This is a genomic window from Georgenia deserti (genome assembly GCF_042680605.1).
Lineage (GTDB): Bacteria > Actinomycetota > Actinomycetes > Actinomycetales > Actinomycetaceae > Allobogoriella > Allobogoriella deserti.
In genome coordinates this window covers 1-54944 of the sequence record NZ_JBHUEE010000005.1, presented here as the reverse complement: position 1 = coordinate 54944, position 54944 = coordinate 1, and the positions used below count along the sequence as shown (strand labels likewise).

The 54944-nt window shown below is 71.7% G+C and carries 54 protein-coding genes and 2 tRNA genes (1 of these 56 running past the window's edge); 17 read left to right on the top strand and 39 right to left on the bottom strand.

Features of this window, described 5'->3' with window-relative positions; genetic code table 11:
* On the bottom strand, window positions 1–370 hold the 5' portion of the coding sequence (gene rsmD, locus ACFSE6_RS10335; RefSeq protein ID WP_388006121.1) for a 16S rRNA (guanine(966)-N(2))-methyltransferase RsmD. Its footprint begins 179 nt before the window's first position; the window shows 370 of its 549 coding nt (coding positions 1–370); it begins with the start codon at window positions 368–370; its stop codon lies beyond the left edge, outside the window.
* Between the two features lie 20 nt (window positions 371–390).
* Window positions 391–798, bottom strand: a complete 408-nt coding sequence (locus tag ACFSE6_RS10330) for a transferase (RefSeq protein WP_388006118.1) — start codon at window positions 796–798, stop codon at window positions 391–393.
* A gap of 226 nt (window positions 799–1024) precedes the next feature.
* Here ACFSE6_RS10330 and ACFSE6_RS10325 point away from each other — a divergent pair, with 226 nt between their 5' ends.
* Together ACFSE6_RS10325 and manD are read left to right on the top strand one after the other, a co-directional pair.
* Window positions 1025–2023, top strand: a complete 999-nt coding sequence (locus ACFSE6_RS10325) for an LLM class flavin-dependent oxidoreductase (protein ID WP_388006880.1) — start codon at window positions 1025–1027, stop codon at window positions 2021–2023.
* A gap of 110 nt (window positions 2024–2133) precedes the next feature.
* Window positions 2134–3372 carry a D-mannonate dehydratase ManD gene (gene manD, locus ACFSE6_RS10320; protein ID WP_388006115.1) on the top strand — a complete coding sequence of 413 codons (1239 nt, stop codon included), beginning with the start codon at window positions 2134–2136 and terminating at the stop codon, window positions 3370–3372.
* Here manD and ACFSE6_RS10315 read toward each other — a convergent pair.
* Genes ACFSE6_RS10315 through ACFSE6_RS10305 form a run of 3 tightly spaced genes read right to left on the bottom strand, consistent with a single transcriptional unit; the run spans window position 3335 to window position 7940 of the window.
* Window positions 3335–4816: a DUF6297 family protein gene (locus tag ACFSE6_RS10315; RefSeq protein ID WP_388006112.1), complete on the bottom strand. Its 1482-nt coding sequence runs from the start codon at window positions 4814–4816 to the stop codon at window positions 3335–3337. The genes manD and ACFSE6_RS10315 overlap by 38 nt on opposite strands.
* Window positions 4817–4860: 44 nt before the next feature.
* The gene (locus ACFSE6_RS10310) at window positions 4861–5568 is read right to left on the bottom strand and encodes an ABC transporter ATP-binding protein (RefSeq protein ID WP_388006109.1); all 708 of its coding nucleotides are present in this window, start codon (window positions 5566–5568) and stop codon (window positions 4861–4863) included.
* A gap of 29 nt (window positions 5569–5597) precedes the next feature.
* Complete coding sequence (locus tag ACFSE6_RS10305) at window positions 5598–7940, bottom strand: ATP-dependent DNA helicase RecG (protein WP_388006106.1); 2343 nt, start codon at window positions 7938–7940, stop codon at window positions 5598–5600.
* Window positions 7941–8237: 297 nt separating this feature from the next.
* On the opposite strand from ACFSE6_RS10305, the gene rpmB reads away from it, so the two are divergent.
* Entirely contained in the window at window positions 8238–8432 is a 195-nt protein-coding gene (rpmB, locus tag ACFSE6_RS10300) for a 50S ribosomal protein L28 (RefSeq protein WP_388006103.1), read from the top strand.
* 107 nt (window positions 8433–8539) lie between these two features.
* Here rpmB and ACFSE6_RS10295 read toward each other — a convergent pair whose 3' ends face one another.
* Entirely contained in the window at window positions 8540–9517 is a 978-nt protein-coding gene (locus ACFSE6_RS10295) for a thiamine-phosphate kinase (protein WP_388006101.1), read from the bottom strand.
* A 60-nt stretch (window positions 9518–9577) separates the two neighbouring features.
* On the opposite strand from ACFSE6_RS10295, the gene ACFSE6_RS10290 reads away from it, so the two are divergent.
* Entirely contained in the window at window positions 9578–9937 is a 360-nt protein-coding gene (locus ACFSE6_RS10290) for a GntR family transcriptional regulator (protein ID WP_388006098.1), read from the top strand.
* Between the two features lie 30 nt (window positions 9938–9967).
* Window positions 9968–10579 (top strand): GyrI-like domain-containing protein, encoded by a 612-nt coding sequence (locus ACFSE6_RS10285; protein WP_388006095.1) that lies wholly within the window; start codon window positions 9968–9970, stop codon window positions 10577–10579.
* A 36-nt stretch (window positions 10580–10615) separates the two neighbouring features.
* Here the strand turns inward: ACFSE6_RS10285 and ACFSE6_RS10280 are convergent, their stop codons facing one another.
* Window positions 10616–11401 (bottom strand): NAD(P)H-dependent oxidoreductase, encoded by a 786-nt coding sequence (locus ACFSE6_RS10280; protein ID WP_388006092.1) that lies wholly within the window; start codon window positions 11399–11401, stop codon window positions 10616–10618.
* Between the two features lie 77 nt (window positions 11402–11478).
* On the opposite strand from ACFSE6_RS10280, the gene ACFSE6_RS10275 reads away from it, so the two are divergent.
* Window positions 11479–11841: a winged helix-turn-helix transcriptional regulator gene (locus tag ACFSE6_RS10275; protein ID WP_388006089.1), complete on the top strand. Its 363-nt coding sequence runs from the start codon at window positions 11479–11481 to the stop codon at window positions 11839–11841.
* Window positions 11842–11845: 4 nt separating this feature from the next.
* A complete protein-coding gene (locus ACFSE6_RS10270; RefSeq protein ID WP_388006086.1) occupies window positions 11846–12340 on the top strand; it encodes a DUF3515 domain-containing protein in 495 nt (164 codons plus the stop codon).
* A 6-nt stretch (window positions 12341–12346) separates the two neighbouring features.
* On the opposite strand, the gene ACFSE6_RS10265 is transcribed toward ACFSE6_RS10270, so the two are convergent.
* On the bottom strand, window positions 12347–13486 hold the full coding sequence (locus tag ACFSE6_RS10265) for a D-alanine--D-alanine ligase family protein (protein WP_388006083.1): 1140 nt from the start codon (window positions 13484–13486) through the stop codon (window positions 12347–12349).
* A 191-nt stretch (window positions 13487–13677) separates the two neighbouring features.
* Here ACFSE6_RS10265 and ACFSE6_RS10260 point away from each other — a divergent pair, with 191 nt between their 5' ends.
* Window positions 13678–14844, top strand: coding sequence for a trans-sulfuration enzyme family protein (locus ACFSE6_RS10260; RefSeq protein ID WP_388006080.1), 1167 nt, complete (start codon window positions 13678–13680; stop codon window positions 14842–14844).
* An 80-nt stretch (window positions 14845–14924) separates the two neighbouring features.
* Here the strand turns inward: ACFSE6_RS10260 and ACFSE6_RS10255 are convergent, their stop codons facing one another.
* From ACFSE6_RS10255 to ACFSE6_RS10230, 6 genes are all read right to left on the bottom strand, one after another.
* Window positions 14925–15134 carry a dodecin gene (locus ACFSE6_RS10255; RefSeq protein ID WP_388006077.1) on the bottom strand — a complete coding sequence of 70 codons (210 nt, stop codon included), beginning with the start codon at window positions 15132–15134 and terminating at the stop codon, window positions 14925–14927.
* 95 nt (window positions 15135–15229) lie between these two features.
* A complete protein-coding gene (locus ACFSE6_RS10250; protein ID WP_388006074.1) occupies window positions 15230–16072 on the bottom strand; it encodes a lysophospholipid acyltransferase family protein in 843 nt (280 codons plus the stop codon).
* 22 nt (window positions 16073–16094) lie between these two features.
* Entirely contained in the window at window positions 16095–16700 is a 606-nt protein-coding gene (locus ACFSE6_RS10245) for a response regulator (protein WP_388006071.1), read from the bottom strand.
* Window positions 16697–17932, bottom strand: a complete 1236-nt coding sequence (locus ACFSE6_RS10240; RefSeq protein ID WP_388006068.1) for a sensor histidine kinase — start codon at window positions 17930–17932, stop codon at window positions 16697–16699. Before ACFSE6_RS10240 ends, ACFSE6_RS10245 begins: the two co-directional genes overlap by 4 nt.
* A gap of 46 nt (window positions 17933–17978) precedes the next feature.
* Entirely contained in the window at window positions 17979–18812 is an 834-nt protein-coding gene (locus ACFSE6_RS10235) for an ABC transporter permease (protein WP_388006065.1), read from the bottom strand.
* A gap of 85 nt (window positions 18813–18897) precedes the next feature.
* Entirely contained in the window at window positions 18898–19857 is a 960-nt protein-coding gene (locus tag ACFSE6_RS10230) for an ABC transporter ATP-binding protein (RefSeq protein ID WP_388006062.1), read from the bottom strand.
* A 250-nt stretch (window positions 19858–20107) separates the two neighbouring features.
* Between ACFSE6_RS10230 and ACFSE6_RS10225 the strand changes: the two genes are divergently transcribed.
* Window positions 20108–21196 carry a hypothetical protein gene (locus tag ACFSE6_RS10225; protein ID WP_388006059.1) on the top strand — a complete coding sequence of 363 codons (1089 nt, stop codon included), beginning with the start codon at window positions 20108–20110 and terminating at the stop codon, window positions 21194–21196.
* Here ACFSE6_RS10225 and ACFSE6_RS10220 read toward each other — a convergent pair.
* From ACFSE6_RS10220 to leuC, 6 genes are all read right to left on the bottom strand, one after another.
* A complete protein-coding gene (locus ACFSE6_RS10220) occupies window positions 21163–21849 on the bottom strand; it encodes a response regulator transcription factor (protein WP_388006056.1) in 687 nt (228 codons plus the stop codon). The genes ACFSE6_RS10225 and ACFSE6_RS10220 overlap by 34 nt on opposite strands.
* Window positions 21846–23153, bottom strand: a complete 1308-nt coding sequence (locus tag ACFSE6_RS10215) for a sensor histidine kinase (RefSeq protein ID WP_388006053.1) — start codon at window positions 23151–23153, stop codon at window positions 21846–21848. Before ACFSE6_RS10215 ends, ACFSE6_RS10220 begins: the two co-directional genes overlap by 4 nt.
* Window positions 23150–23656, bottom strand: a complete 507-nt coding sequence (locus ACFSE6_RS10210; protein WP_388006050.1) for a mycothiol transferase — start codon at window positions 23654–23656, stop codon at window positions 23150–23152. Before ACFSE6_RS10210 ends, ACFSE6_RS10215 begins: the two co-directional genes overlap by 4 nt.
* Before the next feature lie 87 nt (window positions 23657–23743).
* Window positions 23744–25069 (bottom strand): UDP-N-acetylglucosamine 1-carboxyvinyltransferase, encoded by a 1326-nt coding sequence (gene murA / locus ACFSE6_RS10205; RefSeq protein ID WP_388006047.1) that lies wholly within the window; start codon window positions 25067–25069, stop codon window positions 23744–23746.
* A gap of 91 nt (window positions 25070–25160) precedes the next feature.
* Complete coding sequence (gene leuD / locus ACFSE6_RS10200) at window positions 25161–25844, bottom strand: 3-isopropylmalate dehydratase small subunit (RefSeq protein ID WP_388006044.1); 684 nt, start codon at window positions 25842–25844, stop codon at window positions 25161–25163.
* A gap of 13 nt (window positions 25845–25857) precedes the next feature.
* Entirely contained in the window at window positions 25858–27285 is a 1428-nt protein-coding gene (leuC, locus tag ACFSE6_RS10195; protein WP_388006041.1) for a 3-isopropylmalate dehydratase large subunit, read from the bottom strand.
* A gap of 117 nt (window positions 27286–27402) precedes the next feature.
* Here leuC and ACFSE6_RS10190 point away from each other — a divergent pair, with 117 nt between their 5' ends.
* Window positions 27403–28125, top strand: coding sequence for an IclR family transcriptional regulator (locus ACFSE6_RS10190; protein WP_388006038.1), 723 nt, complete (start codon window positions 27403–27405; stop codon window positions 28123–28125).
* A gap of 64 nt (window positions 28126–28189) precedes the next feature.
* On the opposite strand, the gene ACFSE6_RS10185 is transcribed toward ACFSE6_RS10190, so the two are convergent.
* The 4 genes from ACFSE6_RS10185 to ACFSE6_RS10170 form a co-directional block, all read right to left on the bottom strand.
* Window positions 28190–28265, bottom strand: a tRNA-Glu gene (locus tag ACFSE6_RS10185).
* Between the two features lie 56 nt (window positions 28266–28321).
* Window positions 28322–28393: transfer RNA gene (locus ACFSE6_RS10180), tRNA-Gln, on the bottom strand.
* A gap of 159 nt (window positions 28394–28552) precedes the next feature.
* Window positions 28553–30070 carry a glutamate--tRNA ligase gene (gene gltX / locus ACFSE6_RS10175; protein ID WP_388006035.1) on the bottom strand — a complete coding sequence of 506 codons (1518 nt, stop codon included), beginning with the start codon at window positions 30068–30070 and terminating at the stop codon, window positions 28553–28555.
* A 56-nt stretch (window positions 30071–30126) separates the two neighbouring features.
* Complete coding sequence (locus ACFSE6_RS10170) at window positions 30127–30900, bottom strand: fumarylacetoacetate hydrolase family protein (RefSeq protein WP_388006032.1); 774 nt, start codon at window positions 30898–30900, stop codon at window positions 30127–30129.
* Between the two features lie 66 nt (window positions 30901–30966).
* On the opposite strand from ACFSE6_RS10170, the gene ACFSE6_RS10165 reads away from it, so the two are divergent.
* Both ACFSE6_RS10165 and ACFSE6_RS10160 read left to right on the top strand, forming a co-directional pair.
* Window positions 30967–31896 (top strand): 3-methyladenine DNA glycosylase, encoded by a 930-nt coding sequence (locus ACFSE6_RS10165; protein WP_388006029.1) that lies wholly within the window; start codon window positions 30967–30969, stop codon window positions 31894–31896.
* Window positions 31893–33071 (top strand): heparan-alpha-glucosaminide N-acetyltransferase domain-containing protein, encoded by a 1179-nt coding sequence (locus ACFSE6_RS10160; RefSeq protein WP_388006026.1) that lies wholly within the window; start codon window positions 31893–31895, stop codon window positions 33069–33071. Before ACFSE6_RS10165 ends, ACFSE6_RS10160 begins: the two co-directional genes overlap by 4 nt.
* A 5-nt stretch (window positions 33072–33076) precedes the next feature.
* Here the strand turns inward: ACFSE6_RS10160 and ACFSE6_RS10155 are convergent, their stop codons facing one another.
* Entirely contained in the window at window positions 33077–34513 is a 1437-nt protein-coding gene (locus ACFSE6_RS10155; protein ID WP_388006023.1) for an alanine/glycine:cation symporter family protein, read from the bottom strand.
* A 133-nt stretch (window positions 34514–34646) separates the two neighbouring features.
* Here ACFSE6_RS10155 and ACFSE6_RS10150 point away from each other — a divergent pair, with 133 nt between their 5' ends.
* The 3 genes from ACFSE6_RS10150 (at window position 34647) to ACFSE6_RS10140 (ending at window position 38582) form a co-directional block, all read left to right on the top strand.
* Window positions 34647–37358, top strand: a complete 2712-nt coding sequence (locus tag ACFSE6_RS10150; RefSeq protein WP_388006020.1) for a DEAD/DEAH box helicase — start codon at window positions 34647–34649, stop codon at window positions 37356–37358.
* Window positions 37359–37422: 64 nt separating this feature from the next.
* Window positions 37423–37920 (top strand): Cys-tRNA(Pro) deacylase, encoded by a 498-nt coding sequence (gene ybaK, locus ACFSE6_RS10145; RefSeq protein ID WP_388006017.1) that lies wholly within the window; start codon window positions 37423–37425, stop codon window positions 37918–37920.
* On the top strand, window positions 37917–38582 hold the full coding sequence (locus ACFSE6_RS10140) for a pentapeptide repeat-containing protein (protein WP_388006014.1): 666 nt from the start codon (window positions 37917–37919) through the stop codon (window positions 38580–38582). Before ybaK ends, ACFSE6_RS10140 begins: the two co-directional genes overlap by 4 nt.
* A 3-nt stretch (window positions 38583–38585) precedes the next feature.
* Here ACFSE6_RS10140 and ACFSE6_RS10135 read toward each other — a convergent pair whose 3' ends face one another.
* Genes ACFSE6_RS10135 through ACFSE6_RS10120 form a run of 4 tightly spaced genes read right to left on the bottom strand, consistent with a single transcriptional unit; the run spans window position 38586 to window position 40423 of the window.
* Window positions 38586–38954 carry a fluoride efflux transporter FluC gene (locus ACFSE6_RS10135; RefSeq protein ID WP_388006011.1) on the bottom strand — a complete coding sequence of 123 codons (369 nt, stop codon included), beginning with the start codon at window positions 38952–38954 and terminating at the stop codon, window positions 38586–38588.
* Window positions 38951–39331 carry a DUF190 domain-containing protein gene (locus ACFSE6_RS10130; protein WP_388006008.1) on the bottom strand — a complete coding sequence of 127 codons (381 nt, stop codon included), beginning with the start codon at window positions 39329–39331 and terminating at the stop codon, window positions 38951–38953. Before ACFSE6_RS10130 ends, ACFSE6_RS10135 begins: the two co-directional genes overlap by 4 nt.
* Window positions 39318–39800 carry a fluoride efflux transporter FluC gene (locus ACFSE6_RS10125; protein ID WP_388006005.1) on the bottom strand — a complete coding sequence of 161 codons (483 nt, stop codon included), beginning with the start codon at window positions 39798–39800 and terminating at the stop codon, window positions 39318–39320. Before ACFSE6_RS10125 ends, ACFSE6_RS10130 begins: the two co-directional genes overlap by 14 nt.
* A gap of 8 nt (window positions 39801–39808) precedes the next feature.
* On the bottom strand, window positions 39809–40423 hold the full coding sequence (locus ACFSE6_RS10120) for an HhH-GPD-type base excision DNA repair protein (protein WP_388006002.1): 615 nt from the start codon (window positions 40421–40423) through the stop codon (window positions 39809–39811).
* 42 nt (window positions 40424–40465) lie between these two features.
* On the opposite strand from ACFSE6_RS10120, the gene ACFSE6_RS10115 reads away from it, so the two are divergent.
* Complete coding sequence (locus tag ACFSE6_RS10115) at window positions 40466–41215, top strand: YggS family pyridoxal phosphate-dependent enzyme (protein ID WP_388005999.1); 750 nt, start codon at window positions 40466–40468, stop codon at window positions 41213–41215.
* 41 nt (window positions 41216–41256) lie between these two features.
* Here ACFSE6_RS10115 and ACFSE6_RS10110 read toward each other — a convergent pair whose 3' ends face one another.
* The 3 genes from ACFSE6_RS10110 to cimA form a co-directional block, all read right to left on the bottom strand.
* Entirely contained in the window at window positions 41257–42027 is a 771-nt protein-coding gene (locus ACFSE6_RS10110; protein ID WP_388005996.1) for a class I SAM-dependent methyltransferase, read from the bottom strand.
* A 63-nt stretch (window positions 42028–42090) separates the two neighbouring features.
* Entirely contained in the window at window positions 42091–43137 is a 1047-nt protein-coding gene (locus ACFSE6_RS10105; protein ID WP_388005994.1) for a lipoyl protein ligase domain-containing protein, read from the bottom strand.
* Between the two features lie 108 nt (window positions 43138–43245).
* A complete protein-coding gene (gene cimA / locus ACFSE6_RS10100; protein ID WP_388005991.1) occupies window positions 43246–44874 on the bottom strand; it encodes a citramalate synthase in 1629 nt (542 codons plus the stop codon).
* Between the two features lie 366 nt (window positions 44875–45240).
* Here cimA and ACFSE6_RS10095 point away from each other — a divergent pair, with 366 nt between their 5' ends.
* The gene (locus ACFSE6_RS10095) at window positions 45241–45969 is read left to right on the top strand and encodes a class I SAM-dependent methyltransferase (protein ID WP_388005988.1); all 729 of its coding nucleotides are present in this window, start codon (window positions 45241–45243) and stop codon (window positions 45967–45969) included.
* A gap of 23 nt (window positions 45970–45992) precedes the next feature.
* Here ACFSE6_RS10095 and ACFSE6_RS10090 read toward each other — a convergent pair whose 3' ends face one another.
* From ACFSE6_RS10090 to ilvD, 7 genes are all read right to left on the bottom strand, one after another.
* Entirely contained in the window at window positions 45993–47147 is a 1155-nt protein-coding gene (locus ACFSE6_RS10090; RefSeq protein WP_388005985.1) for a branched-chain amino acid aminotransferase, read from the bottom strand.
* Between the two features lie 138 nt (window positions 47148–47285).
* A complete protein-coding gene (locus ACFSE6_RS10085) occupies window positions 47286–48341 on the bottom strand; it encodes a 3-isopropylmalate dehydrogenase (RefSeq protein ID WP_388005982.1) in 1056 nt (351 codons plus the stop codon).
* A 180-nt stretch (window positions 48342–48521) separates the two neighbouring features.
* Complete coding sequence (gene ilvC, locus ACFSE6_RS10080; protein WP_388006877.1) at window positions 48522–49604, bottom strand: ketol-acid reductoisomerase; 1083 nt, start codon at window positions 49602–49604, stop codon at window positions 48522–48524.
* A 4-nt stretch (window positions 49605–49608) separates the two neighbouring features.
* The gene (ilvN, locus tag ACFSE6_RS10075; RefSeq protein ID WP_388005979.1) at window positions 49609–50136 is read right to left on the bottom strand and encodes an acetolactate synthase small subunit; all 528 of its coding nucleotides are present in this window, start codon (window positions 50134–50136) and stop codon (window positions 49609–49611) included.
* Between the two features lie 31 nt (window positions 50137–50167).
* Window positions 50168–52021, bottom strand: coding sequence for an acetolactate synthase large subunit (locus ACFSE6_RS10070; protein ID WP_388005976.1), 1854 nt, complete (start codon window positions 52019–52021; stop codon window positions 50168–50170).
* 228 nt (window positions 52022–52249) lie between these two features.
* Window positions 52250–52909 carry a 4a-hydroxytetrahydrobiopterin dehydratase gene (locus tag ACFSE6_RS10065; RefSeq protein ID WP_388005973.1) on the bottom strand — a complete coding sequence of 220 codons (660 nt, stop codon included), beginning with the start codon at window positions 52907–52909 and terminating at the stop codon, window positions 52250–52252.
* A gap of 59 nt (window positions 52910–52968) precedes the next feature.
* On the bottom strand, window positions 52969–54678 hold the full coding sequence (gene ilvD, locus ACFSE6_RS10060; protein WP_388005970.1) for a dihydroxy-acid dehydratase: 1710 nt from the start codon (window positions 54676–54678) through the stop codon (window positions 52969–52971).
* Window positions 54679–54944: the final 266 nt, after the last annotated feature.

Genomic DNA, 54944 nt, shown 5'->3' with positions numbered 1-54944 from the left:
CGAGATCGTATGGCGGGTCGAGCAGGGCCAGGTCGGCCGGCCGAGGCGCCGCGCCGTCCAGGTAGGTCTCGACCTTGCCGGTGACCACCTCGACGGCCAGGCCGAGGGCGGCGGCGTTACGCCGCACCAGGGCCGCGGCAGGGCGAGCCGATTCGACGAGGGTGACGTGGGCTGCGCCGCGACTGGCGGCCTCGAGGCCGAGCGCACCTGACCCCGCATACAGGTCGAGCACCTCGGCGCCGGAGACGACACCGAGGTGCTCGAGCCTGGAGAAGAGAGCTTCGCGGACGCGTTCGGAGGTGGGCCGGGTCCCACGGCGTGGCACCTCAAGCGTGCGCCCACCCACGGTCCCGGCGACGATCCTGGTCACCGAGCCAGCCTAGAGCGGGCTCAGGCGGCGCGGATGTGCCGGTCCTCCTCGACGGTGGCGCCTTCCGCCACGACGTCGTCGGCCAGCAACCGGGCGCTGTCGGCGATACGGGCCTTGGCACCGATGTTGGCGCGCGCACCGACCACGGCGCGACCGGCGACGACCGCACCCGGTCCGACGTGCGCGTGCTCGCCCACGCGGGCCGCCGGGCCGATCACCGCACCCTGATCGATCCATGCGCCTCGGGCGATGTGTGCACCGTGGTGCACGCGGGCACCCGGATCGACGTAGGCGGAGGCGTCGACGAAGGCCGTCGGGTCGACCACGGCGGAAGATTCCACCAGCCCTCCACCGTTGCTGTGGTGGAAGTACTTGCGGGTGATCCCGTGGTCGTCCTCGAACTCCACATAGTTCTTCTTCCTGCGCATGTCTGCCTCCTCTCCCTTCCGGCTGTTCCGGTCGGGCAAAGAACCGTACAGATGTACAACGCGCAGGGGGAAGCAAAGATTCCATCATCTACGTCACGTCCGAGAGGTCATCACTGTGTCAGATCCCACACGCGCCGCCGAACCCGCCAGCGACCCCAGCGCCGCAGACACCTCTACCCAGGTCGGGCCCGAGGCCTCGGCAGATCCGGGGCCGCCGCGGGTACCGGTGTCCGTCCTCGACCTGGCCACCGTCCGGCCGGAGGAGGGGATCCGCGCCGCATTCGAGGCCAGCGTCGAGCTCGCCCAGGCGGCCGAGCGCTGGGGATACACCCGATACTGGTTCGCCGAGCACCACAACATGGCCACGATCGCCTCCTCGGCCACCTCGGTGCTCATCACCCACATCGCTGAGCACACCTCGACGATCCGCGTCGGTGCCGGCGGGATCATGCTGCCGAACCACTCCCCGCTCGTGATCGCCGAGCAGTTCGGCACGTTGGAGACGTTGTTCCCCGGTCGTATCGATCTCGGCCTCGGCCGGGCACCGGGTGGTGACATGGCGATGCTGCGGTCCCTGCGGCGCCGCCCGGAGGACTCCGATCGGTTCCCGCAGGACGTGGCCGAGCTGCAGCTCCTGCTGGGGCCGCCTGACCCCGAGCACGCGGTGCGTGCCGTGCCCGGCACGGGGACGGAGGTGCCGCTGTTCATCCTCGGCTCGTCCCTCTTCGGCGCCCAGCTGGCCGCCCGGCTCGGCCTGCCCTACGCCTTCGCCTCCCACTTCGCGCCGGCGGCACTGACCGAGGCGGTGAGCACCTATCGCCGCGAGTACGTGCCCTCCCCGCAGCACCCCGAGCCGTACGTCATCGCCGGTGTCAACGCCTTCGTCGCCGACACCGAGGACGAGGCAGCCCAGTGGCACCAGGCGGCCCTGCGGCAGATGGTCATCCGGCTGGCCCGCCGCGGGGTCGAGCTGTCCGAGGCGGACGCGGACGCGATTCTCGCGACGCCGCACGGCGACCAGGTCCGGCAGATGGCGCGCCACACATTGGTGGGCTCACCGTCGTCGATCCCGGCCCAGGCCGCACAGTTCGCCCGGCACGCCCAGGCGGACGAACTGATCGTCGCCTCGAACGCCCCGTCCACGCAGGCGAGGTACCGCACCTACGACCTCCTCGCCCAGGCGCTCGACCTCCCCGGACGCGGCGGCATCCCGGCGTCCGCCTGACGGGCCGCAAGGGCTGCGCCACGCCAGGGCAATCGTGCCCGGGCAATAGTGTGGTGACCGGCCGGAGACGGCCGACCACCATTCCGATCGAGCAACGGAGCGCGCCGCACATGATCATCGAGCAGGCCGAGGTCATCGTCACGAGTCCGGACCGGAACTTCGTGACCCTGAAGCTCACCACCGACGACGGACTGACGGGGCTGGGTGATGCGACCCTGAACGGGCGCGAACTCGCCGTCGTCAGTTATCTGAAGGAGCACGTGGTCCCGCTCCTGCTCGGTCGGGACGCGCACCGGATCGAGGACACCTGGCAGTTCCTGTACCGCAGCGCGTACTGGCGCCGCGGACCGGTCACGATGGCCGCGGTGGCCGCGGTGGACACCGCCCTGTGGGACATCAAGGGCAAGGCGGCGGGCATGCCCGTCTACCAGCTCCTGGGCGGCGCCTCCCGCACGGGTCTGCTGGCCTACGGACACGCCTCGGGCAAGACGACCGAGGAGCTCTTCGACTCCATCCGCTCCTACCAGGAGCAGGGCTACCGCGCGATCCGGGTGCAGACCGGCGTTCCCGGCCTGAAGTCGATCTACGGCATCGCCTCCAACGCCACCTTCGAGGCCAACACCGGCGTGCGGTACGACTACGAGCCGGCCCAGCGCGGGGACCTGCCCAAGGAGGAGGACTGGGACACCCGGTCCTATCTCCGGCACGTCCCCACGGTGTTCGAGGCCGTCCGCAACGAGTTCGGCCCCGAAGTACCGCTGCTGCACGACGCCCACCACCGTCTCACTCCGGTGCAGGCGGCCAAACTGGGCAAGTCGCTCGAGCCGTACGACCTGTTCTGGCTCGAAGACGTCACCCCCGCCGAGAACCAGGAGGCACTGCGGCTGGTGCGTCAGCACACCACGACGCCGCTGGCCATCGGCGAGATCTTCAACACCGTGTGGGACTACCAGTTCATCATCCGCGAGCAGCTCATCGACTACGTGCGCTCAGCCGTGACCCACACCGGCGGGATCAGCCATCTCAAGAAGATCCTCGACTACGCCGCCCAGTACCAGATCAAGTCCGGCATGCACGGCCCGACCGACATCTCCCCGGTCGGCATGGCCGCCCAGATGCACCTGAGCCTGGCCGTCCACAACTTCGGCATCCTCGAGTACATGAAGCACGGACAGAAGACCGATCAGGTCTTCGCCCAGTCCTTCACCTGGGAGAACGGCATGCTGCATCCGGGCGACAAGCCGGGTCTGGGCGTCGAGCTCGACACCGACGAAGCCGGAAGGTACCCGTACGTGCGCGCCTACCTCCCGTTCAACCGGCTCGCGGACGGGACCGTCCACGACTGGTGACCACAGCGAGTACTCCGACGGTGGTACACACCACCTGCGCGAGCACCAGCACGGGGCTCACCTGAGCCGTCACGACGGCGATGAAGGCCGGGATCGCGCCGAGCACGGCGACGTCCGGCCCCTCCCGGAACGCCTTGGCCATCCCGGGCGGGATCGAGCCCATCGGCGTATGGATGAGCGGACCGCTGAAGTCGGGCGGCTCCCGGTAGGCGGCACGGACCGCACCGGCCGCCCACACGGGTGATCCGAGCACGCCGAGCAGCAGCCACCAGCCGAGCCCGGCGTCCGGGTAGCGCGAGGCCAGCATGGCGAAGACCGCGAGGGACCATGCGGCGTGACCGGCGGACGGGGCCACGAGCCGCAGGAGCCGGACCGTGCGGGCGCCGAGCGGAAGCAGCGCATCGAGCATCGGCGAATCCTCGGCACGCCGGGAGCCTTCGGCCAGGGCCAGGGCAGCGAGGTAACTACCGGCGGCGAGGAGCACGGCCGTCACTGCCAGGACCGGTGCCGGGACGGCGAGCGCCACCCCGGGAAGGCAGGCGGCCGCCACCAGCTGGATCAGGTGCCGGCGGCTGCGCACGAGTACCAGCACCTCGCCCGTGACCAGCGCGAGGTGCGGGGCGAGCCGGCGCGGCACCCGCCGCAGCCACGTCATGCGTGCGGACCGTGAGCGCTCGGACGGGGTGCCGGCGGCACTGAGTGCCCGGGCAAGCGCACGCGTGTCCACCGACAGCGTGGCGCCCAGCGCCTCCCCTGTCACCAGGCCGCGTTCACGCAGGCTGAGGTCGGCGGTCCGGCCGAGGCGACGGTCGAGCAGAATCCCACTGACCACGGCCAGGCCCGCCGCCACGGCGGCGGCGCCGTAGGCCACGGGATCCGGCGGGCGCGGTGGCGGCGGGGAGAGCAGCACCACGGCGAGCCCGAGCATCGGCACGGCGGCACCAGCCACGTCGACGCCCAGGCGCGCCCGGCGGTGGACCGCGGGGGCGGCCTGGGCGAGCCCGAGCGCGAACCCTGCCGTGGCGCCGGCTCCGGCACCGGCGACGGCGAGGGCTGCCGGCGGACTGCCCACGACCAGTGCTACCGCGGTTCCCGCGAAGCCGCCGACGGCGGCGAGCAGGGCCGGCCACGGCGCGGCGGCGGGCCGCAGCAGGCTCCGGCGCTCGACCGGCAAGGGGAGCCACCACACGGACTGGGCGGGCGAGAGCCAGACCGGCCCCAGTCGTGCCGTGAGCGCCGTCGCGCCGAGCACCGCGGCGCAGCCGGCGAGCAGGACGAGCCATCCGACGCCCACCTGCAGGCCCGACCCGGCGGCCGCGTCGGTCGCCAGGTCGGTGCCGAGCCGGGCCGAGGCGCCGAGGACGATCGCCGACGTCATGACCACGCCGAGGACGGCCATGTACACGTCGGTGAGCAACTCGCCGGGTCCGACGGCGGACCGCAATCGGGCCCGGCTCCGGGTCCAGCGCCGGACCGCGCGGCCGCTGCTCACAGGGCGGCGACGGCGGCCGCGCCGTCCTGCGGACCGAGCGTGCGCGTCGTGGTCTCGTCGATGAGCAGCACGGCGGTGGCGGCTCCGGCGACGACCTCGGGATCGTGGGAGGCGAGCAGGACCGCACCGCCGGCCTCGCGTTCCTCCCTCAGGCGTCCGGTGAGATGGTGCCGCATGCCGACGTCGAGACGTTGCTCGGGTTCGTCGAGCACCAGCAGGGATCGCGGGCGGGCGAGTGCGGCGGCCAGGAGGAGGCGCCGGCGCTGCCCGGAGGACAGGGCGCCGGGCACGGCGTCAGCGCGGTCGGTCAGCCCGAACTCCTCGAGGAGGTCCTCGACCACCTCCTCAGCGTCGGTGACGCGGTGGCCGTAGCAGGTGAGCAGGAGGTGCTCGCGGACGGTGAGGGCGGGGAAGAACATGTCGTCCCCGAGGTCCTGCGCGACGGCGGCTCGCACGTCGAGCGAGCGTGGATCGACCGGCCTGCCGAGCAGCTCGGCACGGCCACCGAGTGGCTCGAGGTGGCCGAGGATCGTCCGCAGCAGGGTGGACTTCCCGGTCCCGTTCGCGCCGACGACGGCGAGCACCTCGCCCGGGCGGACCGCCAGGTCGACGGGCGCGCAGACCGGGAGCCGGTAGCCGATCTGCAGACCGTCGGCGCGGACGAGCGGGGCGCCGGGACCGGCGTCGGCGAGGTCGTGACTCACGAGGTGAGCGTAAGCGGCACCGGCGCGGGTCAGGTGCGTTCGAGGTAGGCGGCGGCGTCCTCGTCGACCATCTCGGCGACCGCGCGGGCCAGCCCGGGCTGACCGCTCAGCCCGGGGTCGCGGGCGACGAGCTCACGGGCGGCGGCGCGGGCGGTGTCGATGATCGGGGCATCGGTCAGCACACGCAGCAGGCGTAGTGAGGTCGACCGGCCGGACTGGGACGCGCCGAGCACGTCGCCCTCGCGGCGCAGCCGCAGGTCGGTCTCGGCGAGCGCGAAGCCGTCGGCGGTCTGGGCGAATGCGGTGAGGCGTTCGAACGCGGTCGAGCCCGGCGGCGCGGCGGTCATCGCCAGGCAGACGCCCGGTCTGCTGCCACGCCCGATGCGCCCGCGGAGCTGGTGGAGCTGGGACAGGCCGAAGCGCTCGGCGTCGAGGATGACCATGACGCTCGCATCCGGGACGTCGACACCAACCTCGATGACCGTGGTGGCGACGAGGACGGGGGTCCGTCCGGAGGCGAAGTCAGCCATGGCGGCGTCCTTCTCCTCGCTGCTCATCCTCCCGTGCATCTGGCCGATGAAGACGTCCTCGAGCGCCGGCAATTCACGCAGCATCGGGAGCACCTCCTCGACGGCGGCCATGCCGCTGCGTGGGCGGGCCGACTCCCCGGTCTCGAGCGGGAGCTGTGCCGGCTCACCACCGTCGGTACCGGTGTCAAGAGGTGCGTCGCCGTCGGCGGCAGGCTCGGTGGCCGAGATGCGGGGACAGACCACGTAGGCGCGTCCGCCGTCGTCGATCTCCTGCCGGAGCCGTTCCCAGGTGCGTTCGACCCATCGGGGCCGGTCCGCGGGCACCACGGTCGTGGACACCCCGGCGCGTCCCTGCGGCAGTTCGCGCAGCGTCGAGGTCTCCAGATCACCGAAGCTCGTCATCGCGACCGTCCGCGGGATCGGGGTGGCGGTCATGACGAGCAGGTGCGGGGTGACCTCGGCCTTGGCGCGCAGCGCGTCACGTTGTTCGACGCCGAACCGGTGCTGCTCGTCGACGACCACGAGGCCGAGATCGGGGATCTGCACCACCTCGCTCAGCAGCGCGTGGGTGCCGACGACGATGCCCGCCGCGCCGGAGGCGGCGTCCGCGAGTGCCGTGCGGCGTGCGGCCGCCCCCATGGAGCCGGTGAGCAGGACCACTCGGGTCGCCTCGTCCGCGGCGGTGAGCATCCCGGCCTCCCCGAGCGGTCCGAGCAGCTCGCGGATGGTGCGCAGGTGCTGCTGGGCGAGGACCTCGGTCGGGGCGAGCAGGGCGGCCTGACCTCCGGCGTCGACCACCTGGAGCATGGCGCGCAGCGCGACGACAGTCTTTCCGGAGCCGACCTCGCCCTGCAGGAGCCGCATCATCGGTGCGGGTTCGGCCAGTTCCGCCTCGAGGGTCTCACCGACCTCACGTTGCCCGGCGGTGAGCTCGAACGGCAGGCGGGCGTCGAATGCGTCCCGCAGTCCGCCGGGACGGGCCGGACGGGCCACGGCCGGGGTCTCCAGTGCGGCGGCACGGCGCTGGGCGAGCACCGTCTGCAGGACGAAGGCCTCTTCGTGCCGGAACCGTTCACGCGCCCGTCTCCAGTCCTCCTCGTTGTGCGGGCTGTGGATACCGCGCAGGGCGGTCAGCGCGTCGGGCAGTTGGTGCGCCTGCCGATAGTCGGCGGGCAGCGGCTCGGGGACGTCCTCGTTGGTGAGCGTGTCGAGGACCGCCTCGACGCAGGTGCGGATCTTCCACGTGGGGATTGACTGGCCGGCGGGGTAGATCGGGATGGGGCGTTCGGCGCGGTCCACCGCCTCCTGCTCCTCGCTCGGGCCTACTGCGCCGCCTCCTCGCGTTCCACTCGTCCCTTGCCCGTGCTCCCCGCCGAAGGTCTCGTAGTCGGGGTGGGTGAGTTGGCGGGTGCCGCGGTAGCTGCTGACTGTGCCGGTGAACATCCCCGTCACGCCGGGGCGCAGCTTGCGGGCGTGGAACTCGAGGCTGCCGCGGTGCTTGCCGAAGAACGTGAGGGTCAGGGTGTCGGTGCCGTCGGTGATCTGGACGGTGAGGATGGCGCCACGGCGGTTGCGCATGGGACGGGTGTCGGCCGTGGCCACCCGGGCGATGACGGTGACATGTTCGTCGAGCTGCAGGTCGTTCAGCGTGCTCAGGCGGCCGCGGTCGGCGTACCGGCGCGGGTAGTGACGCAGCAGGTCGTCCACGGTGCGCAGGCCGAGCTTGCCGAGTGCCTTGGCGGTGCGGGGATCGAACTCGCGCTCGAGGCTGTTCCCGAGACGGCCGCGCCCGGCTCCGGCGAACGCGAGGTCATGCCGCAACTGGCGCGCGACCGGCTCCATGTCACCTCCGCCTCGGCCTGGTGGGTCTGCCCGCACCAGAGTAATCTCGCCCGCCGACGTCCCCGCACGGCCGCCGGCGAGCGGCCATGCCGAGGCCCGCCGGGCACCACCTCATCGCCACGGCCCCGGCCATGTGTCCGATCCCACGAGAGGGGACGTGAGCGGGCGATTGAGCCGTCACTGCGCCGTCGGGTACTCTTGTCCGGTTGCCCGAGGCGCCTCGACGCGAGCGGGCCCACCATCATCGCGCGGAGCCCGGCCGGTCTCTGCGCCAGCGAGAAGATCAGGAGAACGACCGTGGCTGCCACCTGCGACGTCTGCGGCAAGCGCCCGAGCTTCGGCAAGAGCGTCTCGCACTCCCACGTGCGGACCTCCCGCCGCTGGAACCCGAACATCCAGCGCGTGCGTGCGCTCGTGGACGGCTCGACCAAGCGCCTCAACGTGTGCACCTCGTGCCTCAAGGCCGACAAGGTCGTGCGCGCCACGCGCTGATCCTCCGCTCGGACCTCACCGTCCGCAGGCCGCTGCCCACCTCCGGGGGCAGCGGCCTTCTTGTGCCGTCTCCGGCGCCGGAGACAGCGCCGTGCCCGGCGCCACGGTCAGGCCCGGAAATGGTCCCAGCCCGTGGCGCCGACGTCCGGGGCGGCACCCCGGACCAGAACGGTGCCGGCCCGGTGGTCCGCGGGTTCACGCACCGTGCCGATGCGGCGGAACCCGTCCGGCAACCGGACGTCGCCGGGGAACGCGGCGAGCAACCCGTGGTCCTCTCCCCCGGTCAGCATCCACCGCACAGGGTCCTGCCCCGTCCGGGTGGCAGCATCGGCGAGCCGCTCGAGGTCGCCGGGGACCGTCGCGGCCAGGTCGTCGACGTCCAGGACGACGGCGGAGGCCCGGGCCATCCGGCCGGCGTCCCGGAGCAGGCCGTCGGAGACGTCCATCAGGGCGCTCGCTCCGGCCGCCGCTGCCCGAGGGCCGGCCGCCAGCGGAGGCGCGGGCCGCAGGAACGCGGAGACGAGGGCCTGTTCCCCGCCGGCGTGGACGCCCGCCTCCAGCAGCGCATATCCGCCGGCGGCGGCGCCCAGGACCCCGGCGTGCGCGAGCACGTCCCCCGGCCGGGCACCGGACCGGAGCACCGCGGGCCGGCCACCTAGGTCACCGTGCGCGGTCACCGCCACGACGAGCTGCTGACCGCCCGAGAGGTCACCGCCGACGACTCCGACGCCGATCGGCCCGCAGATCTCGGCCATGCCGCGGCACAGGCCGTGCACCCAGTCCACCGACGTGGCCGCCGGGAGGACGAGGGACACCACGAGACTCGTCGGTTCGGCGCCCATCGCAGCCACGTCGGCGAGGTTCTGTGCTGCTGCGCGCCAACCGACGTCGGACGCCTCACCCCAGTCCCGCCGGAAATGCCGGTCCTCGACGAGCACGTCGGTGGTGGTGCAGAAGCGGCCGTCCGGCGCCTCCACCACGGCGGCGTCGTCGCCGGCCGGGACCACGGTGCGATCACCGCGCGGGAGCAGCGGGAGCATCGAGGCGATGAGCTCGTCCTCGGTGAGGTCGGCGACGGTATCCACGTCGGGTCACGGTAGCGGCGTCGTCCCCGCATCGGCGAGGAGGCGTGGTGAACTGACCCGATGGACCCGTTGCACGTCGACACCGATGCCGAGCTGCCCCCGTACGAGCAGGTGCGGCGCCAGCTCGCCGGCCGCATCACCGACGGCACCCTGACCGTCGGCACCCGGTTGCCCACGGTCCGCTCGCTCGCGGCCGAGCTGTCCCTCGCCGTCAACACGGTCGCCCGCGCCTACCGCGAGCTGGAGGAGGGCGGACTCGTCGAGACCCGCGGGCGCGCGGGCACGTTCGTCAGCCCTGCCGGCAGTCGCAGCCGCGAGCTGGCGCTGGAGGCCGCGGCGGACTACGTCCGGGCGGTGCGCGGGCTCGGCCTGGATGACGAGGAGGCCCTGCGGGTAGTGCGCGCCGCACTCGCCACCTGACGGCCCGCCGACGCTGAGATACTCGCCGGCATGGCGATCTACGACGTCAAGAAGGTCCACCGCAGGCTGTACGCCCCGCCGCAGGGACGGTTCGACGTCGTCGACGTGCCACCGATGCGGTATCTCGCCGTGGACGGGCACGGCGATCCGAACACTACGCCGGCGTACCCGAAGGCCGTCCGGGCGTTGTACGCCGTCGCCTACACGCTGCGCTCCGCCCAGAAGGCGGCCGGGCGCCCGTTCGTCGTTTCGCCGTTGGAGGGGCTGTGGCGGGCAACGGATCCCGCGGCGTTCGTCCGCCGGGAGAAGTCCGCGTGGAACTGGACCATGCTCATCGCCCTGCCGGAGTGGGTCAGCGATGCGGAGGTGACCGCGGCACGCCGGGCGGCCCGCACGCGCACGGACGTCGACGTCGCCGGTGTGGACGTGCTGGCCCACGACGAGGGCCGGTGCGTCCAGACCCTGCACGTGGGTTCCTACGACGACGAGGGGCCGGTGCTCGACCGGCTGCACCGCGAGTTCATGCCCGAGCACGGGCTGACATTCCACGGCGACCACCACGAGATCTACCTGGGAGATCCGCGCCGGACGCCGGCCGAGCGGTTGCGCACGGTCCTGCGCCAGCCTGTGCGAGCGGGGTGAGCGTCGGCGCCTGTACCGGTCCGAGCCGGTGGCCGGTCACCCGGCGACGTGGATCCGCAACCCGGTCTCACCCGGCCGCACGTGGTCGGCGAGCTCCCACTCCGCGGTGTAGTCGCCGGTGAACTGCGGGCGATACGGGATCGTCTCTTCGTCGAACAACCCGTCCAGGCGCCGCACCAGGCTCTCCCGGGCTGCGGCGTCGTCCGTGGTCCGGTCCGCGCTCGGCAGCGCCCAGGGCCGCAGGACACCCATGCCGGTGTAGGCGAAGGTGCCATGCAGCAGCCCGAAGAGCAGTTCGGTGATCTCGCCCGACTTCCCCCGCGGTCCGATCGCCCGGGGCCGGTCGCCGAGAGTGGTGACCACGAGGGCGCGCTTGCCGGTGAACGGCCCCTGTTCGAACCGCAGCCGCCGCCCGGTCCGCGGGTCGGAGCCGAAGGCGAAGCCACTGACCAGGACGCGGTCGAACCATCCCTTGAGGATGGCGGGCACGCCGTACCACCACAGCGGGAACTGCACGACGACGGCGTCCGCCCGGTCGAGCTTGGACCGCTCAGCGGCCAGGTCCGCCGGTTGCTCGCCGGCCAGATAGGCGCCGCGGGTGTCGGCGCTGACGGCGAAGCGCTGCCCGTCCGGGAGGCGGCCGCCGTCCTCGCGGCGGAGCACGGGGTCGAAATCCATGGCGTACAGGTCGGACTCGAGCACCTCGTGACCGGCCCGGCGCAGGTGCTCCTGCCCTGCGCGGCGCAGGGCACCGTTCAACGAGGCCGGCTCGGGATGCGCGAAGACCCACAGGATGGTGCTGGAGTGCGGTGACGGTGACATACGTCCATACTGAGCTCTAAGGGTAGATTCGGCTAGTACGGACATTTTTGTCCCTGCGAGGTGAGCTGGGAGGCGTCATGAGGTTGCCGGTGCGTCGGGCGATGGAGGTGTGCCCGGTCGAGGTCGCGGTCTCGGTGCTGGGCGGGACGTGGAAGCTCACCCTCGTCAAGCATCTGCTCGGTGGTACGCGACGGTTCAACGAGCTCGGGCGCCTGGTGCCGCTGGCCAACACCAAGACGCTCACCCGGCAGTTGCGTGAACTCGAGGAGGACGGCGTCGTCCGGCGCGTCGTCCACCCCGAGGTGCCGCCGCGCGTCGAGTACTCGCTCACCGAGCTCGGCCGCAGCCTCGAGAAGATCGTGCTGGCCATGGACACCTGGGGCGCCGCGTTCGCCCAGCGATCCACCGACCGGCGCGGCCGCACCGTCGACGTACCCTGACCGAGTGCTTCGCCGGTTCCTCACGCTGCTCGCGCTCGCTGTCCTGGTGCTGACGGGCTGTGCGAACCCGGTCGGCGTTCCCACCGGGCCGCACGCCTCGGCGCCCGCATGCGGCCAGGTGCTCATGGCGAGCCCGGACTCCCTGCGCGGTCTCGAGCGGCGCTCCACCACCTCCCAGGCCACCACCGCCTGGGGTGACCCGGCGGTCACGCTGCGGTGCGGGGTCGAGGTACCCGGCCCGACCACCGACCGGTGCGTGAGCGTGGAGACGAACGACGGCGCCTCGGTGGACTGGGTCTCCTACCAGGAGGAGCAGCCCGGCGCGGACGGCGGATCGTGGACGTTCGTGACCTACGGCCGGGACCCGGCCGTCGAGGTGGTCATCCCGGTGGCACAGGTGGGCACAGGGCAGGCCACGGCATTTCTCACCGAGCTCGGCTCCGCCGTGCGGGTGGTCGAGGCGGGCCGCGCCTGCGTGGGCCCGGACGACCTCGGCTGAACGCCGTCAGCGCAAACCGTCGGGCCGTTCCAGGGCGAGCTGGATGAGCTCGTCCACGAGGTCGGGATAGTTCAGTCCCGCGGCCTCCCACAACGCCGGGTACATCGAGTACGGCGTAAAGCCCGGCATCGTGTTGACCTCGTTGACGACGACGGAGCCGCGGTCGGTGTAGAAGAAGTCGACCCGAGCCAGCCCTTCGCAGGCGAGCGCCTCGAAGGACTGCGCAGCGAGGTCACGTACGCGGTCGGTGATCTCCGCCGGCAGGTCGGCCGGGATCGCCATGGTCAGCGGCGCGGTGTCGAGGTACTTCGTCTCGTAGTCGTAGAAACCGGACTCCGGGGCGTCGAGGACGATCTCCCCCGGCGCCGACGTGCGCGGTGGGGCGTCGCCGCGCCCCTGTAGCACCGCACACTCGATCTCTCGCCCGGAGATGGCTGCCTCGACGATCACCTTGGGGTCGTGCTGCTGAGCCTCGAGCACGGCGGCCTCGACGTCCTCGGCCCGGTCCACCTTGATGACGCCGAGCGAGGAGCCCGCTCGCGCCGGCTTGACGAATACCGGGAAGCCGAGACTCGCCACGGCGTCCTTCGCGGCCGCGGGGTCACGGCGCCAGGCTCGTGGTGTGATGACCGTGTACGGGCCCACCGGCAGCCCGTGACCCGCCAGGACGATCTTCATGTAGTGCTTGTCCATGCCGACGGCGGAGGCGAGCACGCCCGAGCCGACGTACCTGGTGCCCGCCATCTCGAGCAGCCCCTGGAGGGTCCCGTCCTCGCCGTACGGCCCGTGGATGAGCGGCAGGACGACGTCGACGGCCCCCAGTTCGTGCGGGACCTGACCGGGTTCGGTCACGACGAGCGGGCCCGGCCGGTCACCGAGCGGAACGAGCAGCTGTGAGCTCTCGGCGGGCACCTCGGCCCGGCCGCCTTCGAGCCGGGCGGGCTCGTCGGGGGCGATCACCCAGGTGCCGTCCCGGGTGATCCCGACCGGGACGACGTCGTAGCGCTCGCGGTCGATGGCGCGCAGCACGCCGGCGGCGGTGGCGCAACTGACCGAGTGCTCGCCGCTGCGGCCGCCGAAGACGACGGCGACCCGGACCTTGCGGCGGGCGGGATCAGTGCCTGGGGACGGGCGCTCGGTACTCACCGGCCCGAGGCTACCGCCGCCGTCCCACGGCCCGGTGCGCGCATCGCCGGAGGCCTCGCGCGGCGGGCGAGAGCCGGATCACGCCGCGCGGGTCACCAGGGCGTGGGCGACCGGGGCGCCACAGCGTCCGGGCGTCGGGGCACGGTGGCCCGAAGCCCTCACGTCGGTCCGATCGGCCGTACCCTGGCGCGGTGACCGACCGTCCCACCCAGAACCGTCCGCTCTCCCCTGCCACACTCGCCGTCGCCGGCGGCCGTCCTACCCGTGACCAAGGGGCGCCGGTGAACCCGCCGGTGGTCCTGTCCAGCACGTACGCCTCCACCGGCGATCCGGCAGGCAGCCTCATGTACGCGCGGTACGACACCGAGACCTGGCATCCGTTGGAGGCCACGCTCGCCGAGCTGGAAGGGGCGAGCCTTTCCGGCCTGGTGTTCTCCTCCGGTATGGGGGCGATCGACGCTGCCCTGCGCCTGGCCGAGCCAGGGACGGCGATCGTGGCCCCTCGGCACGCCTATCTCGCCTCGCTGACCGCCGCGCGCGAGCAGGCCGCCCGGGAGCAGTCGGTGGTGCGGGAGGTCGACATCGCCGACACGGAGGCCGTGGTCGCCGCGCTCGCGCCGGCCGAGGGCCCGGCCGGGAGTCTGCTGTGGATCGAGTCCCCGACCAACCCGCTGCTCGAGGTCGCCGACATTCCCGCCCTGGCGGCGGCCGCGCATCGCGTCGGGGCGGTGTGCGTGGTGGACAACACCTTCGCGACGCCCCTGCTGCAGCGTCCGCTGGCGCAGGGCGCGGACGTCGTGGTCCACTCGGTCACCAAGCATCTCGCCGGCCACTCGGACCTCGTCATGGGAGCGGCGGTGACCTCCGACGGTGACCTGCGCGCCCGGCTGCACGCCCGGCGCACCGTCGGGGGTGCGATTCCCGGTCCGTTCGAGACCTGGCTCGCCTTGCGTGGCCTGCGCACCCTCGCCCTGCGGGTGGAGCGGGCACAGCACAACGCGCTGGAACTCGCCCGCCGGCTCGCCGACCATCCGTCCGTCGCGGAGGTGGTCCATCCCGGGTTGTCCTCGCACCCGCAGCATGCACGTGCCGCCGAGCTGATGGACGGCTTCGGGTCGATCCTGACCCTGCGTCCGTCCGGCGGGGTCGGCCATGCGGACGCCGTGACGCGCGCCGTCCGGCTCTGGTTGCCGGCCACCAGCCTGGGCGGCGTCGAGTCCTCGATGGAGCGGCGGCGCCGGCTGGGGGCCGAGGCGGTGTCCGTGCCGGAGGACCTCCTCCGCCTCAGCGTCGGGATCGAGGACGTCGAGGACCTGTGGGCCGATCTCGACCACGCCTTGCGAGCCTGGCCGACCTGACCACGACGGGCGTCTTCCGGGTGGCGGTCGCCTGCTCGCCCGAGGGCCGGTCATTGCTCAGTCGAGCCAGAACCCCACGCTCAGTCGAGCCGGAACCCCACCTTCATGGTGACCTGGTAGTGGGCGATCTGCCCCTCCTCGACGTGGCCACGCACGGAGACCACCTCGAACCAGTCGAGGTGGCGCAGCGTGGCGCCCGCCCGCTCGATACCGTTGCGGATCGCCTCGTCCACGCCGGTGGGCGAGGTCCCGACGATCTCGCTGACCTTGTACGTGCTGTTCTCGGGCATGTGACCTCCTCGTCGACCTGGAGGGCCAGTCTCGCCCCGGCGGCGGACGTGGACAACCGGGAGCGGGGCGGGGGCGGCCCGCCGGCACCCTGGCGTCAGCGACGCCGCAGCGCGCGGCGGGCCCGCTCGAGCAGCGCGTCGCGGACCCGGGTGCGCAGGCTCCTCCGGACCGTTCTGCCCTCTCGCCCGGCGGCACGGCGGCCGGCCCAGGAGTTCTCGCCGGCCACGGGATCGCCGTCGCGCCGCAGGTCGTACGCCCGGGCGGGCGGTGTCTCGCCGCGGATCTGAGCGAGCTGTTCGGTGACCGCGGCCATGATGCGGTCGGTGGCCTCGTCGAGCACGGAGGGTTGCAGCGGCCGACCGTAGAGGTCGTCAAGGTCGACCGGCGGACCGGCCACGACGACGACCTCCTTGCGTGGGACGGGTCGTGGCAGCACCGAGTAACGGGGCAGGACCCGGTGGGCGCCCCACTGAGCCACCGGGAGGACGGGCACCCGCGTCGTCAGTGCGAGGCGGGCCGCGCCGCTGCGGCCGGTCATCGGCCACAGATCGGGATCACGGGTGAGGGTGCCCTCGGGGAACATCGCGACGCAGCGCCCCTCCTGCAGCGCCCGTTCCGCGGCGACCAGCGACTCGCCGGCGCGCGTGGTGCCACGGTAGACCGGAATCTGCCGTGCGGCCGCCAACATCCGGCCCACCACCGGGACCTCGAACAGCGAGGACTTGGCGAGGAAGTGTGGCGGGGCCCCGTGGTCGAGCAGGAAGTGCCCGAAGGTGAGGGGGTCGAGGTCGGTGACATGGTTCGCCACGGCGACGAAGCCCCCGGCCGGCGGCACGTGCTCGCCGCCGCGCCACCGACGGCGAGTGACCAGGATGATCGCGGGTTTGAGCACCACCACGAAAACCCAGTACGTGACCGAGACCCGGCGCGCCCCCATACCGGCGATGGTATCCGCCGGGTCAGATCCAGCCGTGCCGGCGGGCGACCTGGACCGCCTCGTGCCGGTTCGCCGCGCCGAGCTTGGTCACCGCGGCCGAGAGATAGTTGCGCACCGTCCCGGGGCTGAGGTGGGCGCGCTGGGCGATCTCCTCGGCGGGCGCTCCGGTAGCCGCGAGCTCGAGGACATCGGCCTCGCGCGGGGTCAGCGGTGACTCGCCGGCGCTGATGGCGTCCGCGGCCAGCTCCGGATCGACATAGCGGCCGCCGTCGTGGACCTGCCGGACGGCCTCGGCCAGGGCGCGGGCGGAGACCGTTTTGGGCAGGAAGCCGGAGACGCCGGCGGCCAAGGCGCGCTTGAGGTAGCCGGGGCGGCCGTGACTGGTGACGATCATGGTCCGGCAGGTGGGAACCTCGTCGTGGATCTGCGTGGCGGCCGCGACGCCGTCGCCGTCCGGCATCTGCAGGTCGAGGACGGCCACGTCCGGCCGGTACGTCCGCGCCGCAGCAACGGCCGCTGCACCGGAGGCGGCTGTGGCGACCACGTGCAGGTCCTCCTCGAGGCCGAGCAGCCCGGCGAGCGCGTCGCGGATGAGCGTCTCGTCGTCGGCGAGGAGGATCTCGATCATGGCCGCTCCATGGTGGCAGAACCGCGAGCGGCCGCGGCCGGTACGGGGACGACGGCGGCGAGCACGAAGCTGTCGTCCTCGTGCGTCGTGGTCAGCTCGCCGCCGAGCGGGGCGAGGCGTTCGCGGATCCCGAGCAGCCCCGAGCCGCCGGTCGAGGGCCGCCCCCGGACGCCGTCGTTGCCGATAGTCAGGCGCGCGGTGCCGGCGTCGACCTCGAGGTCGATGGTGCACGTCCGCGCGCGGGCGTGCCGGATGACGTTGGTGACCCCTTCACGCACCACCCACCCCAGCGCCTCCTGGACCGGCTCCGGCAACTCCGTCTCGACACCGGTCACCCGGGTCTCGACGCCGGCGGAGCGCAGCACGGAACGGGCACCGTCGAGCTCGGCGGCCAGGTCGGTCGCCCGGTAGCCGGAGACGACGCCGCGGACCTCGCGCAGCGTCTCCTGGGCCAGGTGCCGGATCTCTGCCATCTGCTCGGCCGCGCCGTCCTGGCCGCGGCGGGACAGCTCCGTGGCGAGCTCGCTCTTCACGGCGATGGCGGACAAGGCCCGGCCCGCGACGTCGTGCAAGTCCCGGGAGAATCGGAGGCGTTCCTCCGCGACGGCGAGCCGGGCGTGGACGGCGCGGCTGCGGTCGAGTTCGCGCACCACTTTGAGCATCCAGGCCGTCACGCGGGTGGAGAAGGCGATACCCGCAGTCATGGCTGCAGCGGAGATGAACGCCGGAAGCGGGTGGAGGTAGTCCTCGCCCGGCCCGCGTTCCGGCGGGAGTCCCGCGGCCGCCGCTGCACCGGCCGCGAGTGCGACCAGCAGGACCCCGACGGCGATGGCCCGGGTGTTCAGCATCGGCGCGGTGGCAGCGAGGATGAGACCGAGTGCGAGGACCACGGCCCACACGCGTTCGGGCCGCCCGTCCGGACTCAGCGGGATCTGCAGGGCGAGAACCGTCTGTGCCATCCCGACCGTGGCGAGGGCGATGACCCAGGCGAGTGGCATCCTGCGACCGCCGACCGCCTGAGTGAACGCCCGGGAGGAGACGAGGGCGCCCAGCGCCGCCTCGATGACGCTCCCGATGCCGTACAGCAGCGCGAGCCGCGGGTGGTCCTGGCTGACGCTGCTGACGATCGCGGCGGCGGCCAGGGGCACGAAGACGAACAGGATGTAGACCGACCACCGGGTGTAGACCTCGAACTTCTCGGGTTCGGTCCAACGTCCGGGCAGCGTGCTCACGATCTCCTACTCTTCCAGGTGGTGGCGGCCATCGGCCGCAGGCTGGTCAGCGGCGGGGCTCCCACCGCATCCAGCGGCGAACGCCGGCGACGCCGAGGGCGCCCCAGACGATGAGGCACGCGATCGGCTGCGCCACGTCCCTGAGCGCCCCGGAGGCGACGGTGCCGTCCGGCAGGACGGTGCCGAAGCCGTGCTGGGCGAGCGTCACCACCGGGTACAGCGGGGTCCACGCGGCGACCTGGCCGACGACGTCGGGCATGAGGTGCAGCGGTAGGGAGAAGCCGGACAGCAGCAGCGCCACGAAGATCAGAGGCATCGTGGTCAGTTGCGCGGTCTCCGCGGTACGGGTCAGGCCCGAGGAGGCGACGGCGAGCAGCGCGAAGACGGCCGTCCCGCCGAGGACGGCGAGGATGAGCCAGTGCGGGCGGGCCAGCGGGGGCGCCTCGGCGAGCAGCGCCCCGGCGACGCCGGCGAGCACCAGTTGCGCGAGTGTGATGGCAAAGCCCGGCAGGGCGTAGGCGAGAAGGATCTCGGGGGCGGTGGACTCACCGGTGCGTAGCCGCTTGAGGACCAGCTCCTCCCGGCGGGCGACGACCGAGGTCGTGAGGTTGTAATAGACGACCATCAGCAGCGCGATCGAGAGCAGCATGGTCAGCGTCGAGGCCACCATGGCGGCCGGGTCGGGCCCGAGGAAGTCACCGCCGACGGTCACGAAGAAGCCGACGAGGAGCGGGGCGAGCAGGACCGCATTGAACAGGGCGGTCTTGTTGCGCAGCAGCAGGATCGCCTCCGCGCGGGCCAGCGCGAGGAGCCGGCGGGTGCGGCCGGCGCGTACGGCGGCGGTACCGGCGTTCGGCGACGTGGTGGGGGTGGCGGTCATGGTCTCTCCTGCCCAGGTTCGCGATTCGTCATTCATGTGCCGACTCGTCATTCGTGTGCCGACTGGTCATTGCTGTCCCGCCGGCTCACGCCGCGGCGGGCACGGCGTCGGCGCCCCGCCCCTCGGCGATGGTGAGGAAGGCGCGTTCGAGCGAGGCGGGGCTGGCCTCGAGGTGTTCCAGGACGGCACCGGCCTGCTCGGCCCGTACCAGCAGCGCGGTGAGCGTGGCCTGCAGGTCACCGGTCTCGATCTCGACACCGCTCGCGCCCGTCCGTGGCGTCGCGCTGACGGCCGGCAGACCAGCCAGCTCCGCGGGGTCGGTCAGGGCGGTGTCTACCGTGCGGTAGCGGATGCGCGCCGGCTCGGAGGCGACGACGTCGGCGACCGTGCCACTGCGGACGATCTCGCCGGCGTGCATGATCGCGAGGCGGTCGGCCAGTTCCTCGGCCTCCTCGAGGTAGTGGGTGGTGAGCACGACCGTCGTCCCCTCGGCCAGCAGGCTGCGCACGAGTTCCCACGAGTTGCGGCGCGACTGGGGGTCGAGCCCGGTCGTGGGCTCGTCCAGGAAGAGGATCTCCGGACGCCCCATGACGGCCAGCGCAATGTCGAGCCGGCGCCGTTCGCCGCCGGAGAGGGAGGAGACACGCACACCGGCGCGGTGACTGAGGCCGACCATGGCCAGGCACTGCTCCACCGGCCGGGGGCGCCCCAGCGTGCCGTGCCACATCCGTGCCGTCTCCGCCGTCGTGAGATCGGCGGGAAACCCGGCCTCCTGCAGCATGATGCCCATCCGGGGCCGGACCTGGTGCCGCTGCCGGTACGGGTCGTGACCGAGGACCTCGACCGTGCCGGCGGTGGCCGGCGCGATCCCTTCGACCACCTCCAGCAAGGAGGTCTTTCCGGCACCGTTCGTGCCGAGGAGCGCGAACAGTTCGCCCCGAGCAACGGCGAGATCGACGCCGCGGACGGCCTCGAAGGCGGTGCGGCCCGTCCCGTAGCTGCGACGCAGGCCGGTGAGCGTGATGACGGTCTCGGATGTGGTCATGTCTCGATTCTGGGGCGCGGGAACGGCAAACGGCAGTGCACCTGCTCACCGGTCGTGGTGCGCGTTCCACGGTCGGCCCATGACAGATGTCATCCGTGTGCCGAGCGTGGCCGGTGCATCCCTTCGGTCCGGACCGGATCATCCTTGCGGCGTAGCTGGTCGCGACGTGCGGGCGACGCCGCAGGTCTCGCCGGGGCACGAACCTGGTGCTGCCGCCCGGGACCGGCCGGGCCGAAGGAAGGAACCGGACATGTCCGTCACCTCGCAAGCCGCCGAACGACCCACGCGCCGGCGCCGGTGGACGGCGGTGGCCGCCGCGGCGGGGGCGCTGTGGTCAGTGGGCTACCTCGCGCTCTCGCTGGGCTGGCTCGCCGGTGTCGGTGCCAACCCCGCCGATCCGGCAGTGGACCCGGCTGCCGAGCTCACGCTTCCCGGACTGCTCGGCCCGACGGCCGGGGCCGCACTGCTGACCGTCCTGTCGGTGGTCGGGCTCGCGGTGGCGGTGGCGTCCTTCCGTCTCCAGCGCCGCGCGGACGGTGCGGCTCGAGCGGTCGGCTGGGCCGCCGTCGTCCTCGGGCTGGTGCTGGCGGTGGGGATGCCGGACTACCGCGTACTCGCTGTCCTCGGGTACGCCCCGATCGTGCTGGTCATGGCGCTCGCCGGCCGGCTGCCCGGCGCGACGTTGCTCGACTGGCCGAGCCTCAACCTCTTCCTCCTCACCGCCGCCGGCCTGGTGTTCGTCGCTATGGGCATCGCCGGGCTCGTGGTGACGTACCGCACCCACGGCCGGCCGGCATGGACGGCGCCGGCCGCGGTGGCGCGATGGGGCCGATGGGCGACCGGGATCGCTGTCGCCGTGCCGCTCGGTTACGCCGTGACCCGCTACGCGTGGGCCCTGGGGATCCCGCTCGGGCTGTCGCAGGAGTCATTCGCCGACATCCGCGAGATCGCCGGCATCGGTGCCGGGCTGGCGACCGGCGGGGTGGTCGGCGCTCTCCTCACCTGGGGGCTGACCCGTCCGTGGGGCTCCCGCTTCCCCACGTGGCTGCCGGGCCTCGGCGGGCGGGCGGTGCCGATCCCACTCGCCGTGGTGCCGGCATCGGTCGTGGCCGTCGCCGTGACCTCGGCGGGTCTGATGTTCGTCCGGGTCGCCGTGACGGGCCGACTGGCGGACTACTTCCCCGTCGGCGTCGAGGACATCGCCGGCTGGCTGCCGGAGATGTTCTGGCCCGTCTGGGGAGTGGCGCTCGGCGCCGCCACGCTGGCCTACGTGCTGCGCCGGACCCAGGTGGCGGCGTCTGCGCGTCAGACGCCCGGGCGCACCAGCCCGCTCTCGTAGGCGAGGACCACGGCCTGGACCCGGTCACGCAGCCCGAGTTTGGTGAGCAACCGCCCGACGTGGGTCTTCACGGTCGCCTCCGACAGGAACAGGCGCTGGGCGATCTCGGCGTTCGACGCGCCCGTGGCGACCTCCAGCAGCACCTCACGTTCTCGCTCGGTCAGCCGGGCGAACGGGTCGGGCCCGCGCCGGCCGGTTCCCGGGCCGGGCAGATCCGCCACGACCCGCTCGACGAGACGGCGGGTGGTCGAGGGCGCGAGAACTGCGTCCCCGTCGTGGACCGCGCGGACGGCGGCGAGGACCTCGGTGGCCGGGGCGTCCTTGAGGAGGAACCCGCCGGCACCGGCCTTGAGTGCGGCATAGGCGTAGTCGTCGAGGTCGTAGGTGGTCAGGACGACGATGCGGGGTCGGTCCGGGTGGCGCCCAAGAATCCGTCGGGTCGCGGTGACCCCGTCGACACCGGGCATCCGCACATCCATGAGGACGACGTCGCACGGCGTGGTGGCGACCAGGTCGATGGCTCCGGCGCCGTCGTCCGCCTGGCCGACCACGCGCATGTCGTCCTGGGAATCGACGACCATCGCCAGGCCGGTGCGCACGAGTTCCTGGTCGTCGACGAGCGCGACCTTGATCTGGCTGTGGTGCCCGTTCATCCGCCTCCCTCCGCCCGAGAGGGTATCGAGGCGCGGACCACGTAGCCGCCCGTGTCCGGATCGGGTCCGGTGCGCAGCGTCCCGCCTTCGAGCGTGACGCGTTCGCGCATACCCAGCAGTCCGTGCCCCTCCCCCGGCGTCCGCATCTGCCCGGTCTGGGCGACGCCGCCGTGGTCGCGCACGCTCACTTCGACGCCTGAGTCGGCGTAGTGCACGCTCACCTGCGCGTGGGCGCCGGTCCCGGCGTGCTTGACGACGTTCGTCAGGGATTCCTGAATGACCCGGTAGACGGCGTGCGAGGCCGTCCGGGTCAGGCCGTCCGGACCACCGCCGCTGACCTCGAGTGTGACCGGCAGTCCGGCCTCGCGAACGCCCTCGACCAGCGCGGGCACGTCCTCGGCCCGGCGCCCGGACAGGGAGCCGGTGCCGTCGCCACGGAGCCGGCCGAGCACGGAGCGGGTGTCGTCCAGCGCCGAGCGGCCGGTCTCGGCGACCGTCTCCAGGGTGGTCAGCGCGACGGCGGTGTCTCGCTCCCCCGCCAGGCGACCGCCCTCGGCCTGGCGCACGATGACGGCCAGCGCATGAGCGACGACGTCGTGCATCTCGCGGGCGATCCGGGTGCGTTCCTCGGCGGCGACGCGGGCGGCGTGCCGTTCCCGGTCCGCCTCCGCCCGCAGCGCGCGATCCTCGAGCTCGGCGAGGTAGGCCACGTGCACGCTGCGGTAGCGGCCGAGCGCCCAGGCGGCGAGCACGAGCGCCACCAGGACGGCGAGCACGGCGATGCGCGCGACCCACGTGGTCACGTCGACGTCACCGAGGCCGGGGGCGGGCCACAGCGGCGAGGTCCACAGCCGCACGGCGGTCAGCAGGGCTCCGACCAGGCCCACGGTGAGGGCCACTGCCGGCCACGGGCGCGCGAGGTGCGTCGCGGCGGAGTACTCCAGGACGAGGAACACCAGGCAGGTCGGCATGAGGATCGCCGGGAACGGACCGAAGGAGCCCGTCTCGGAGGTCACCGGGCCGAGCTCGGGCACGGCCACCAGGACCAGCATCGCCGCGGCGCAGGCAGCCAGCCCGAGCACGCGGCGCCGGGCGAGCACGCTGAGATGGACGACGGCGAACGCGGCCACCGTGACTGGCCACCACGCCCCGTTGGTCCCGGGCGCCGTCTGCAGGGAGCTCGGCAGCAGTACGAGGGCGAGGGCGGCGGCCAGGGCGCCGTCGCCGAGTCTGCTCGGCGAGGTCCGGCGCGTGACCGGACGGTCGGCACGCGACTGGGGACGCCCGTTCTCGGCGGAACTCACATGCGTTCGATCAGGCCACGCAGGTAGGCGGCCTGACCGAGGTGCGCGACGTCGTCGTCGACGACGGAGACGAGCCGCACGCCGCGCGTCACGGGCGGGTCCCACGACTCGTCGATGACCTCGTCCAGGTCCGCCTCGGTGAGGGTGGTCAGGTACTGCACGGTCCGGCGGTGGACGTCCTCCAGATAACCGAGCAGGTCCTCGGCACCCATCCGGACCTGGGCGACCTGGTCACTGGTGTGCCCGTACCCGGTGTCCCAGTCATCGAAGGGCAGAGCCATGCGCTCCGCCCACCCGTCGGCGGTCCAGGCCTGCTCGGTGCCGGCCACGTCGGCGACCTGGGCGTCCTGCCCCCGCGCCAGGTGCCAGATCAGCCAGGAGATCGAGTTCGCCTGCGGATCGGGCCGGTAGGTCAGCGCGTCGAGGTCGAGACCGTCCAGGACACGGGCGGCGGAGTCCGGTACGCGCGAGTAGGCCTCGACGAGGAGGGCTGCGACGTTCATGGCACCAGTGTGGCGCGCCGGCGCCTGCGGTGCTACGGATCGGCGCGTCGGCCGAGACCGCGCACGCGCGAAGCCGCCCGGAGCGCGTCAGACGCCGGCCCCCACGGACGCCTTGGCCGAGAGCGCCTCGAGCTTGCCGAGGAAGTTCTCGTAGCCGCGGTTGATGATGCTGATGCCGCGCACCTCGGAGGTGCCCTCGGCGGCCAGCGCCGCGATGAGGTGGGAGAACCCGCCGCGCAGGTCCGGCACTTCGATCTGCGCAGCACGCAGCGGGGTGGGGCCGGAGACGACGGCGGAGTGGAAGAAGTTGCGGCGACCGAATCGGCAGGAGAGCCCACCGAGACACTCGCGGTAGATCTGGATGGTGGCGCCCATGCCCCGCAGCGCGTCGGTGAATCCGAACCGGTTCTCGTAGACGGTCTCGTGCACGATCGACAACCCGGTGGCCTGGGTGAGCGCGACGACCAGCGGCTGCTGCCAGTCGGTCATGAAGCCCGGGTGGACGTCCGTCTCGAGGACGATCGGGTCGAGGTCACCGCCGGCGTGCCAGAACCGGATGCCTTCGTCCCGGACGTCGAACTCACCGCCGACCTTCCGGTAGGTGTTGAGGAAGGTCATCATGTCGAGCTGGCTGGCCCCCCGCACGAACACGTCGCCCCGGGTCGCCAGGGCGGCGCACGCCCACGACCCGGCCTCGATCCGGTCCGCGAGGGCCGTGTGGCGGAAGCCGTCGAGCCGATCGACACCTTCCACCCGGATCGTGCGGTCGGTGTCGACGGAGATGATCGCGCCCATCTTCTGCAGCACGGCGACCAGGTCCATGATCTCCGGCTCGGTGGCCGCTCCGCGCAGCTCGGTCAGGCCCCGGGCCCGTACGGCCGTCAGCAGCGTCTGCTCGGTGGCCCCCACGGAGGGGTACGGCAGCTCGATGAGCGTCCCGACGAGGCCCCGCGGCGCGGAGATCTGGATGCCCTGGACACCCTTGTCGACCACGGCGCCGAAGGAGCGCAGGATGTCCAGGTGGAAGTCGATCGGCCGGTCACCGATCCGGCAGCCGCCCAGATCGGGGATGAACGCCTCGCCGAGCCGGTGCAGCAACGGCCCGCAGAACAGGATCGGGATGCGTGAGGAGCCGGCGTAGGCGTCGATGTCCGCGACGTGCGCCGACTCGACGTCGCTGGGATCGAGGTGCACCACGCCCGCATCGGCGTCGTGGTCGACCGTGACGCCGTGGAGCCGCAGCAGATCCGCGACGACGTCGACATCCTTGATGACCGGGACGTTGGCCAGCCTGGACGGCGTCTCACCGAGCAGCGCGGCCACCATCGCCTTGGAGACGAAGTTCTTCGCCCCACGCACGGTGATCTCGCCGGTCAGCGGGTTCCCGCCCTCGACGCGCATGAGCCCGTTCATATCCACCTCGCCGGCTCGCCGGTTCTGGCTCGCGCGGACAAGGTGCCCACGTGGCCTTGGTGGGCTCAGGATACGGAACCCGCCGCGGGACTCAGCTCAGCGGAGCCTCGGCGTGTGCGGGCACGCCTTCGCCTCCCGAATCGATCGGCCGGGCCGCCATGACGTTGACCGGCGGCAGGTGCTTGGCGGGCAGCGTGGTCGGCCGCCACCCGCTGCGGGAGGACTCGTAGGCGGCGATGCGCTCCTCGTGCTGCAGCGTCAGGCCGATGTCGTCCAGGCCCTCCATGAGGCGCCAGCGGGTGTAGTCGTCGATCTCGAAGGTGCAGTTCACGTCACCGGCGACGACGGTGCGGTGCTCCAGGTCGACGGTCACCTCGGTGCCGGGCTCGGCCTCGAGGACCTTCCACAGCATCTCGGCGTCCTCCTGGCTGATCTGTCCGGCCACGAGGCCCTGCTTGCCGGCGTTGCCACGGAAGATGTCGGCGAACTTCGGCGAGAGCACGACGCGGAAGCCGTAGTCCTTCAGCGCCCAGACGGCGTGCTCCCGCGAGGATCCGGTGCCGAAGTCCGATCCCGCCACGAGGACCGAGCCTTGGGCGTACGCGGGCTGGTTGAGCACGAAGTCGTCGTCGCCACGCCAGGCGGCGAACAGCGCGTCCTCGAAGCCGGTGCGGGTGACCCGCTTGAGGTAGACGGCCGGGATGATCTGGTCGGTGTCGACGTTGCTGCGGCGCAAGGGCACGCCGACGCCGGTGTGCTGGGTGATCTTCTCCATGGTCGGCTCCTCCTCAGACCAGGGCCGGCTCGGCGGCCGGGGCGAGGTCGGACGGTGCGGACAGGGTGCCCCGGACGGCGGTGGCGGCAGCGACCAGCGGCGAGACGAGGTGCGTGCGGCCACCCTTGCCCTGGCGCCCTTCGAAGTTGCGGTTCGACGTCGAGGCCGCGCGCTCGCCGGGCCGCAGCTGATCCGGGTTCATCCCGAGACACATCGAGCACCCGGCGTTGCGCCATTCGGCGCCGAAGTCGAGGAAGACCTTGTCCAACCCCTCGGCCTCGGCCTGGAGCCGGACGCGGGCGGAGCCCGGCACCACGAGGACCGTGACGTTCTCGGCCTTCCGCCGCCCCTTGACGACCTCGGCGACGGCGCGCAGGTCCTCGATCCGGCCGTTGGTGCACGAACCGATGAAGACGGTGTCGACGGCGATCTCCCGCAACGGCGTCCCGGGCACCAGCCCCATGTACTCCAGGGATCGTTCGGCGGCGCGGCGGGCGCTCTCGTCGGCGATGTCGACGGGGTCCGGGACCCGGCCGGACAGCGGCAGGCCCTGTCCGGGGTTCGTCCCCCAGGTCACGAAGGGCTCGAGGTCGTTCGCATCGAGGGTCACCTCGGCGTCGAAGACGGCGTCATCGTCGCTACGCAGCGACCTCCAGTATTCGACGGCGGCGTCCCAGTCCTCGCCCTCGGGCGCGTGGGGCCGGCCCTTGATGTACTCGAAGGTCGTCTCGTCCGGGGCGATCATGCCGGCGCGTGCGCCGGCCTCGATGGACATGTTGCAGATGGTCATCCGTGCCTCCATGGAGAGGTTCCGGATGGCCTCGCCACGGTACTCCAGGACGTAGCCCTGCCCACCGCCGGTGCCGATCTTGGCGATGACCGCGAGGATGATGTCCTTGGCGGTGGTGCCCTCCTTCAGCGTGCCCTCGACGTTGATCGCCATCGTCTTGAACGGGGTCAGCGGCAACGTCTGGGTGGCGAGGACGTGCTCGACCTCGGAGGTCCCGATCCCGAAGGCGAGCGCCCCGAACGCGCCGTGGGTGGAGGTGTGGGAGTCCCCGCAGACCACCGTCAGGCCCGGCATGGTCAGCCCAAGCTGCGGTCCGACGACGTGCACGATCCCCTGGTCGGCATCGCCGAGGGAGTGCAGCCGGATGCCGAACTCCTCGGCGTTGGCGCGCAGCGTCTGGATCTGGGTCCGGGACGTCGGGTCCGCGATGGGCCGGTCGATGTCCAGCGTCGGCGTGTTGTGGTCCTCGGTGGCGATGGTCAGGTCCGGTCGCCGCACGCCACGGCCCGCGAGCCGCAGCCCCTCGAACGCCTGGGGGCTGGTCACTTCGTGGACGAGGTGCAGGTCGATGTAGAGCAGGTCCGGTGCGCCGCCGCTGCCTTTCTGGACGACGTGCGCGTCCCACACCTTCTCAGCCAGCGTTCCGCTCATCCGACGTACCCTCTTCCCCTTGGTCCGCGAGCACCACGCCTCCGGCGGGTCCACGCCGTCGGCCGATGCTCGTCCTCCGTTTGCAATCTCAGGTTCTGAGATGCAGAATATCGGTCCATGGACAACTCTAGCGGAGTCGGCGTCCTTGACAAGGCGGCGACGGTTCTCGGGGCCCTGGAGGCAGGGCCGGCCACACTTGCCCAGCTCGTCAGCGCCACGCACCTGGCGCGGCCGACGGCGCACCGCCTGGCGGTCGCACTCGAGCACCACCGCCTGGTGGCCCGGGACATGCAGGGGCGGTTCATCCTCGGCCCGCGGCTCGCCGAGCTCGCCTCGGCGGCCGGCGAGGACCGGCTGCTCAGTGCCGCGGGACCGGTCCTGACGGCCCTGCGCGACCACACGAACGAGAGCGCGCAGCTGTATCGCCGGCAGGGCGACCAGCGCATCTGCGTCGCGGCGGCGGAGCGACAGGTCGGACTGCGCGACTCCATCCCCGTCGGGTCCACGCTGACCATGTCGGCCGGCTCCGCCGCGCAGATCCTCCTCGCCTGGGAAGAGCCGGACCGCCTGCACCGGGGCCTGCACGGGGCGAGCTTCACCGCCACGATGCTCTCCGCGGTGCGCCGTCGCGGCTGGGCACAGTCCATCGGCGAGCGGGAACCGGGCGTCGCCTCGATCTCCGCCCCGGTCCGTGGCCCCTCCGGCCGCGTGCTCGCGGCGGTGTCCGTCTCCGGTCCGATCGAACGCATGGGACGCCAGCCCGGACGACTGCACGGGGCCGCCGTCGTCGCAGCCGCGAACCGGCTCACGGAGTTCCTCAAGCGCTCGGACGAGGACTGAGGCTCACCGACACGCGCGCCGGAAACACCAAGCGCCCCTCACCACATCGGGTGAGGGGCGCTACTGGTAGCCCCGACCGGATTCGAACCGGCGCCGCCGCCTTGAGAGGGCGGTGTCCTAGGCCGCTAGACGACGGGGCCTCGGCAGCAAATTTGCCTGGTCGAGCTTACCCGAACGATCGGGCCCGCTCAAACCGCTGGGGTACCAGGACTCGAACCTAGACTAACTGAACCAGAATCAGTCGTGCTGCCGATTACACCATACCCCATGGGGGTAGACCGCCGTGCTTCCGCGCGCGGATTTCCGGGGCCGTACCGACGGAAGACATTACCCGAGAGTCGGGCCCGTTCCAAACCGATCAGGGCGCTCGTGACCGTTCTCACGGGTGCCGCCACCCCGGCCTCACCAGGGCCGGCGGGCGACGGCGTCAGGCCTGCTCGGCCAGGCGGGCCCGCAGCGCCCGCAGCCGTGCGATGGTCGACTCGGCTCCGAGGATCTCCATGGACTCGAACAGCGGAGGCGAGACCCGCCGCCCCGTCACGGCCACCCGCAACGGGGTGAACGCGTGTCGGGGCTTGATGCCCATACCGTCGACGATCGCGCCGCGCAGCGCCGACTCGACGGCCGCAGTGCTCAGGGAATCCATCGGCTCGAGCACCGCGAGGGCGGCGTCGAGTACCTCGGCGGCCTCCGGGCGCAGCGCCTTGAGCGCGTCCTCCTCGATCGAGAGGTCCTCGTCGGAGACGAACAGGAATCCGAGCATCCCCGGCGCCTCACCGAGCAGTGTCATCCGCTCCTGCACCAGCGGAGCGGCACGGGTGAGGATCTCCTGGTCCGGTTTGCCGAGGTCCCCGAACGAACGCGTCGAGACGAGGTTCGCGGCGTGCAGGTAGGGAACCAGCCGCGCCCGGAAGTCGTCCGGCGCGAGCAGCCGCACGTGGGCGGCGTTGATGGCCTCGGCCTTCTTGAGGTCGAAGCGGGCGGGGTTCGGATTGACGTCGGCGACGTCGAAGGCCGCGACCATCTCCTCCTTGGTGAAGACGTCGTGGTCGGCCGAGATGCCCCACCCGAGCAGTGCCAGGTAGTTGAGCAACCCTTCGGGCAGGAACCCGCGCTCGCGGTGCACGAAGAGGTCGGACTCGGGGGCCCGCTTGGAGAGTTTCTTGTTGCCCTCACCGGTCACCGTCGGCAGGTGCGCGAAGCTCGGCATCACCGTCGCGACACCGAGATCGAGCAGCGCGCGGTAGAGCGCCACCTGGCGCGGCGTGGAGGAGAGCAGGTCTTCGCCGCGCAGGACGTGCGTGATGCCCATGAGGGCGTCGTCGACGGGATTGGTCAGGGTGTAGAGCGGCTGGCCGTTCCCACGGACGATGACGAAGTCGGGGATGGAGCCGGCCTGGAACCTCACCTCACCTCGGACGAGGTCGGTGAAGGTGATGTCCTCCGCCGGCATCCGCACCCGCAGCACAGGCTCACGCCCCTCGGCGCGAAAAGCGGCCTTCTGCTCCTCGGTCAGGTCCCGGTCGTGGTTGTCGTAGCCGAGCTTGGGGTCGCGGCCTGCGACCCGGTGCCGCTCCTCGACCTCGGCCGGGGTGGAGAAGGACTCGTAGGCGTAGCCAGCATCGACCAGCTTCGCGGCGACGTCGCGGTAGACGTCCATCCGCTCGGACTGCCGGTACGGCTCGTGCGGCCCGCCGACCTCGACGCCCTCGTCCCAGTCGAGACCGAGCCAGTCCAAGGCGTCGAGGATCTGCCGGTAGCTCTCCTCGCTGTCCCGGGCGGCGTCGGTGTCCTCGATCCGGAAGACGAACCGGCCGCCGGTGTGGCGGGCATAGGCCCAGTTGTACAACGCAGTGCGGATCAAGCCGACGTGCGGTGTTCCGGTCGGGGACGGGCAGAAGCGCACACGGACATCGGACGCGGGGGCGGTGGGGTTCTCGCTCATGATCGTCGGTCAGTCTACGCAGCGCCTCCGACCCGGCACGGCACGGCTCAGTCGCGTCAGTCGCGACGCAGCACCGGGTTGGAGAAGCTCCCGATGCCCTCGACCTCGACCTCCACGCGACGGCCCTCCTCGACCGGTCCGACGCCCGCCGGCGTGCCGGTGAGGATGACGTCGCCCGGCAGCAACGTGAACATCGATGAGACGTAGGCGATGAGCTCCGGCACGCCGCGGACCATCTGCGACGTCCGCCCGTCCTGCCGCAGCTCGCCGTCGACCCGTGAGCGCACCGCGAGGTCGCTGACGTCGAGGTCCAGGGCGAGGTACGGGCCGAGCGGGCAGGAGGTGTCGAACCCCTTGGCGCGGGTCCACTGCCCGTCGGTCTCCTGCCGGTCCCGGGCGGTGAGGTCGTTGGCGGCGGTGTAGCCGAAGATCACCTGGTCGACCTTGTCCACCGGGACGTCCTTGCACAGACGCGAGATGACGACGGCGAGTTCGGCCTCGTGGTGGACGTCGCGTGTCCACGGCGGGAGCACAATCGGATCGTCCGGGCCGATCACCGACGTGTTCGGCTTGAGGAAGGTGAGCGGTTCCTCGGGCACCTCGTTGCCGAGCTCGGCGGCGTGCTCGGCGTAGTTGCGTCCGATGCCGACGACCTTCGAGCGCGGGATCACAGGCGAGAGCAGGCGGACGTCTGCGACCGGGACGCGCTGCCCGGTGGTCTCCAGGCCGCCGTAGATCGGGTCGCCCTTGATGGCGACCAGCTCGTCGCTGTCCTCGTCCAGGATGCCGTACTGCGGGTTCTCTCCCGTGATGAATCGTGCGAGGCGCATGCCCGTCAGCTTATGACCCGGCCACCCGCGCCGCCTGCCACCGTCGCGACTCCTACGCTGGGACTCGTGACCGCGACCACCGCCGCCGCACGCCCCCGCGTGCTCGAGGCCGGCACCTGGCGTGCCCGCGAGCGGGCGCACCGGGCGCGCGCCGAGGCGCTCACGGCGGCACGGCGGGCGCGTCGCGCCCGCGGTGAGCGTGACCCCGTCGAGGACTTCTTGTTCGAGTACTACCCGATCCGGCCGGGCAAGCTCGCCCGCTGGCATCCCGGCGTCGGCATCGCGCTCCGCGGGTCCCGGGCCGCCCCGGACCACGCCGCCGTCGAGAAGGAGCTCGCCTCCCGGGCGAGGTGGCGGTGGCACACCACGACCGACGACGGGGTGATCCTCGACGACGCCGCGTACCTGGCGGACCGCTCCGACGGCGTGCGGTGGCTGCACGAAGTGCTCTCCCGCACGGCGCGGCGACCGGCTCATCTCGGCTGCCTGGGCCTGCACGAGTGGGCCATGGTCTACCGCGACCGCGACCACCGGCACGATCTGCCGCTGCGGCTGGGCCAGGAGGGGACGGACGCGGTGGTCGAGGCGCATCCGATCCGTTGCTCCCACTTCGACGCGTTCCGGTTCTTCACCGGAGCGGCACGCCCGCGCAACCGGCTGCAACCGACCCGGGCCAGCCAGCCGGACCTCGAGCAGCCCGGCTGCCTGCACGCGAACATGGATCTACTCAAGGCCGCCAACATCCTGGGCCCGGCCTGTCCGGGCGAGCTACTACTGGACTGTTTCGAGCTGGCCCGGGACATCCGGGTGCTCGACATGCGAGCCTCGCCGTACGACCTGCGCGACCTCGGCCACGAACCGGTCGCCATCGAGACCGCCGCGGGCCGCGCCGAGTACATCGGCCACCAGCGACGGTTCGCCGAGCGCGCGGCGCCGTTGCGGGACCGGCTCATCGAGGTCACGCGGGCGCTGCTGGGCAATAGGCTCGAGCCGTGACCACCCCGCCGCACGGCTCCCCGCCGCACCACGCCCCGGCGGCCCTCACCCCGCGGCAAGCCACACCGCCGCCGGCGGGCGCATCCGCTCCCGGGGCACAGCCGCGCCCCACGCGACTCACGGGCATCGACATCGCACGCGGCGTCGCCATCCTCGGCATGTTCACCGCCCATCTCGGTGACGACGCCCCGGGCGGCGGCGCCGACCCCTCGTGGCTCATGCTGGCCGACGGCCGCTCCGCCGCGCTGTTCGCCTTCCTCGCCGGGGTCTCGCTCGCCCTGTCGACCGGGCGCACGCGCCCACCGAGCGGTGCCGCGATGACCAGGGCACGCCTGCGCATCACCTACCGGGCCGGGATGCTGTTCATCCTCGGCGCGTTGCTCATTCTCCTCGAGACCCCGCTCTACGTCATCCTGCCCGCATACGCGGCGATGTTCCTCCTAGCGCTGCCCTTCCTCGGCGCGAATCGCGGACGGCTCGTCCTCGGTGCCGCGACGTGCGCGATCGTCTCCCCGGCGGTGATCTTTCTCCTCACCACCCCGCTGCACGCGGGCGGGCGCAGCATCGTCGGTGGCTGGACGGGGTGGGAGGACCCGGTCGAGTCCGAGCTGGACATCCTCGCCACCGGTCATTACGCGGCGCTGATCTACTCCGCGTTCATCCTGCTAGGCCTCGCCGTCGGCCGCTCGAACCTCACCTCGGTACGGTTCCAGGCCGGGATGATCGCCGCCGGCACGCTGCTCGCCACCGTGGCCTGGGGCTCCTCCCGCCTGCTGCTGGACGCCGGCGCGGCGAAGGGGTCGCCGTACCTGTACCACCTGGTCAACGGCGAACCGCACGAGTACAGCCCGGTCGAGATCGTCGGCTCCTGCGGCACGTCGCTGGCGGTGACCGGGCTGCTGCTGATCCTCACCCGGCCGGGTCGCCCGGGCCGAGTGGTCGCCGCGATCTGCTCCCCCGTCGCCGCCGCGGGGTCGATGAGCCTGACGCTGTACACGGGGCACATCGTCGCCATCGCCATCCTCGGCAACGACGTGGTGTGGTACCCGGAATCGAACGGCGTGCTCATCGTGTTCATCGTCGTCGCGCTCGTCTTCGCCTGGGCGTGGCGCCACGTTCTCGGTCAGGGACCGCTGGAACGGGCGCTGGCGGTGCTGACGGACACCGGGCGCTGACCGGCTCAACCCCACACGTCCTCCGGCAACCGGTCACGGACCGGCCGCGGGAGGTGCTCAGCGGCCACGAACTGCATCTTGGCACCGCGGTCGGAACGCCGCTCGTAGTCCCGCAGCACCCGTGCGACGGTGGGCGTCAGACGGACCAGGGCGACCAGGTTGATCACGGTCATCAGGCCGACCAGCACGTCCGAGACCGCCCACACCGTGGTGAGGGTGAGGATTGCGCCGAGCCCGGTCGTCGCGACCGTGACGAGCCCGAGCACCCGCTGCGCCCGGCCGCCGCCGAGGTAGTCGAGGTTGACCTGGGCATAGGCGTAGGCCCCGAGGATCGAGGAGAACGCCAGCACGAAGATCATCACGGTCATCGGCCACGCGGTCCACGTCCCGAGGGCCGCGGCCACGGCGTCCTGGGTCAGCGAGGCGCCGGCGGACTCCGGCGTGACACCGGGGGTGTACACGGCCGGCCCGGCCAGCAGGATGACCACGGCGGTGGCCGTGCAGACGACAACGGTGTCGATGAAGACGCCGAGAGACTGCATCAGCCCCTGCTGCACTGGGTGGGCCACCGTCGCCGTGCCGGCGGCGTTGGGGGTCGTTCCCATCCCCGCCTCGTTGGAGAACAGCCCGCGCCGGACTCCGTTGAGGATGGCGGCGATGACCCCACCCCCCGTGCCGGCGAGTGCCTCGTCGAGCCCGAAGGCGCCACGGATGATCTGGGTGAGCGCCTCCGGCACGGCCGTCGCGTTGGTGACCAGGACGATGACGGCCAGCAGGAGGTAGGCGAGCGCCATCAACGGCACGAGGTATTCAGCCACCCGGGCCACCGAGCGGACACCACCGAGGAGAACCGGGGCGGCCAGTGCCATGAGGGCCACGGCGCTCCAGCCCGGAGCGAGACCGTGGCCGGCGAGCGCACCGGAGACCGTGTTCGCCTGGACCATGACGACACCGAATGTCATGGCCAGCACGCACAGGGCGGCGAACAGGGCGGCCAGCCCGCGCGAGCCGAGTCCTCGGCGGATGTAGAAGGCCGGGCCGCCCCGGAAGGTGCGGTCGCGCCAGCGCTCCTTGAACACCTGCGCCAGGATCGCCTCGCTCAGCGCGGTCGCCATGCCGACGGCGGCGACCACCCACATCCAGAACACGGCACCCGGGCCGCCCAGCGCCAGGGCGATGGCCACGCCCGCCACGTTTCCGATGCCGACCCGGGTGGCCAGACCGACCGCGAAGGCCTGGAAGGAGGAGATCCCGCCGCCGGCGCCGCGGCGGGAGCCGACCACGGTCCGGATCATCCGCCCCAGGTGACGGACCTGCACACCCCGCAGGCGGACGGTCAGGTACAGCCCCACACCAAGCAGCGCGGTGGCCAGCACCCATGCGTACAGCCAGTCGGAGAAGGCGACGGCACGGCCTTCGAAGGTCGCGAGGAACTCGCTCACGTCTCTGCCCCTCCGGGCCCGCAGGCCCCGGTCGTCTCGTTTCAGCCGCTCAGCGTCGCATACCGGCGCGGCGTCGGCGAGACGAGCGCACGCCCGCGACCGGCCCCAGGTCGGGTGGTGAGAGGATTCGCAGATGCCCGACGTCACCGCCGCACCCTTGAATCTCGCGCTGGACGACCTCGAGGACGGCGGCGCCGGACAGGACCCGGACGCCGTCTACACCGCCTACGAACAGTGGGCGCAACGAGCTGGCTTGGCGCTCTACCCCCACCAGGAGGAGGCCCTGCTCGAACTGAACACCGGCTCGCACGTGATCCTCGCCACGCCCACCGGCTCGGGGAAGTCGCTGGTGGCCGTGGGTGCTCTCTTCTCCGCCCTGGCCACCGGCCGCACGGCGTTCTACACCGCGCCGCTGAAGGCCCTGGTCTCGGAGAAGTTCTTCGATCTGGTCGAGCTGTTCGGCTCGGCGAACGTCGGGATGGTGACCGGGGACACGGCAATCAATCCCGAGGCGCCGATCATCTGCTGCACGGCGGAGATTCTCGCCAACCAGGCCCTGCGCGACGGCGCCGGGACCGACGCCGGCGTCGTCGTCATGGACGAGTTCCACTTCTACGCCGATCCGCAGCGCGGCTGGGCATGGCAGGTGCCGCTCCTCGAGCTGCCGGACGCGCAGTTCGTCCTCATGTCCGCCACGCTCGGTGACGTCACGTTCTTCCGCGAGGACCTGACTCGCCGCACCGGCCGGGAGGTTGCCGTCGTCGACGACGCCGAGCGCCCCGTCCCACTGTCCTTCGCCTACGCCGTGGAGCCGGCTCAGGACCTGCTGCTCCGCCTCGTCGAGGAGGGCCGCTCCCCCGTCTACGTGGTGCACTTCTCGCAGAAGGACGCCGTCGAGCGCGCCCAATCGTTGACCTCGGTCCAGGTCGCGAGCCGCGAGCAGCGCGACCGGATCGGCGAGGCCATCGGCGACTTCCGGTTCGGGCGGGGGTTCGGGCAGACACTCTCGCGGCTGCTGCGCCACGGGGTCGGTGTCCACCACGCCGGCATGCTGCCGCGGTACCGGCGGCTCGTGGAGCGCCTGACCCAGCAAGGGCTGCTCGGCGTCGTCTGCGGGACGGACACTCTCGGCGTCGGCATCAACGTGCCGATCCGCACGGTGGTGATCACCGCCCTGGCCAAGTTCGACGGTGAGCGCATGCGCCATCTCAGCGCTCGCGAGTTCCACCAGGTCGCCGGTCGTGCCGGCCGCGCCGGGTTCGACGACGAGGGCGAGGTCATCGTGCTGGCGCCCGAGCATGAGATCGAGAACGCCAAAGCACTCGCCAAGGCCGCCGGGGACGAGAAGAAACGGAAGAAGGTCGTGCGGAAGAAGCCGCCGCCGGGGTCGGTGAACTGGACCGAGAAGACCTATCTGCGGTTGCGCGACGCCCAGCCGGAACCGCTGACGAGCCAGTTCCGGGTGAGCCACACGATGGTGCTGGCGGTGCTCACGCGCCCGGGCGACCCCGTCGCGGCGATGTACCGGCTGGTCACCGACAACCACGAACCCCCGGCCTATTCGGCGGCCGGGCGCGCGGACTCGTCCTCGGCTCCCACGCAGACCCGCAACCCGCACCTGCGGCGAGCGGTGGAGATCTACCGCTCGTTGCGCACGGCCGGCGTCGTCGAACACCGCGGGGCGGCATGGCGTCGGGAGCATCCTGGTGAGCCGTACGTGCGGCTCACGGTCGACCTGCCCCGTGACTTCGCGCTCAACGCTCCCCTGTCGCCGTTCGCGCTGGCAGCGATCGACCTGCTCGACCCCGAGTCACCGGACTTCCCCCTCGACGTCGTCTCCGTGGTCGAGGCCACCCAGGAGGACCCGCGCCCGCTTCTCTACGCGCAGCAGCATGCCGCCCGCGGCGAGGCTGTCGCGGCGATGAAGGCGGAGGGGATCGAGTACGAGGAGCGGATGGCGCTCCTCGAGGAGGTGACCTGGCCGCGGCCGCTGGCGGAGCTGCTCGAGGCGGCGCTGGAGACCTACCGGCAGACGAATCCGTGGGTCACGGACTACGAACTGAAGCCGAAATCCGTGGTGCGGGAGATGGTCGAGCAGGCCATGACCTTCTCCGAGCTGGTCTCGCGGTATCAGCTCGCCCGTTCCGAGGGGGTGATCCTGCGCTACCTCACCGACACCTACCGAGCACTGCGCCAGGTGGTGCCCGACCGGGCCCGGACCGAGGAGGTCGAGGCGATCATCGCCTGGCTCGGCGACCTCGTCAGGTCCGTGGACTCCTCGCTGCTGGATGAGTGGGAGGCCCTGGCCGCCGGCGCGGCCGCCTCCGCCGGCGCCGCCGGAACGCCGGAGACGGCGGTCAGCAGCGGCGGCACCGAGCGTCGATTCGGCGAGAGAGACGACGGCGAGCTTCCCCTCACCCGGAACCGGCACGCGTTCCGGGTCGCGGTGCTGGGCGCCATATTCCACCGGGTGGAGCTGCTCGCCCGGGAGGCCTACGGCGCGCTCGCGGAGCTCGAGGCCGAGGTCGGCGGGTGGCAGGCACAGGAGTGGCAGGAGCGGATCGCCCCGTTCTGGGACGAGTACGAGTGGGTCGGCATCGGCCCCGAGGCCCGCGCGGCGTCCCTCGTGCACATCGTCGAGCAGCCGGAGGCGGCCGACCTGCCCGCTGATGTCGCCGACGGCGTCGACCCCATCGAGCCACCGGACCGGTCCTGGCTCGTGCGGCAGACGTTCGACGATCCCGAGGGCGACCGTGACTGGGGCCTGACCGCACTGGTGGATCTGGACGCCTCGGACCGGGCGGGGAAACCGGTGGTCCGGACGCTCGCTCTCGGGCCACGCTGAGGAGACGAACGCCGACACGGGGCTGACCGCATGAACAGGCAGGGCACATGAGCAGGCAGGGCACATGAGCAGCAAGAGCGCACGGACGGCCGCCGGGACCCCCGCACTGGCCGCGCTGAGCGAGGCCGGCGTCCCGCACCACACGCGCGGATACGACCACGACCCACGAGCGGAGGACTTCGGCGCGGAGGCCGCCGCAGCCCTCGGCGTCGATCCGGCCCGGGTGCTCAAGACCCTGGTGGCCGAGGTGGACGGGGCCCTCACGGTCGCCGTGGTCCCGGTCTCCGGCCGGCTCGACCTCAAGGCGCTGGCCACCGCCGTCGGGGCGAAGCGGGCCGATCTCGCCGACCCGCGGGCCGCCGAACGGGCCACCGGCTACGTGGTGGGCGGTATCGCTCCTCTGGGGCAGCGCCGGCGACTGCCGACCGTCGTCGACGTCTCGGCGCTCGATCACGAGACGATCCTGGTCAGCGCCGGGCGGCGCGGCCTGGACGTCGAGCTGGCCCCGGCGGACCTCGTCACCCTGACCGGTGCGCTGGTGGCTCCCGTGGCGCGGCCGTGAGCGGCGCTGCGCGGCGCCGGCCGCCCGCGCCGCCGCGGGTGAGCGAGCCGGAGGTCGCCGCCCACCTGACGCCGTGGGCTGGGGCTCTTCCCGACGGTGGCACGGTCACTTCAGCCGATCTCGGTCAGGCAGAACTGACGGTCCTCGAGGAGGTCCAGATCGAGACGTCGTCACTGGATCGGGCCCGGGCCGGCGGCGCCCACTGGGAACGCACGAGCCTGGTGGACTGCCGACTCGACGGCGCCGACCTGGCGAACCTGCGCGCCCGCGACCTTGCGCTCACGAGGTGCGCGCTGCGCGAGTCGCGTCTGGTCGGCGGACAGTTGGTCCGGTCGCGGCTGCAGGCGGTCCAGCTCGAGAACGTGGCGGCGAACCTCACGAGCTGGCACGAGAGCACGTGGCGGCGCGTCGTGCTGCGCGGCTGTGATCTGCGCGAGGCAGACCTGACCGGCGCCGCGCTGAGCGATGTCCTGTTCGACGAGTGCGATCTCGCCGGCGCTCAGCTGTCCGGGGTGCGGTGCGAACGCGTCCGACTCACGGGTTGCCGGCTGAGCGGGCTCGGCGGCGTGGAGGCGTTGCGTGGGGCCAGCGTCGGTGAGGCGGACGCCGTCGAACTGCTCCCGGCGATGGCCCGGGCCATGGGGATCCGGATCGAGAAGTGAGCCTCAGGCGAGTGCCCCGCCCAGAGCGAGGCCGCCGGCGGCCGCGCCCAGGCCTGCGACAAGGCTGAGCACAACGTTCCCGGCGGCGGACGACCACGACCCGCTCTGCGCGAGCCGGACCGTCTCGTAGCCGAAGGTGGAGTAGGTCGTCAGCGCGCCGCAGAATCCGACCCCGACGGCGAAGCGCAGCCACTCGGGGCCCCCAGCGCCCAGGAGCGCGGTGACCAGGCCGAGCAGGAACGAACCGGCGACGTTGACGACGAGGGTGCCCCAGGGGAATGCGCCACCGGTGCGGGCCTGCACCGCCCGGTCGGTCGCGTAGCGCAGCGGAGCGCCGAGGCCGCCCCCGAGCACGACGAACAGCACGGTCACGACTCGGTCCCGCGGCCCGCCCGATCCGTCTGCCCACCGTTGTGGCGCTTGCCGAAGGCGTGGACGACGGTGACGTCGTCCACGATCGCCAGCCCGGCGGTCACCAGCCCTTCCAGTCGGGGCAGGAACGCCTGGATCTTCTCCGCCTCGTCCACGATGACGACGGCGACCGGCAGGTCCTCGCTGAGGCTCAGGATGCGAGAGGTGTGGATGCGGTGCAGCGCGCCGTACCCCTCCAGGCCGCGGAAGACGGCGGCACCGGAAAGCCCGAAATCGTGGGCACGCTGGACGATCTCGGAGTAGACCGGCCGGTGCTTCCACTGGTCGGCCTCGCCGACGAAGACCGTCAGGCGTTGCACCGCGTCACCAGGTCTCATCGTCACCAGCTCCAGGGTTCGGTGCGGGGGCGTCTGAGGCGGGTCGGGGGCCACGGCGGGCGCGGCCGGCGATGCCCTGAACGGCGGCGAGTCCGGCCACGACGCCGGCGAGCGCCGTCACGAGGGTGCCGGCGAGATAGAGGAGGGCGGTCCCCGCCTCACCGGCGGTGACCAGGCGACCGATCTCGACTGCGTATGTGGAGAAGGTGGTCATGCCGCCGAGCACGCCGACCCCGACGAACGGGCGGAGCAGCCGGTGCGGGGTTCCGGCCAGGTCGATCACTCCCATGAGCACCCCGATGGCCAGGCATCCGGCGACGTTCGCCACCCATGTGCCCCACACGCCCGCCCCGCCCTCGGGCACGAGGACGGACAGGCCGTAGCGGGCGGCGGCCCCCGCGGCGCCGCCGAGGGCGATGACGGCGTAGACGTCGAGGTTCCGGTGGCGGGCTGGCGATAGCGCGGTCATGTGGCCGCTCAGGAGCCGGCAGAGGCGGCGGGCTGGTTCGCCTTGGTCGCCTTCGCGGCCTTGGCGGCCGCCTTGGCCGCGCGCTTCGTCTCCCGGACCTTCGTCAGGGAGTCGGCGTCGACGATGTCGGCCACCGAGCGGAAGGCGCCGTCCTCGCCATAGGCCCCCGCGGCCTCACGCCACCCGGGAGCTTGGAGTCCGCGCTGCTTGCCGAGCAGGGCGAGGAAGATCTGGGCCTTCTGGGCGCCGAACCCTGGCAGGGCCTTCAGGCGGCGGAGGATCTCGCGACCGTCGGGGTCGTCCCGGGTCCAGATGACGGCGGCGTCGCCGTCGTAGTCGGCGACGACGGCGGCGCACAGGGTCTGGATCCGGCCGGCCATCGAGCCCGGGTACCGGTGCACGGCAGGAGGGGTACGGCAGACCTCGGCGAGCTCGTCCGGGTTGATGGTGGCGAGCCGGTGGGCGTCGAGGCCGCCGAGGCGCTCGGCGAGCTTGTGCGGACCCGCGAACGCGGTCTCCATCGCGACCTGCTGGTCGAGCAGCATCCCGATGAGCAATGCGAGAGGGTCCTCGCTGAGGAGGGTGTCGGCGTCCTCGTCGCCGGTGATGTGCAGGCGCGTCATGAGTCGAGTCTGCCACTGCCGGGCGCCGGTACGCTCTGCCGCGTGGTAGGCGAGCACATCGACACCGGGCAACTGGCTGCGAATCTCGCGTCGGCACGGCAACGTGTGGCCGACGCCGCCCGCGCGGCCGGTCGTGACCCGGGTGAGGTCCGCCTGCTCCTGGCCGTCAAGACCCAGTCCGCCGACGTGGTGCGCGCCGTCGTCGAGGCCGGTGCGGATCTGCTCGGGCACAACCGGGCACAGGAGCTTGCGGCCACGGGCCCGGCACTGGCCGAGCCGGGCACGCCGCCGCACGAGATGCACTTCATCGGGCATCTGCAGACCAACAAGATCAACCAGGTCCTGCGCTGGGCAGGCTGCGTGCAGACCGTGGACTCCCTGCGGCTGGCGGACAAGCTCGATGCCGCCGTCTCGCGACGGGCGGCCGACGGCGCGCCGCCCGAGCCGCTGGACGTCATGGTGCAGGTGAACACGTCCGGCGAGGCGACGAAGGCCGGCGTGGCGCCGGAGCGAGCCGTCGAGCTCGCCTCCGCGGTCGGCCGGCTGAAGCACCTGCGGCTACGCGGGCTGATGACGATCGGTGCGCACACGCCGGAGGAGGCCGTGGTCCGTGCCTCCTACGACGACCTGGCCGCGCTGCGGGCCGAGATCCTCGCCTCCGGCGCACCGGGGACGGACGGGGCCGGCGAGCTGTCGATGGGGATGAGTGCGGACCTCGAGACCGCGGTGGCCGCCGGCGCCACCATGGTCCGGCTCGGCACCGCTGTCTTCGGCCCGCGACCGGCCCCCTGACCGCCGCTGCCCCACCGAGTCGTCACTCCTGTGCCGACTCGTCATCGCCGTGCCGACTTGTCGATCCTGCGCGCCTCGATCAGGTGCCGGGTCGAGTGCGCGACGAACGCCCCGTCGGCGCGGATCATGGCGTCGAGGTCCTGAAGCCGGTCGCGGTAGCGATCGACCGTGAAGTCGGGGACCCACCACACGCACTTGCGCAGGGTCCAGACGACCGCGCCGACGTCGTAGAACTCCATGCGCAGCCGTGCGGTGCGCAGATCGACGACCTCGAGCCCGGCCGCGCGCGCCTCGTCCGCCTCCGCCGCGGGATCGCGGGCCGTGCGTGCGTGCGTTTGGGGACCGAGGAAGAACTCGATGAGCTCGAACGCCGACGCCGGGCCGACGTGCTGGGCCAGGTAGCTCCCGCCCGGGGCCAGCACCCGGGCGATCTCCGACCAGGCTGGCCGGACCGGGTGGCGGCTGGTGACGAGCTCGACGGAGGCGTCGGCGACCGGGAAGGCTCCACCGTCGTCCGGGGGCAGCACCTCGACCCCGCGCGGCCCGAGACGCTCACGCGCTCGGGCGAGATTGGGGGGCCAGCCTTCGACCGCCACCATCCGCGGCGGCAGCACCGGCGCGGCGTCGAGCACCTCCCCACCACCGGTGTCGACATCCAGCGCGGAGCCGACTCGGGCCAGCCGATCGGCCATCAACCGCGCATATCCCCATGGCGGGCGTTCCTCGCGCGCCCGGCTCTCGAGCCAGTCGAATCCCCACCCGGAGACGTCGGCGGCCGCTGCCTCGGTCACGAGCTCGTCGAAGGTACGCACGCGCTCCATCGTGGCGGCCGGGCCGCCCGGCGGAAAAGGTCAATTCCGCGGTGACCGCACGCACTACGGCACGCGGTAGGTCCATTCCCGGGACAGGAATTTGGTCTCCATGAGCTCGTGGGCCCGGGCGAGCTCGGCAGAGGTGATCTCGGACTCGCGGGTGCGGTACCGGCCACGGAAGTGCTCCAGGAAGGCGGCGATGATGTCCTCGCGCGCCATCCCGGTCTGTGAGCGCATCGGGTCCACGCGCTTGTTGGCGCTGGTCGTGCCCTTGTCCGAGAGCTTCTCGCGGCCGATACGGAGCACGTCGAGCATCTTGTCGGCGTCGATGTCGTAGGACATGGTCACGTGATGGAGCACGACGCCGGAGGCGAACCGCTTCTGTGCGGCGCCGCCGATCTTGCCCTGCTCCGAGGCGATGTCGTTCAGCGGGACGTAGCGGGCCCGTACACCGACGTCGGCGAGGGCACCGAGGACCCAGTCGTCGAGGAAGGCGTAGGACTGCTCGAAGGTGAGCCCCTCGACGAGGGACTCGGGCACCACGAGGGAGTACGTGATGCAGTTGCCGGCCTCCATGAACATCGCCCCGCCGCCGGAGATGCGCCGTACCACCATCATGTCGTGCCGGCGCAGGCCGTCCTCGTCGACCTCGTTGCGAACCGACTGGAAGGACCCGATCACCACGAGCGGCGAGTTCCACTCCCAGATCCGCAGGGTCGGGCCGCGGCGGCCGGCGGCGACCTCCTCGGGGATGACCTGGTCGAGCGCCACGTTCAGCGCCGGGTGAATCGCCTCGCCGTGGACGACGTCGAAGGTGTGGTCGCTCCAGCTCGTCGCCCGGCCGAGCGCACGCCGGACGGCGATCCCGACGGCGTCGGGGCCGAAGCCCATCATGGTGGCGCCGTCGAGCGTGCCGGAGACGGACTGGGCGAGCTGGGCGGCGGTGGCGGACTCGGGCATGCCCGTCAGGGCGGCGTCGATATCCTCCAACGCGCTGTCCGGTTCGAGGAAGAAGTCGCCGGAGATCCGGACCCGTGCCAGCCGCCCGTCCTCGACGTCGACGTCGGCCACGACGAGTTTGCCACCGGGGACCTTGTACTCACCGTGCACTCCGCCAGCCTACGTCGGGGCCCGCCGCGGTGCGGGGCACCGGTTCGCCTGCTGCGCGCGACGGTGGCGGTCGAGGCGCGGATCCCGGCCCGCGACCGACAGCACCGGTCAGCGAGGCTCCACGCCACGGTGCAGCAGACCCCAGGTCACCGAGTCGGTCAGCGCCTCCCAGCTCGCCTCGATGATGTTCGTCCCGACGCCGACCGTGGACCAGCTGTCCACGCCGTCCGAGGTGTCGATGAGTACCCGGATCGTGGCGTCGGTGCCCTGCTGCGAGTCGAGAATCCGGACCTTGTAGTCGATGAGCTCGAAGTCCTCGATCTCCGGGTAGGTCCCCAGCAGGGCGCCGCGGAGCGCGTGGTCGAGGGCGTTGACGGGGCCGTTGCCCTCCCCGGTGCTGATGGTGCGGCCGTGTCCGGTACGCAGCTTGACTGTGGCCTCGGAGTCCGCCGCCGTCGGGCCGGCGTCCGGGCGGTGCTCGACGAACGTGCGCCAGCTCTCGACCTCGAAGAACCGCGGGCCGCGGCCGCCGTCGAGCTCGGCGCGGAGCAGTAGCTCGAAGGAGGCGTCGGCGGCGTCGTAGGTGTATCCACCGGCCTCGGCGGCCTTGACGCGGGTGGTGATGCGCTGGAGCAGTTCCGGCTGGCCGGACAGATCGAACCCGAGCTCGCGGCCCTTGAGTTCGATGGAGGCACGGCCGGCCATCTCGGAGACGAGCATGCGCATGTCGTTGCCGACCGCCACCGGATCGATGTGCTGGTACAGATCCGGGTCCACCCGGATCGCGGAGGCGTGCAGACCGGCCTTGTGGGCGAAGGCGGACGCGCCGACATACGGCTGGCGCGGGTGCGGCGCGATGTTCGTGATCTCGGAGATGGCGTGCGCGATCCGGCTTGCCTCGGCAAGTCCGGGCAGCCGGACCGCGTCGAGCTTGAGGTCCAGATTGGCGGCGCAGGTGACCAGGTCGGCGTTGCCGGTGCGCTCGCCGTAACCGTTGACCGTTCCCTGGATGTGTTCCGCGCCCGCGGCGACGGCCGCGAGCGTGTTGGCCACGGCGCAGCCGGAGTCGTTGTGGGCGTGCATCCCGAGCCGCCCGGTGGTGCGGGCACGCACGTCGGTGACGATCTCGGTGACCAGGTGCGGCAGCATGCCGCCGTTCGTGTCGCACAGGACGACGGTCGTGGCTCCGGCGTCGAAGGCGGCCTGGACGCAGGCCAGCGCGTACTCGCCGTCGTAGCGGTAGCCGTCGAAGAAGTGCTCGGCATCGACGACCACCTCGCGGCCGAGCCCGGCGAGATACCGCACGGTAGCGGCGATCATTCGGAGGTTCTCCTGGCCGTCGGTACGTAGCGCACGTTCGACGTGGCGGATGTCGGACTTGGCGACCAACGTGATGACCGACGCCTCGGAATCCACCAGCGCCTGGACCTGGGGGTCCTCGTGAGGTTGGGCGCCGGCGCGACAGGTCGCGCCGAAGGCGGCCAGACGGGCGTGGCGAAGGTCGAGTTCCTTGGCCGCCCGCGCGAAGAACTCGGTGTCCTTGGGCACGGCACCGGGCCACCCGCCCTCGATGTAGTCGACGCCCAGTTCGTCCAGCAGCGCGGCGATGGCGACCTTGTCGGCGACAGAGAGGTTCATGCCCTCCTGCTGTGCTCCGTCGCGCAAGGTCGTGTCGTAGATCTCGACGGTCCCGGCGGTGCTCGGCGCGGGTGTCACGGCCTCGGCTTGGGTCTCCATCGTGCTCCTCCGGCATCACTGGCGACGCCGCCCGGCTCTCCGGCGGGGTGCTGCCGGTATCGGTGCCGGTCAGGACTCTCCTGCCGGCGACGTTGCCGGAGGCGGTGGTTCCGGCAACAAAAAGACCCCCCGGGGTGCGGGAGGTCTGCGCATCGAGCGGGTGTGCCCGATGCGCTAGCCGATAATAAGCCGGAACTGCGTCACGCCAGGCAGTATGCCACAACGTCCAGCTCCCGGACCAGCTGTCCAAGGTGCGGACGAGCCTCGGTCGCTCGTCGAGCTCGAGTGCGTCCGTCCTGGCACGCCCGGGGCCGGCCCTGCGGGAAATCCGTCGACACCGAACGCGGAGCCGAGCACGCTGGCGCCATGACGAACAGTCAGGTCTGGGACGAGGAGGCGGCCCGCCGGTACGACGAGACGACGGCGGACCTGTTCTCCCCCGAGATGCTCGGCCCGACCGTGGATCTCCTGGCCGAGCTGGCAGACGGTGGCCGAGCGTTGGAGTTCGCGATCGGCACGGGCCGGGTCGGTCTGGCGCTCGCCGAACGCGGCGTGCCCGTGACCGGAATCGAGCTCTCGGAGCCCATGGCGGCCCAGCTCCGGGCGAAGGCCGGCGCCGAATCGCTGCCGGTGGTCATCGGGGACATGGCCACCGCCCGGGTTCCTGGCGAGTTCTCACTCGTGTACCTCGTGTTCAACACGATCTCGAACCTGCTCACCCAGGACGAGCAGGTGGAGTGCTTCCGGAACGCGGCCCGGCACCTGTCCCCGGGCGGGCGGTTCGTCATCGAGCTCGGCGTGCCCGCGTTGCGGCGGCTACCGCCCGGGCAGCTGGCGGCGCCGTTCGAGATCTCGGAGCAGCACCTGGGCTTCGACACCTACGACTTGGCGAGCCAGCGCCTGACCTCCCACCACTACTGGCCGCAGACCGGTCACCACGGCCTCAGCGAGCACCGTTTTCTGTGGCCGGCCGAGTGCGACCTCATGGCTCGGCTCGCCGGCCTCGAGTTCGAGGCCCGGTACGCCGACTGGGACCGGAGCGCGTTCACCGGCGACTCCGCCGGTCACGTCTCCATCTGGCGCAGGCCCGCCTGAGAGCCACACTGCCGGCGAACGGTTCAGACGAGCCGGTACATCCAGTCGTGCGGATCCGGCCGCCGTCCGTACTGGATCGCGGTCAGTTCCTCGTAGAGCCCGGTCGTCACCGGTCCGGCAGCGCCGTCACCGACGACGGCGTCCCAGTCCGCCCCCGCCAGCCGGCCGATCGGGGTCAGCACCGCCGCGGTGCCGCAGGCGAACATCTCCACAACCTCGCCCGAGCGCAACTGACTGCGGAGCTCGTCCAGATAGATCGTGTCCTCACGCACCTCACGCCCGGCGTCCCGGAGGAGTTCGATGATGGCGCCACGGGTGCCGCCCTCCAGGATCGTCCCGGTCAACGACGGCGTCCGCAGGCTGCCGTCCCGGTGGACGACGAAGAGGTTCATCCCACCGAGCTCCTCGAGATAGGAGTTGGTGGCGGCGTCCAGGAAACAGACCTGGGCGAAGCCCTTCTCCCCGGCCTCCTGCTGCGGCAGGAGCGAGGCGGCGTAGTTACCCCCGGTCTTGGCGGCACCCATCCCGCCGGCACCCGCGCGGTGGTGGTGCTGGGAGACCCAGATTTCGACCGGCTGGAAGCCGTTGACGAAGTAGGGGCCGACGGGCGAGGCGATGACGAGGTATTCGACCTCGTGCGCGGGCCGCACCCCGAGAAACGGTTCGGTGGCGATCATGAAGGGCCGCAGGTAGAGGCTGGCCCCGGGCGTGGCGGGGACCCAGCGTTCGTCGGCGGCGACCAGCGCCGCGAGGGACGCGACGAAGTCCTCCTCGGGCAGTTCGGGCAGCGCGAGGCGCCGTGCCGAGGCGTTCATCCGGGCCGCGTTGAAGCCCGGGCGGAACGTCCAGACCGAGCCGTCCTGGTGGCGGTAGGCCTTGAGGCCTTCGAAGATCTCCTGGGCGTAGTGCAGCACCGCCGCAGCCGGTGAAAGCGTCAACGGCTCGTACGGGCCTGTGCGCCGGCCCCGCCAACCGGACTGCGGTGTCCACGTGGCGCGGACCATGTGATCGGTGAAAGAGACACCGAAAGCCAGGGCATCCATGCATCGCCGGTACGTCTCCGCGTCGGCCGGCGCCGGGTTCGCGGTGAGCGGGAAGCGGCCGGCCAACTCGGCAGCCGGCGGCAGTTCGGCGGCCGTGGGACCGGTGAGGAGCTCGAGGTCGGATGAGGTACTCATGGTGGGCGAGGCCCTTCTTCGCGTCAGATCTGCTGAGGGGACGGTATCGCCGTCGGCCGCCGGGTGTGCGGCGACCGGGACGGTAGGCGGGCTGCGGTGCCCGCGGATCGTCGGCGCGGCCGGGCACGGCCGCGCGGCTCAGCTGGATACTCGTGCGCCGACGCGGGCGGCCAGGGCGTCCCCGACCTGGGTGGTGGTTCGAGGGCTGCCGTCGCGTGCGGCAAGGTCCTCGGAGACCGCCCGGGCCACCCGTGCGGACTCCTCGCTCAGGCCGAGGTGCTCCAGCAGTAGTCCCACGGAGAGCACCGTCGCCGTCGGGTCGGCGGTTCCGGTACCCGCGATGTCGGGCGCGGAGCCGTGCACCGGCTCGAACATGGACGGCGCCGACCGGTCGGGGTTGATGTTGCCGGACGCGGCCAGTCCGATGCCGCCGGTGATGGCGGCGGCGAGGTCGGTGAGGATGTCACCGAAGAGGTTGTCGGTGACGATCACGTCGAACCGTCCAGGATCGGTGACCAGGTAGATGGTCGCGGCGTCCACGTGGGCATAGTCGACGCTGACCTCGGGGTACTCGGTGGCGACCGTCTCCACGGTCCGGCGCCACAAATGGCCCGCGTGGACGAGAACGTTGTGCTTGTGGACCAGTGTGAGCTTCCTGCGCGGCCGCGCCTGCGCCCGCGCGAACGCGTCGCGCACCACCCGCTCGACACCGTAGGCCGTGTTCACCGAGACCTCGTTGGCCACCTCGTGCGGCGTCCCCACCCGGATCGCTCCGCCGTTGCCGACGTACGGGCCCTCGGTGCCCTCACGCACGACGACGAAGTCGACCTCACCGGGATCGGCCAGCGGGGTCCTCACGCCGGGGAAGAGCGTGGAGGGCCTCAGGTTGACGTAGTGCTCGAGCGCGAAGCGCAGCTTGAGCAGCAGCCCACGCTCGAGCACACCGGACGGCACAGTCGGATCACCGATCGCACCGAGGAGGATGGCGTCGTGCCCGCGGATGGTCTCCAGATCGGCATCGGTGAGCGTCTCGCCGGTGGCGTGCCACCGCTTCGCCCCGAGGTCGAGTTCGGTGGTCGAGACGGACACGCCCGAGTCGGAAACCGCGGCCTCGAGCACCTTCAGCCCTTCAGCCACGACCTCCGGTCCGATGCCGTCACCTGCGATAACGGCCAGGTCGATCGTCCGCGTCATGTCTGCACCCTATCGTCGGCCGTCACCATCTGGGACGGCGGTCTCACTTTGCGGTCACCGGGCTCCACCCTGCCGACACTGCCCGAGCCGGTCCGTCCCCTCGGGACGCCGGCGGGTGGAGAGGGCGGGTGGAGAGAACGCCGGCGCTGTCGTGACAGCTCTCTCCACCCGGCCCCGCGGCTACCGCGCGACGCTTCCCTCGGTGTAGTCCTGGTCGCGGGTCTCGGTCCAGGCGAAGAGCTTGCGCAGCTCGCGGCCCGTGGTCTCGATCGAGTGCTGCTCACCGCGGGTGCGCAGCTCCTTGAACTCCGGGCCACCCGCGTCCTGGTCGGAGATGAACCGGTCGGCGAACGCGCCGGACTGGATGTCCGCGAGGACCTCCTTCATCCGCTCCTTGACCTCGGGCGTGATGACGCGGGGACCGGAGACGTAGTCCCCGTACTCCGCGGTGTCGGAGATCGACCAGCGCATCTTGGAGATGCCGCCCTCCCACATGAGGTCGACGATGAGCTTCATCTCGTGCAGCACCTCGAAGTAGGCGACCTCGGGCTGGTAGCCGGCCTCGGTGAGTGTCTCGAACCCGGACTGGATCAGCGCCGTCACACCACCGCAGAGCACCGTCTGCTCACCGAAGAGGTCGGTCTCGGTCTCCTCGGTGAACGTGGTCTTGATGCCGGCGGCCCGCAGCCCACCGATCGCCTTGGCGTAGGACAAGGCCAACGCCCACCCCTGCCCGGAGGCGTCCTGCTCCACGGCCACGATGACCGGCACGCCTCGGCCGGCCTCGAATTCCCGGCGCACCGTGTGCCCGGGGCCCTTCGGCGCGACCATGCAGATGTCGTGGCCCGCGGACGGCGCGATGTACCCGTAGCGGATGTTGAAGCCGTGCGCGAAGAACAGCGCCGCGTCCGGCTTGAGGTTGGGTTCGATCTGCTCGCTGTAGAGGGTCCGCTGGACCTGGTCGGGGGCGAGGATCATGACGACGTCGGCCGCGGCCACCGCGTCCGCCACGGTGGCGACGGCCAGCCCCTGCTCCTCGGCCTTGGACCACGAGGAGGAACCCTCCCGCAGCCCCACGACGACGTCGACGCCGGAGTCGCGCAGGTTCAGGGCATGGGCGTGCCCCTGGCTGCCGTAGCCGACGATGGCGACCTTCTTGGACTGGATGAGGGACAGGTCGGCGTCGTCGTCGTAGTACAGCTCGGCCACGGTGAATCTCCTTCTCTCGGGGTGGTGCCGTGCGGTGACGCACGGCGGGTGGATGTGCTCAGGCGGACCGGACGGCCTTCTCGTGCGCCCGGTCGGTCATGGAACGGGGCCCGCGGGCGATCGCCACGGCACCGGACTGGACGATCTCCCGCACGCCGTGCGGCTCGAGCGCGGTCAGCAGCGCCCGGATCTTGTTCTCCGACCCGGTCGCCTCGATGGTCACAGCGTCGGGAGCGACGTCGACCACGTGCGCCCGGAACAACTCGACCACCTGAAGCACGGCGGTGCGCGAGGAGTCGTCTGCCCTGACCTTGACGAGCAGCAGCTCACGCTGGACCGAGTGCTCGGGGTCGAGCTCGACGATCTTCAGCACGTTGACCAGCTTGTGCAGCTGCTTGGTCACCTGCTCCAACGGCGCCTCGGCCGCATCGACGACCACGGTGATCCGCGAGATCTCCGGATGTTCGGTGGGGCCGACCGCCAGGGAGTGGATGTTGAACGCCCGCCTGGCGAACAGGGCCGAGACGCGGGTCAGGACGCCCGGCTTGTTCTCCACCAGCACGGAGAGGGTGTGCCTGGTGCTCATCGATCGCTCCTCGCTCGCGCGCTCGTACCGCTCATTCGTCTCGGTCCCATTCGGGGGTGATGCCCTTGGCGTACTGGATGTCGTCGTTACTCACGCCTGCGGCGACCATCGGCCAGACCATGGCGTCCCGACTGACGACGAAGTCGACGACGACGGGCTGATCGTCGATCTCCTCGGCGCGTTTGATGGTGGCGTCGACGTCGGCCGTCGACTCGCACCGGAGCCCGACGCAACCGTAGGCCTCGGCGAGCTTGACGAAGTCGGGGATCTGCCGGGTCTCGTGCCCGGTGTGCAAGTCGGTGTGTGCGTACCGTCCGTCGTAAAACAGGGTCTGCCACTGGCGGACCATCCCCAGGGAGGAGTTGTTGATCAGCGCGACCTTGATGGGGATGCCCTCGAGCGCGCACGTGGCGAGTTCCTGATTGGTCATCTGGAAGCAGCCGTCACCGTCGATCGCCCACACGGTCGCGTCCGGGCGGCCGACCTTCGCGCCCATCGCCGCCGGCACCGAGTACCCCATGGTGCCCAGACCACCGGAGTTCAGCCAGGTCCGTGGGTGCTCGTAGCGGATGAACTGCGCCGCCCACATCTGGTGCTGGCCGACGCCTGCGACGTAGATGCTCTCCGGCCCGGAGATCTCACCGAGCCGCGAGATGACGTGCTGCGGAGCCATGAGGCCGTCCTCCGTGGGAGTCCAGCCGAGCGGGTAGGTGGTCCGCAGATCGTCGAGCTGGTGCCACCAGCCCTCCAGATCGGGGCGCCCGTGCTGGGCCTGGGCGGCCTGCAAGGCTGTGGTCAGATCTGCCGCGACCTCGCGCAGGTCACCGACGATCGGCACGTCCGCGGTGCGGTTCTTGGAGATCTCGGCCGGGTCGATGTCCGCGTGGACGATGGTGGCCTTCGGTGCGAAGCTGTCGAGCTGTCCGGTGACACGATCGTCGAACCGCGCGCCGAGAGCGACCACGAGGTCGGCCATCTGCAGCGAGGCGACCGCCGGCACGGAGCCGTGCATCCCAGGCATACCGAGGTGCTGGGGATGGGAGTCGGGCACGACGCCGCGGGCCATCAACGTGGTGACCACAGCCGCGCCCGAGAGGTTGACCAGCTCGAGCAGTTCCGCGTGCGCCTGCGCGCGGATCGCTCCCCCGCCGATGTACAGCACCGGCCGGCGAGCGGTCGCCAGCAACCGAGCGGCCTCCCGGATCTGCCGTGCGTGCGGCTTGGTCACCGGGCGGTAGCCGGGCAGGTCCATCTGCGGCGGCCAGACGAAGTCCGCCTCGGCCTGCTGGGCGGACTTGGCCACATCCACCAGGACCGGTCCTGGACGCCCCGTCGAGGCGATGTGGAACGCCTCGGCAATCCGTGCCGGAATCTCCGAGGCGTCGGTGACGAGGAAGGAGTGCTTGGTGATCGGCATCGTGGCGCCGACGATGTCCGCCTCCTGGAAGGCATCGGTGCCGATGGCACTGGCCCCCACCTGCCCGGTAACCGCCACGACCGGGACGGAGTCCATGTGGGCGTCCGCCAACGCGGTCACGAGGTTCGTGGCACCGGGCCCGGACGTGGCCATGCAGACGCCGACCTTGCCCGTCGCCGACGCGTAGCCGCTCGCGGCGTGCCCGGCGCCCTGCTCATGGCGGACGAGGATGTGGCGCAGCTTGGTGGAGTCGAACAGCGGGTCGTAGGTGGGCAGGATCGCACCACCGGGCATGCCGAAGATCGTGTCGACACCCTGCTCCTCCAGTGCGCGGATCACATTGCGCGCGCCGGTGGAGGGCTCGGTGATGCGCGCCGCCGGACGGGACGCTACCGACGGCGTCACCGTGTCGGCAGCCGCGGTGGGTGCGGCGGGACGTGGCGGCGCCGGGTGCGGTGCCTGGGCCATCTGTGGCCTCCCTTGGTGTGGTCGCGGTCTCGGTCCGGAAGAGTGCCTGGGCATGAAAAAACCCCTCGTCCCGTGACCCGGGATCCCGAGGGGTAGCGCGCAGCCCAGTCGCCCAGCGAGCGGGTGCGCGCTAGCTAAGTACTACGAGCTGGTGGTGCTGCATGACATGAACCATAGACCGTGTCGGCCCCGTCGTCATCCTCGAGCCAGGATCTCTCATATCGTGGATCACGAGTTCGACTTGTGGGACGCACGAGTCGTGTGCAGGCTGGCGAGGTTTCCCCCGGCGTCGGCGAGCACGACGCGTGCCGGCATCCCGGCCTCGTCCACGATCCGACCGCCGGCCTTCGTCGCCTGCGCCACCCGGTCCTCGAGGGTCTCTCCCGCCACGTGGATCTCGAGGCACGGTCTCCCTCCCGGGCCGGTGCCGACCAAGCGCACCGGCGGCAGTCGCCCGTCCCGATCGTTGAGCTCGACCGGCTTGGAGCCTTCAGCCGTGCGATGGCCGAGGACGGCCTGCCAGAAGGGTGCGACGGCACTCGCGTCGTCGGCCGGCAGCGCGAAGGCAAGGGACCTGCACCGGGCCGGCTCCGCCGGGACGTCCATGTCGCGGGCAAGTTCCGAGATCCGTTCTGCGAGAGCGACGTCGCGCTCGGTGAGCCCGCCGGCGCTGTGCGTCACGAGGGTGAGATGCACCCGGGCGAAGCGGAGGTCGAGATCCGGGTGGTGATTCAGGGCCTCCGCGACATCGACCACGCGCGAGACGAACTCGGCTCCGCGGACCATGGTTCGGCTCCGGAAGCTGGCCGCCAGGCGCCCGTCCAGCACCCGCCAGTCCGCGAGAGACGGACGGGACTCGACCTCGCCGGGCGAGAGCACCGTTGCCATAAGGGCATGCTCGCACGGCCGCCCGGCGCCGTCGAGGGCACGCGCGCCGTCGGGCTCCACTACTCGAGGATGGCCCCTCGAGACGCGGATTTGACGAGCTTGGCGTACTTGCCCAGCACGCCCTTGGTGAACGACGGCGGCAGGGGCCGCCAGCCTTGCCGACGGCGTTCCAGCTCGGCCGGCTCGACAAGCAGGTCGAGTGTTCCGGAGGCCACGTCCAGGCGGATGCGGTCGCCGTTCTGTACGAACGCGATCGGGCCGCCGTCGACCGCCTCAGGGGCGATGTGGCCCACGCAGAGCCCGGTGGTGCCCCCGGAGAAGCGGCCGTCGGTCATGAGCAGGACGTCCTTGCCGAGTCCGGCGCCCTTGATAGCGCCCGTGATCGCGAGCATCTCGCGCATCCCCGGTCCGCCCTTGGGTCCCTCGTACCGGATGATGACGACGTCGCCGTGCGTGATGGTGCCGTCGGCAAGCGCGTCGAGGGCATGCTGCTCACGTTCGAACACGCGGGCCGTGCCCTCGAAGACGTCCTCCTCGAAGCCTGCGGACTTCACGACCGCTCCCTCAGGGGCGAGCGTGCCATGCAGCACGGTCAGCCCACCGGTGGGCGCGACCGGGTCGGCGGCGGTGCGCAGAACCTCTCCGTCCGGGTCGGCCGGACGAAGCACCTCGAGGTTCTCCGCGACGGTCTTCCCGGTCACGGTCATGCAGTCACCGTGCAGGATCCCGGCGTCGAGGAGCTGCTTCATGACGACCTGGATGCCGCCGACCCGGTCGACGTCGTTCATGACGTACTGGCCGTAGGGCTTGAGGTCGGCGATGTGTGGCACCTTCGCGCCGATACGGGCGAAGTCGTCCAGGGTGAGATCGACCTCCGCCTCGTGGGCGATCGCGAGCAGGTGGAGCACGGCGTTGGTCGAACCGCCGAAGGCCTGCACCACGGCGATGGCGTTCTCGAACGCCTTCTTCGTCATGATGTCCCGGGCCGTGATGCCCTGCCGGAGCATGCTCACCACGGCCGTGCCGGCCTGGCGGGCGGCCGCGTCACGACGGCGGTCGGCCGAGGGCGGTGACGCGGACCCCGGGATGGACATCCCCATCGCTTCGGCGACGGTGGCCATCGTGTTCGCCGTGTAGTAGCCGCCGCAGGCACCTTCACCGGGGCAGATGGCGCGCTCGATCCGGTCGACGTCCTCCTCGCTCATCAGCCCCCGACTGCACGCGCCGACCGCCTCGAAGGCGTCGATGATCGTCACCGCCTTCTCGGTGCCGTCACTCAGCTTGACCCAGCCGGGCATGATCGAGCCGGCATAGACGAACACACTGGCCAAGTCGAGCCTCGCGGCGGCCATGAGCATGCCGGGCAGCGACTTGTCGCATCCAGCCAGCAAGATCGAACCGTCGAGCCGCTCGGCCATCATGACAGTCTCGACCGAGTCGGCGATGAGGTCGCGCGAGACGAGAGAAAAATGCATCCCCTCGTGCCCCATCGAGATCCCATCAGAGACCGAGATCGTGCCGAACTGGAGCGGGAAACCGCCCCCACCGTGCACGCCGTCCTTGGCGGCCTGGGCGAGGCGGTCGAGCGAGAGGTTGCACGGCGTGATCTCGTTCCACGAGCTCGCGATGCCGATCTGCGGCTTGCGGAAGTCCTCGTCGTCCATTCCGACGGCGCGCAGCATCCCGCGCGCGGCCGTGGCCCCGAGGCCGTCGGTCACCGTGCGGCTCCGCGGCTTGATGTCGGGTGATTCCGTCGCGTCCGTGCTCATACCGCGAGTCTAGGACGACACTCCAACGCACCGGCGCCGTGGCCGAAGTGCGGACGAAGCAGACAGCAGAGCAGCGCTGAGCCCCTATTGCAGCGGGGCGACGCCTGCCTGGTTTTCGGGTTTGGGGTGTGAGGGAGCCGGGCTGGAACGCGAGAAGGGCCCCGGGGCGGGGGGCCGCGGTGTGCGGTACCCCCCCTTTCCCGGGACCCTTCTCGGATATTTAACGTGTGTGTACGGCGGTGTCCTGCTCTCCCACACGCTCGCGC

Excerpts from the sequence above, each read along its gene's own strand:
- ACFSE6_RS10330 (WP_388006118.1), bottom strand. The coding sequence starts at position 798 with ATGCGCAGGAAGAAGAACTATGTGGAGTTCGAGGACGACCACGGGATC.
- manD (WP_388006115.1), top strand. The coding sequence starts at position 2,134 with ATGATCATCGAGCAGGCCGAGGTCATCGTCACGAGTCCGGACCGGAAC.
- ACFSE6_RS10305 (WP_388006106.1), bottom strand. The coding sequence starts at position 7,940 with ATGGAGCCGGTCGCGCGCCAGTTGCGGCATGACCTCGCGTTCGCCGGA.
- ACFSE6_RS10290 (WP_388006098.1), top strand. The coding sequence starts at position 9,578 with ATGGACCCGTTGCACGTCGACACCGATGCCGAGCTGCCCCCGTACGAG.
- ACFSE6_RS10285 (WP_388006095.1), top strand. The coding sequence starts at position 9,968 with ATGGCGATCTACGACGTCAAGAAGGTCCACCGCAGGCTGTACGCCCCG.
- ACFSE6_RS10280 (WP_388006092.1), bottom strand. The coding sequence starts at position 11,401 with ATGTCACCGTCACCGCACTCCAGCACCATCCTGTGGGTCTTCGCGCAT.
- ACFSE6_RS10275 (WP_388006089.1), top strand. The coding sequence starts at position 11,479 with ATGAGGTTGCCGGTGCGTCGGGCGATGGAGGTGTGCCCGGTCGAGGTC.
- ACFSE6_RS10255 (WP_388006077.1), bottom strand. The coding sequence starts at position 15,134 with ATGCCCGAGAACAGCACGTACAAGGTCAGCGAGATCGTCGGGACCTCG.
- ACFSE6_RS10250 (WP_388006074.1), bottom strand. The coding sequence starts at position 16,072 with ATGGGGGCGCGCCGGGTCTCGGTCACGTACTGGGTTTTCGTGGTGGTG.
- ACFSE6_RS10245 (WP_388006071.1), bottom strand. The coding sequence starts at position 16,700 with ATGATCGAGATCCTCCTCGCCGACGACGAGACGCTCATCCGCGACGCG.
- ACFSE6_RS10235 (WP_388006065.1), bottom strand. The coding sequence starts at position 18,812 with ATGACCGCCACCCCCACCACGTCGCCGAACGCCGGTACCGCCGCCGTA.
- ACFSE6_RS10230 (WP_388006062.1), bottom strand. The coding sequence starts at position 19,857 with ATGACCACATCCGAGACCGTCATCACGCTCACCGGCCTGCGTCGCAGC.
- ACFSE6_RS10225 (WP_388006059.1), top strand. The coding sequence starts at position 20,108 with ATGTCCGTCACCTCGCAAGCCGCCGAACGACCCACGCGCCGGCGCCGG.
- ACFSE6_RS10220 (WP_388006056.1), bottom strand. The coding sequence starts at position 21,849 with ATGAACGGGCACCACAGCCAGATCAAGGTCGCGCTCGTCGACGACCAG.
- ACFSE6_RS10210 (WP_388006050.1), bottom strand. The coding sequence starts at position 23,656 with ATGAACGTCGCAGCCCTCCTCGTCGAGGCCTACTCGCGCGTACCGGAC.
- murA (WP_388006047.1), bottom strand. The coding sequence starts at position 25,069 with ATGAACGGGCTCATGCGCGTCGAGGGCGGGAACCCGCTGACCGGCGAG.
- leuD (WP_388006044.1), bottom strand. The coding sequence starts at position 25,844 with ATGGAGAAGATCACCCAGCACACCGGCGTCGGCGTGCCCTTGCGCCGC.
- leuC (WP_388006041.1), bottom strand. The coding sequence starts at position 27,285 with ATGAGCGGAACGCTGGCTGAGAAGGTGTGGGACGCGCACGTCGTCCAG.
- ACFSE6_RS10190 (WP_388006038.1), top strand. The coding sequence starts at position 27,403 with ATGGACAACTCTAGCGGAGTCGGCGTCCTTGACAAGGCGGCGACGGTT.
- gltX (WP_388006035.1), bottom strand. The coding sequence starts at position 30,070 with ATGAGCGAGAACCCCACCGCCCCCGCGTCCGATGTCCGTGTGCGCTTC.
- ACFSE6_RS10170 (WP_388006032.1), bottom strand. The coding sequence starts at position 30,900 with ATGCGCCTCGCACGATTCATCACGGGAGAGAACCCGCAGTACGGCATC.
- ACFSE6_RS10150 (WP_388006020.1), top strand. The coding sequence starts at position 34,647 with ATGCCCGACGTCACCGCCGCACCCTTGAATCTCGCGCTGGACGACCTC.
- ybaK (WP_388006017.1), top strand. The coding sequence starts at position 37,423 with ATGAGCAGCAAGAGCGCACGGACGGCCGCCGGGACCCCCGCACTGGCC.
- ACFSE6_RS10130 (WP_388006008.1), bottom strand. The coding sequence starts at position 39,331 with ATGAGACCTGGTGACGCGGTGCAACGCCTGACGGTCTTCGTCGGCGAG.
- ACFSE6_RS10125 (WP_388006005.1), bottom strand. The coding sequence starts at position 39,800 with ATGACCGCGCTATCGCCAGCCCGCCACCGGAACCTCGACGTCTACGCC.
- ACFSE6_RS10120 (WP_388006002.1), bottom strand. The coding sequence starts at position 40,423 with ATGACGCGCCTGCACATCACCGGCGACGAGGACGCCGACACCCTCCTC.
- cimA (WP_388005991.1), bottom strand. The coding sequence starts at position 44,874 with ATGGAGACCCAAGCCGAGGCCGTGACACCCGCGCCGAGCACCGCCGGG.
- ACFSE6_RS10095 (WP_388005988.1), top strand. The coding sequence starts at position 45,241 with ATGACGAACAGTCAGGTCTGGGACGAGGAGGCGGCCCGCCGGTACGAC.
- ACFSE6_RS10090 (WP_388005985.1), bottom strand. The coding sequence starts at position 47,147 with ATGAGTACCTCATCCGACCTCGAGCTCCTCACCGGTCCCACGGCCGCC.
- ACFSE6_RS10085 (WP_388005982.1), bottom strand. The coding sequence starts at position 48,341 with ATGACGCGGACGATCGACCTGGCCGTTATCGCAGGTGACGGCATCGGA.
- ilvN (WP_388005979.1), bottom strand. The coding sequence starts at position 50,136 with ATGAGCACCAGGCACACCCTCTCCGTGCTGGTGGAGAACAAGCCGGGC.
- ACFSE6_RS10070 (WP_388005976.1), bottom strand. The coding sequence starts at position 52,021 with ATGGCCCAGGCACCGCACCCGGCGCCGCCACGTCCCGCCGCACCCACC.
- ACFSE6_RS10065 (WP_388005973.1), bottom strand. The coding sequence starts at position 52,909 with ATGGCAACGGTGCTCTCGCCCGGCGAGGTCGAGTCCCGTCCGTCTCTC.
- ilvD (WP_388005970.1), bottom strand. The coding sequence starts at position 54,678 with ATGAGCACGGACGCGACGGAATCACCCGACATCAAGCCGCGGAGCCGC.